The 50,374-nt window shown below is 64.6% G+C and carries 54 protein-coding genes and 1 pseudogene (1 of these 55 running past the window's edge); 11 read left to right on the top strand and 44 right to left on the bottom strand.

The genetic code is table 11. The annotated features are described in order from the left end of the window. The 3 genes and pseudogenes from BLT66_RS24925 to BLT66_RS24915 all read right to left on the bottom strand — a co-directional run. Positions 1-229 (bottom strand): annotated as a pseudogene (locus tag BLT66_RS24925) (IS30 family transposase); the annotation flags it as partial. Between the two features lie 96 nt (positions 230-325). Next, positions 326-712 (bottom strand): hypothetical protein, encoded by a 387-nt coding sequence (locus BLT66_RS26605; protein WP_143029289.1) that lies wholly within the window; start codon positions 710-712, stop codon positions 326-328. 129 nt (positions 713-841) lie between these two features. Beyond that, positions 842-1,159, bottom strand: coding sequence for a hypothetical protein (locus BLT66_RS24915; RefSeq protein ID WP_143029288.1), 318 nt, complete (start codon positions 1,157-1,159; stop codon positions 842-844). A 187-nt stretch (positions 1,160-1,346) separates the two neighbouring features. Between BLT66_RS24915 and BLT66_RS24910 the strand changes: the two genes are divergently transcribed. Next, positions 1,347-1,709 (top strand): hypothetical protein, encoded by a 363-nt coding sequence (locus BLT66_RS24910; protein ID WP_092762391.1) that lies wholly within the window; start codon positions 1,347-1,349, stop codon positions 1,707-1,709. 69 nt (positions 1,710-1,778) lie between these two features. Here BLT66_RS24910 and BLT66_RS26600 read toward each other — a convergent pair whose 3' ends face one another. The 8 genes from BLT66_RS26600 to cbiE all read right to left on the bottom strand — a co-directional run bounded on the left by BLT66_RS26600 (position 1,779) and on the right by cbiE (position 6,913). Beyond that, positions 1,779-2,003, bottom strand: a complete 225-nt coding sequence (locus BLT66_RS26600; protein WP_143029287.1) for a hypothetical protein — start codon at positions 2,001-2,003, stop codon at positions 1,779-1,781. Between the two features lie 40 nt (positions 2,004-2,043). Then, positions 2,044-2,502, bottom strand: coding sequence for a hypothetical protein (locus BLT66_RS24905; protein ID WP_092762389.1), 459 nt, complete (start codon positions 2,500-2,502; stop codon positions 2,044-2,046). A 177-nt stretch (positions 2,503-2,679) separates the two neighbouring features. Continuing rightward, positions 2,680-3,153 carry an SMI1/KNR4 family protein gene (locus tag BLT66_RS24900; RefSeq protein ID WP_092762387.1) on the bottom strand — a complete coding sequence of 158 codons (474 nt, stop codon included), beginning with the start codon at positions 3,151-3,153 and terminating at the stop codon, positions 2,680-2,682. 113 nt (positions 3,154-3,266) lie between these two features. Then, positions 3,267-3,692: a hypothetical protein gene (locus BLT66_RS24895; RefSeq protein ID WP_143029286.1), complete on the bottom strand. Its 426-nt coding sequence runs from the start codon at positions 3,690-3,692 to the stop codon at positions 3,267-3,269. 134 nt (positions 3,693-3,826) lie between these two features. Then, positions 3,827-4,591 carry a precorrin-6A synthase (deacetylating) gene (gene cobF / locus BLT66_RS24890; protein WP_092762383.1) on the bottom strand — a complete coding sequence of 255 codons (765 nt, stop codon included), beginning with the start codon at positions 4,589-4,591 and terminating at the stop codon, positions 3,827-3,829. Continuing rightward, on the bottom strand, positions 4,588-5,373 hold the full coding sequence (cobM, locus tag BLT66_RS24885) for a precorrin-4 C(11)-methyltransferase (protein WP_092762381.1): 786 nt from the start codon (positions 5,371-5,373) through the stop codon (positions 4,588-4,590). Before cobM ends, cobF begins: the two co-directional genes overlap by 4 nt. After that, a complete protein-coding gene (locus BLT66_RS24880) occupies positions 5,370-5,750 on the bottom strand; it encodes a cobalamin biosynthesis protein (RefSeq protein WP_255407076.1) in 381 nt (126 codons plus the stop codon). Before BLT66_RS24880 ends, cobM begins: the two co-directional genes overlap by 4 nt. Then, positions 5,732-6,913, bottom strand: coding sequence for a precorrin-6y C5,15-methyltransferase (decarboxylating) subunit CbiE (cbiE, locus tag BLT66_RS24875; protein ID WP_092762377.1), 1,182 nt, complete (start codon positions 6,911-6,913; stop codon positions 5,732-5,734). The genes BLT66_RS24880 and cbiE overlap by 19 nt, the downstream gene beginning before the upstream one ends. Here cbiE and BLT66_RS24870 point away from each other — a divergent pair. After that, the gene (locus BLT66_RS24870) at positions 6,912-7,661 is read left to right on the top strand and encodes a cobalt-precorrin-6A reductase (protein WP_092762375.1); all 750 of its coding nucleotides are present in this window, start codon (positions 6,912-6,914) and stop codon (positions 7,659-7,661) included. The genes cbiE and BLT66_RS24870 overlap by 2 nt on opposite strands. On the opposite strand, the gene cobJ is transcribed toward BLT66_RS24870, so the two are convergent. The 4 genes from cobJ to cobG are packed head-to-tail and all read right to left on the bottom strand — an operon-like array spanning position 7,637 to position 10,908. Next, positions 7,637-8,371, bottom strand: a complete 735-nt coding sequence (gene cobJ, locus BLT66_RS24865; protein ID WP_092762373.1) for a precorrin-3B C(17)-methyltransferase — start codon at positions 8,369-8,371, stop codon at positions 7,637-7,639. The genes BLT66_RS24870 and cobJ overlap by 25 nt on opposite strands. Then, positions 8,368-9,099: a precorrin-2 C(20)-methyltransferase gene (locus BLT66_RS24860; protein WP_092762371.1), complete on the bottom strand. Its 732-nt coding sequence runs from the start codon at positions 9,097-9,099 to the stop codon at positions 8,368-8,370. The genes cobJ and BLT66_RS24860 overlap by 4 nt, the downstream gene beginning before the upstream one ends. Further along, a complete protein-coding gene (locus BLT66_RS24855; protein WP_092762369.1) occupies positions 9,099-9,731 on the bottom strand; it encodes a precorrin-8X methylmutase in 633 nt (210 codons plus the stop codon). Before BLT66_RS24855 ends, BLT66_RS24860 begins: the two co-directional genes overlap by 1 nt. Further along, the gene (gene cobG / locus BLT66_RS24850) at positions 9,715-10,908 is read right to left on the bottom strand and encodes a precorrin-3B synthase (protein ID WP_092762367.1); all 1,194 of its coding nucleotides are present in this window, start codon (positions 10,906-10,908) and stop codon (positions 9,715-9,717) included. The genes BLT66_RS24855 and cobG overlap by 17 nt, the downstream gene beginning before the upstream one ends. 374 nt (positions 10,909-11,282) lie before the next feature. Between cobG and BLT66_RS24845 the strand changes: the two genes are divergently transcribed. Further along, entirely contained in the window at positions 11,283-11,969 is a 687-nt protein-coding gene (locus BLT66_RS24845) for a DUF2076 domain-containing protein (protein ID WP_092762365.1), read from the top strand. Positions 11,970-11,983: 14 nt separating this feature from the next. On the opposite strand, the gene BLT66_RS24840 is transcribed toward BLT66_RS24845, so the two are convergent. From BLT66_RS24840 to cphA (BLT66_RS24815), 6 genes are all read right to left on the bottom strand, one after another. After that, positions 11,984-12,451, bottom strand: a complete 468-nt coding sequence (locus BLT66_RS24840) for a CreA family protein (protein WP_092762363.1) — start codon at positions 12,449-12,451, stop codon at positions 11,984-11,986. Positions 12,452-12,467: 16 nt separating this feature from the next. Then, on the bottom strand, positions 12,468-12,731 hold the full coding sequence (gene minE / locus BLT66_RS24835; RefSeq protein WP_092762361.1) for a cell division topological specificity factor MinE: 264 nt from the start codon (positions 12,729-12,731) through the stop codon (positions 12,468-12,470). Positions 12,732-12,734: 3 nt separating this feature from the next. Beyond that, a complete protein-coding gene (minD, locus tag BLT66_RS24830) occupies positions 12,735-13,550 on the bottom strand; it encodes a septum site-determining protein MinD (protein WP_092762359.1) in 816 nt (271 codons plus the stop codon). Positions 13,551-13,576: 26 nt separating this feature from the next. Next, entirely contained in the window at positions 13,577-14,311 is a 735-nt protein-coding gene (gene minC / locus BLT66_RS24825; protein WP_092762357.1) for a septum site-determining protein MinC, read from the bottom strand. Positions 14,312-14,386: 75 nt separating this feature from the next. After that, the gene (gene cphA / locus BLT66_RS24820; RefSeq protein WP_092762355.1) at positions 14,387-16,954 is read right to left on the bottom strand and encodes a cyanophycin synthetase; all 2,568 of its coding nucleotides are present in this window, start codon (positions 16,952-16,954) and stop codon (positions 14,387-14,389) included. After that, positions 16,954-19,191, bottom strand: coding sequence for a cyanophycin synthetase (cphA, locus tag BLT66_RS24815; RefSeq protein WP_092762410.1), 2,238 nt, complete (start codon positions 19,189-19,191; stop codon positions 16,954-16,956). Before cphA (BLT66_RS24815) ends, cphA (BLT66_RS24820) begins: the two co-directional genes overlap by 1 nt. Before the next feature lie 150 nt (positions 19,192-19,341). Here cphA (BLT66_RS24815) and BLT66_RS24810 point away from each other — a divergent pair, with 150 nt between their 5' ends. The 3 genes from BLT66_RS24810 to BLT66_RS24800 all read left to right on the top strand — a co-directional run bounded on the left by BLT66_RS24810 (position 19,342) and on the right by BLT66_RS24800 (position 22,914). Next, positions 19,342-21,615: a cyanophycin metabolism-associated ABC transporter gene (locus BLT66_RS24810; RefSeq protein WP_092762353.1), complete on the top strand. Its 2,274-nt coding sequence runs from the start codon at positions 19,342-19,344 to the stop codon at positions 21,613-21,615. After that, positions 21,615-22,088 (top strand): cyanophycin metabolism-associated DUF1854 family protein, encoded by a 474-nt coding sequence (locus BLT66_RS24805; protein WP_092762352.1) that lies wholly within the window; start codon positions 21,615-21,617, stop codon positions 22,086-22,088. The genes BLT66_RS24810 and BLT66_RS24805 overlap by 1 nt, the downstream gene beginning before the upstream one ends. Positions 22,089-22,227: 139 nt before the next feature. Then, positions 22,228-22,914 carry a hypothetical protein gene (locus BLT66_RS24800; RefSeq protein ID WP_143029285.1) on the top strand — a complete coding sequence of 229 codons (687 nt, stop codon included), beginning with the start codon at positions 22,228-22,230 and terminating at the stop codon, positions 22,912-22,914. A gap of 51 nt (positions 22,915-22,965) precedes the next feature. Here BLT66_RS24800 and BLT66_RS24795 read toward each other — a convergent pair whose 3' ends face one another. From BLT66_RS24795 to gspG, 13 genes are all read right to left on the bottom strand, one after another. Further along, positions 22,966-24,741: an ABC transporter ATP-binding protein/permease gene (locus tag BLT66_RS24795; protein ID WP_092762348.1), complete on the bottom strand. Its 1,776-nt coding sequence runs from the start codon at positions 24,739-24,741 to the stop codon at positions 22,966-22,968. A gap of 55 nt (positions 24,742-24,796) precedes the next feature. Then, on the bottom strand, positions 24,797-25,699 hold the full coding sequence (locus BLT66_RS24790; protein WP_092762346.1) for a 5'-nucleotidase: 903 nt from the start codon (positions 25,697-25,699) through the stop codon (positions 24,797-24,799). A 2-nt stretch (positions 25,700-25,701) separates the two neighbouring features. Further along, the gene (gspF, locus tag BLT66_RS24785) at positions 25,702-26,934 is read right to left on the bottom strand and encodes a type II secretion system inner membrane protein GspF (protein WP_092762344.1); all 1,233 of its coding nucleotides are present in this window, start codon (positions 26,932-26,934) and stop codon (positions 25,702-25,704) included. A 7-nt stretch (positions 26,935-26,941) separates the two neighbouring features. Continuing rightward, positions 26,942-28,330, bottom strand: a complete 1,389-nt coding sequence (locus BLT66_RS24780; protein WP_092762342.1) for a GspE/PulE family protein — start codon at positions 28,328-28,330, stop codon at positions 26,942-26,944. A gap of 2 nt (positions 28,331-28,332) precedes the next feature. Then, a complete protein-coding gene (gene gspD, locus BLT66_RS24775; protein WP_092762408.1) occupies positions 28,333-30,552 on the bottom strand; it encodes a type II secretion system secretin GspD in 2,220 nt (739 codons plus the stop codon). 9 nt (positions 30,553-30,561) lie between these two features. Then, positions 30,562-31,368 (bottom strand): type II secretion system protein N, encoded by an 807-nt coding sequence (gene gspN, locus BLT66_RS24770; protein WP_092762340.1) that lies wholly within the window; start codon positions 31,366-31,368, stop codon positions 30,562-30,564. An 8-nt stretch (positions 31,369-31,376) separates the two neighbouring features. Continuing rightward, a complete protein-coding gene (gspM, locus tag BLT66_RS24765) occupies positions 31,377-31,898 on the bottom strand; it encodes a type II secretion system protein GspM (RefSeq protein WP_092762338.1) in 522 nt (173 codons plus the stop codon). Next, positions 31,895-33,139 carry a type II secretion system protein GspL gene (gene gspL, locus BLT66_RS24760; RefSeq protein ID WP_092762336.1) on the bottom strand — a complete coding sequence of 415 codons (1,245 nt, stop codon included), beginning with the start codon at positions 33,137-33,139 and terminating at the stop codon, positions 31,895-31,897. The genes gspM and gspL overlap by 4 nt, the downstream gene beginning before the upstream one ends. Positions 33,140-33,180: 41 nt before the next feature. Continuing rightward, the gene (gene gspK / locus BLT66_RS24755; RefSeq protein WP_176955164.1) at positions 33,181-34,149 is read right to left on the bottom strand and encodes a type II secretion system minor pseudopilin GspK; all 969 of its coding nucleotides are present in this window, start codon (positions 34,147-34,149) and stop codon (positions 33,181-33,183) included. Between the two features lie 68 nt (positions 34,150-34,217). Continuing rightward, positions 34,218-34,874, bottom strand: a complete 657-nt coding sequence (locus BLT66_RS24750; RefSeq protein ID WP_092762334.1) for a PulJ/GspJ family protein — start codon at positions 34,872-34,874, stop codon at positions 34,218-34,220. Then, the gene (gspI, locus tag BLT66_RS24745) at positions 34,874-35,236 is read right to left on the bottom strand and encodes a type II secretion system minor pseudopilin GspI (RefSeq protein WP_092762332.1); all 363 of its coding nucleotides are present in this window, start codon (positions 35,234-35,236) and stop codon (positions 34,874-34,876) included. The genes BLT66_RS24750 and gspI overlap by 1 nt, the downstream gene beginning before the upstream one ends. Beyond that, positions 35,233-35,718: a prepilin-type N-terminal cleavage/methylation domain-containing protein gene (locus BLT66_RS24740; RefSeq protein WP_092762330.1), complete on the bottom strand. Its 486-nt coding sequence runs from the start codon at positions 35,716-35,718 to the stop codon at positions 35,233-35,235. Before BLT66_RS24740 ends, gspI begins: the two co-directional genes overlap by 4 nt. Further along, positions 35,666-36,103, bottom strand: a complete 438-nt coding sequence (gspG, locus tag BLT66_RS24735; protein ID WP_092762327.1) for a type II secretion system major pseudopilin GspG — start codon at positions 36,101-36,103, stop codon at positions 35,666-35,668. The genes BLT66_RS24740 and gspG overlap by 53 nt, the downstream gene beginning before the upstream one ends. A gap of 49 nt (positions 36,104-36,152) precedes the next feature. Here gspG and BLT66_RS24730 point away from each other — a divergent pair, with 49 nt between their 5' ends. Further along, positions 36,153-36,581, top strand: coding sequence for a type II secretion system protein N (locus BLT66_RS24730; protein WP_092762325.1), 429 nt, complete (start codon positions 36,153-36,155; stop codon positions 36,579-36,581). Here the strand turns inward: BLT66_RS24730 and BLT66_RS24725 are convergent. Genes BLT66_RS24725 through ilvA form a run of 3 tightly spaced genes read right to left on the bottom strand, consistent with a single transcriptional unit; the run spans position 36,571 to position 39,504 of the window. Next, positions 36,571-37,104 (bottom strand): histidine phosphatase family protein, encoded by a 534-nt coding sequence (locus BLT66_RS24725; protein WP_092762323.1) that lies wholly within the window; start codon positions 37,102-37,104, stop codon positions 36,571-36,573. The two genes, BLT66_RS24730 and BLT66_RS24725, sit on opposite strands and share 11 nt — an antisense overlap. After that, on the bottom strand, positions 37,101-37,901 hold the full coding sequence (locus BLT66_RS24720) for an adenosylcobinamide-GDP ribazoletransferase (RefSeq protein ID WP_092762321.1): 801 nt from the start codon (positions 37,899-37,901) through the stop codon (positions 37,101-37,103). Before BLT66_RS24720 ends, BLT66_RS24725 begins: the two co-directional genes overlap by 4 nt. 7 nt (positions 37,902-37,908) lie before the next feature. Continuing rightward, positions 37,909-39,504: a threonine ammonia-lyase, biosynthetic gene (gene ilvA / locus BLT66_RS24715; protein ID WP_092762319.1), complete on the bottom strand. Its 1,596-nt coding sequence runs from the start codon at positions 39,502-39,504 to the stop codon at positions 37,909-37,911. 298 nt (positions 39,505-39,802) lie between these two features. Here ilvA and BLT66_RS24710 point away from each other — a divergent pair, with 298 nt between their 5' ends. Then, entirely contained in the window at positions 39,803-40,255 is a 453-nt protein-coding gene (locus BLT66_RS24710) for an OsmC family protein (protein WP_092762317.1), read from the top strand. Here BLT66_RS24710 and coq7 read toward each other — a convergent pair. Both coq7 and BLT66_RS24700 read right to left on the bottom strand, forming a co-directional pair. Beyond that, complete coding sequence (coq7, locus tag BLT66_RS24705) at positions 40,252-40,896, bottom strand: 2-polyprenyl-3-methyl-6-methoxy-1,4-benzoquinone monooxygenase (RefSeq protein WP_092762315.1); 645 nt, start codon at positions 40,894-40,896, stop codon at positions 40,252-40,254. The genes BLT66_RS24710 and coq7 overlap by 4 nt on opposite strands. Positions 40,897-41,017: 121 nt before the next feature. Next, positions 41,018-42,286 (bottom strand): porin, encoded by a 1,269-nt coding sequence (locus BLT66_RS24700; RefSeq protein WP_092762313.1) that lies wholly within the window; start codon positions 42,284-42,286, stop codon positions 41,018-41,020. A 354-nt stretch (positions 42,287-42,640) separates the two neighbouring features. Here BLT66_RS24700 and BLT66_RS24695 point away from each other — a divergent pair, with 354 nt between their 5' ends. Continuing rightward, a complete protein-coding gene (locus BLT66_RS24695; RefSeq protein WP_092762311.1) occupies positions 42,641-43,699 on the top strand; it encodes a porin in 1,059 nt (352 codons plus the stop codon). Between the two features lie 83 nt (positions 43,700-43,782). Here the strand turns inward: BLT66_RS24695 and ylqF are convergent, their stop codons facing one another. Both ylqF and BLT66_RS24685 read right to left on the bottom strand, forming a co-directional pair. Beyond that, the gene (ylqF, locus tag BLT66_RS24690) at positions 43,783-44,721 is read right to left on the bottom strand and encodes a ribosome biogenesis GTPase YlqF (protein ID WP_092762309.1); all 939 of its coding nucleotides are present in this window, start codon (positions 44,719-44,721) and stop codon (positions 43,783-43,785) included. Positions 44,722-44,767: 46 nt separating this feature from the next. Next, on the bottom strand, positions 44,768-45,256 hold the full coding sequence (locus BLT66_RS24685) for an Lrp/AsnC family transcriptional regulator (protein ID WP_092762307.1): 489 nt from the start codon (positions 45,254-45,256) through the stop codon (positions 44,768-44,770). A gap of 101 nt (positions 45,257-45,357) precedes the next feature. Between BLT66_RS24685 and BLT66_RS24680 the strand changes: the two genes are divergently transcribed. Beyond that, positions 45,358-46,926 (top strand): aminotransferase class V-fold PLP-dependent enzyme, encoded by a 1,569-nt coding sequence (locus BLT66_RS24680; protein ID WP_092762305.1) that lies wholly within the window; start codon positions 45,358-45,360, stop codon positions 46,924-46,926. 24 nt (positions 46,927-46,950) lie between these two features. Here BLT66_RS24680 and BLT66_RS24675 read toward each other — a convergent pair whose 3' ends face one another. Then, positions 46,951-47,427 carry an outer membrane lipoprotein gene (locus tag BLT66_RS24675; RefSeq protein WP_092762303.1) on the bottom strand — a complete coding sequence of 159 codons (477 nt, stop codon included), beginning with the start codon at positions 47,425-47,427 and terminating at the stop codon, positions 46,951-46,953. Positions 47,428-47,686: 259 nt separating this feature from the next. On the opposite strand from BLT66_RS24675, the gene BLT66_RS24670 reads away from it, so the two are divergent. Then, entirely contained in the window at positions 47,687-48,904 is a 1,218-nt protein-coding gene (locus BLT66_RS24670; protein ID WP_176955163.1) for an MFS transporter, read from the top strand. A 65-nt stretch (positions 48,905-48,969) separates the two neighbouring features. On the opposite strand, the gene BLT66_RS24665 is transcribed toward BLT66_RS24670, so the two are convergent. Both BLT66_RS24665 and BLT66_RS24660 read right to left on the bottom strand, forming a co-directional pair. Beyond that, entirely contained in the window at positions 48,970-49,581 is a 612-nt protein-coding gene (locus tag BLT66_RS24665; protein WP_092762299.1) for a PqiC family protein, read from the bottom strand. Beyond that, positions 49,578-50,374, bottom strand: partial view of a PqiB family protein gene (locus BLT66_RS24660; protein ID WP_092762297.1) — the final stretch only. The gene runs 862 nt beyond the window's last position; the window shows 797 of its 1,659 coding nt (coding positions 863-1,659); its start codon lies off the right edge, out of view — the gene reads right to left on this strand; the stop codon is at positions 49,578-49,580. Before BLT66_RS24660 ends, BLT66_RS24665 begins: the two co-directional genes overlap by 4 nt.

Below are 50,374 nucleotides of genomic sequence, written 5' to 3'. Positions count from 1 at the left end.
CAACGATCGCGAGCGATATCTCTTCCCTTTCGAACAAAGTCAAGGCTGTCGCGGACCGGCACCGTTCCGGCGGCCGAATGCCACCCGTTTTCACCAAAATGTTTTGGATCGAAGTGTGCGGCCGGTCAAACAGTTGGCCAATCTGGTGAAGCGTCCAACCTTCCTTCCATCGCTCCCACATCAGCGCCTTCTGGCTGTCGGTATAGTAGTTTCGTGTCCGGTACTTCATCTGCAACACTCCGTCTGCTCACGCAGTTCTCAGTGTGTTGCATCGACCGGTTGAATCCGCCGCCGAATGCTGAAGTTTTCATCACCGTCTACATCGCTAGGGAGCCTGGTTCGCGATGATTTTGATTACGCGGGTATCCAGTACATCGGTTCTCTCTGCACCCCCAATGTACATCGGTGTGAACAATCGAATTGAGGCTGCTTTCGGAATCACCGCGGTCACTGTCAGTGTGATGTCTCGCCCATTTTCGACAGGCACCGGCGGCGCATAGGCAACCATTTCCGCGTCTGACTGGACCACCAATCCAACAGATGCATTTTTTCCCAAAACACCTTGCACTCTGGCTTTGACTGTAAACGTGATGTGTTCACCACTGACCAGTCCAGCACCTGAAGCAGGCTCAACCTGCTGAATTGTTACTACGGGCCGTTCATTGGACTGGCCACAGCCGCCAATGAGCAGTGCTACGGCAACAACTCCCACCAGGACATTCCTATTCACCGACTTCATAAATAGTGATTGACTGGCGAAGAGGTCATGTGAAGCCTAAACATTGAGTCCGTGAGCGATTTAAGCTGGCATGCGAATGCCTGCTTCTGGCCGAGTTCTGCCTCAAACAAGTTCACGGTAAAGGGGATAAAGCACTGGCATGGCCGACACAAGCCCAAGATAGGCCGCACCGAGCCATGAGGGCGTAAACGACGGGATGCCTTGCTTGACGAACATTACGAAGACGATGAGCGGCCAACTTATGCAAATGGAGATGGCCGCACCAACCGACTTGCCAAGTGGTGGGGTAATCTCAAAAAAGCCAAAGACAAGCCCCAAGACCGCATACACGAAGGCGCAAGCTAACACCACCCAGCCTTGAGGCGTGGAACGCAAAGGGCCTCGGAACAATGCAGACACCGACTGGTTCGAATAGTCCATTGACAAGGTTTGTGGTCGCGGGAGGTAGTTAACGAATGTCCGTTGCTGGTCGTATGTTGCCGCAGCTTGGAATGCCGGTCGTCCCGGTCATCATCAAAAATATGGACAACTGGCGGGCGAGCTTGACCGTCTGGTTCTGGCCGACTGTAACCATACATCGATAGCAACATTTCACAGGGAACGACCAATGAGCGATTACTCAGACAGGCTCAACGCCACAAAAGATGGCTACCCATTTCGGCGTTGGCAGGAAAGCGGCCTTGAGCAATACACCGCTGAGGCGTGTTCAGCATTTTCTGGTGTGTTTGATCAACTGATCGCTGAACTCTTGCGAGTCGGGCCTGACGCGGCCGAGCCAGTCATGCTGGCGGCGTTTGAGAAAGCAGTCATCGCGTTGAACACGCTCAATGAGTCTGATGAGAGTCTTATAGAAACCGGCGAGCGTGAAGACTTGTGCGAACTGGTCAACACAATCACCGTTGCGGCTGGGCTTGATCCATCAAAGTACGGCGATGGTGAAGGTCCGGCAAGCGAATGGCGCGACTGGTGAGGTCATCATTCACCTCACTAAGGCTGGTGTCGTACGCATAGTCGACGACTGCTTTTGGCCGAAAGCTACTTAGGCCAAACTTGCAATGACACCAATGGTACCCAGCTTTCTAACAAGCTCTGCCGCAGCGACCGCAGAGTTAACTGAGACTTTGGGCTTTGCGCCTACCAAAATTGCATCAGTCAATTGTTTGGCATCACGTAATCCTATTCCCAAGCTTTCCCGTAGCAATTCGGTGCAACTTACCTTCTGCATGCCAACCGTCCAACCCGCAATTTCAACAGTTTGAGTCATGTTCTATATGTCCGCTTCTGGCAGATTTCTGTAGCTGACATCAGGGCTCGACCGCGTATAGAACGGCCTTCTCTGATATTCCGGATGCGAGCGCCAGTAGTTCCGCATGAAATCTATCGATAGCAGCCGCCTCAATGCGAAGGGCAACTGTCGCGTGCTGATACTTTTTCTCGGGAAAGGGAGTGCGACGGGATTCACCTGTAACCCACAGCCCCATGTGCCCCAAGGCATCGACGCATATGAATTTCAACATGCATGTACCTATGCCCGTAGCCCCGACAGTGAACTCGACTACGCTTTTGGATTCGCTCGGAAAGCCCCTTATGCAAGAAGCCAGCTCGCCGAACTGTCCCGCGTATCCATAAAACTCAACAGAAAAGCCAAATGAACCATTCTGAGCCTCTGCCTTGAAGAGCGCCACTCCGTCATCGTCACCCGGCACCAGCAATAAAAAAGTCAGGCAAGGCAAATCTTTCCGGGAGTCTTGGTCAATGTACATAGTGGGGTGCGCTGTTTTGTAGCGTCCAGCAGCATCTTGCCGCAGCTTGGAGTCTCAGACCCTCAAGCCATACTCAAAAATATGGACAACTGGGAGGTGGGCATGAACGACTGCTTCTGGCCGTATTCTGCCGTATCGAGTACGGCTGGCCAGGGCGCGTTGCAGCCGTTCGGCCAGTCATCTTTGCCACGTATATGGCAACATCTTAAGGCTATCGGTCCAACCCTGAAGGTCAAAACTCCTTCGCTCAAGTTCCTCTAAAAAAGTCTCGAAGTTGTCAGCAAGCCGGGCATGTTCGGGCGCGTGCCGCTCGATGAAAAAGATTGCACCATCAACGCAACTGTATGCGTAAAAGTTGCCCAGTTCGTCTTGCGCGAACATGACATGGTTTGCCAGTTCGCCGGTTTCAATGACGCTGAAAAACTCTTGTCGCAGCCCGAAGTACGAACCGTTGAGGTCTCCGTAACCCGCAATCAGTAAAAAGATACGCAGGGCGTTTGGCAACATATGGCCTAACTGCGATTCCAAGGAGTCAAGGTCTGAGGTGGTGACTTGCTTGTATTGATGGAACATTGGGGCCGAACCAAATAACCTCCTTCGCCGGGCAATCAGAATGCGCGCGGTGAGTACCTCGAAGGCTTTGTCGCTCATTGCTTCGTCCTGTATGTCCGCTTCTGGCCGAATCCTGGCATCGTATCAGGCGGCTCGGGGGCCCGAGCCGACGTCAGCTGCGATGGATTGGGTTCTCAGAGACTGACGTTGCACTACCTCTCGGCGATAAGATATGGCGCATGGAAGGTGAGAGCGACAGATTCGCCAGTGAAGAGCAAGCGATTGCTTCCAAAGTCTTGGTCGCAAGAATTTCCTTCGTCGACTTCGCGCGATTGACCAAAAAAGATACGAAGAACGCCATGTTTGACGTTCGCCTCCACCCCATCAAATCTGGTCGAGAAGGGGAAGGTAGAGGTTTCGTCAACCCACTGCTGAACGCCGATGACTTCGCCTTGGTGATTTCTCAACCAGTCGTAAAAGCCCAACCAATCTCCTGCCCCGGAATCAAGATAGTCGGCTTCACCCAGGCGAATGCTTGGTGCAACTGCCTCAGCCGCGGTCAGTTTCATCACCCTAGGCGCGTCATGCTGATAAAGGACAACGGCCAAGAATTCCGAAGAAACATCGATATTGTTCATGTGATTGGACCCGTCTCGACCGCGGAGCTAGTTCGATACCTGACCGTCGTGAACGTCCGCACTTGGCCGATAGTACCCGTCCGCGCTAGATCCGCGACGGTCCGCAAACGCTGCTTTGCAGACGCAGCTGCCGATCAATCCCGCGAACCCCGCCGCATCAAATACGTATCCATGATCCACCCATGCGCAGCGCGCGCAGCCTGGCGCTCCGCTTGAATCTTCTCGCTCACTTCCGCTAGCGGCCCGGCAATGCATAGCTGCTGCGGCATGCCCAGATAAGCACCCCACCAAATCGTGACGCCCTCTGGCGCTATGTGCTGAAACGCGCAGGCTCCGTCCAGCATCACCGCCACGGTATCCGCATTCACGGGCCAGCCGTGGTCGCGCAGCTGGCGGCCGGTGGTAATGGTGACGGGGGCGTTGATCTCGTTCAGCGCGATGGCGTGTGCGGCGGTCAGCGCCTGCAGCGCGGTGATGCCGGGCACCACGGAGACCTTGAGCGGCAGCTGCAGCGCCAGGCGCTCGGCAATGCGCAGCGTGCTGTCGTACAGCGAGGGGTCGCCCCATACCAGCAGAGCGACGCGGCCGCCATTGGGCAGATGGGTGCGGATGGTGGCCAGCCAGACCTCGGCAATCGCGTCGTGCCAGCGGTGCACGGCAGCGGGGTAGTCGGGGTCTTCGGAGTCGCGTACCGGCATGTCAAAGCCCACCACCTGTGTGGCGGGGTTGGTGACCAGCGCTGCGCACAGCTGCAGGCGCAGCTCGGCGAGATCGGCTTTGCCCGCGCCTTTGCGTGGCACGAGAATCAGGTCCGCAGCGTTCAGCGCCAGCACGCCTTGGCGGGTCACGTGGTCGGGGTTGCCGGTGCCTATGCCGACGAGGCAGAGATCGATATTCACTCGGTACCCGTCGGGAAGCGCGGCGCGGTGCCTAGTGGCCGGTAGCGGCGGTCGTAGTCGCCGGCATACAGGCGGCTGGTGGCGAAGTCTTCGGCACCCAGGGTGTGGCCGACCAGGATCAGCGCGGTGCGTTCCATGCTGTCGCCGACTGCAGCCTCTATCGTGGCTAGAGTGCCGCGCACCACGCGCTCATCCGGCCAGCTGGCGCGCCAGACCACGGCGACCGGGCAATCGGCACCGTAGTGCGGGCTCAGCTCGGCCACCACGCGTGCCAGCACATGGACAGACAGGTGGATCGCCAGCACCGCGCCGGTGGCCGCGAAATTCGCCAACGCTTCGCCCTCAGGCATGGCCGAGGCGCGGCCCGAGGTGCGTGTCAGCACCACCGATTGCGCCAGGCCGGGCAGGGTCAGTTCCGCGCCGAGCGTGGCAGCCGCCGCAGCAAACGATGGCACGCCGGGCGTGACGGTGTAGGGGATGCCGGCCGCGCGCAGTCGACGCAGCTGTTCACCCATCGCCGACCAGACCGACAGGTCGCCCGAATGCAGCCGTGCCACGTCTTGGCCTTGCGTGTGGGCGGCGCTGATTTCTTCGATGATGCTGTCCAGCGACATCGGAGCGGTGTTCACCAGCCGCACGCCGGGGGGGCAGTGGGCCAGCACGCCTTCGGGTACCAGGGAGCCTGCGTACAGGCAGACGGGGCAGGCGGCGATCAGGTCGCGGCCGCGCAGGGTCAAGAGGTCGGGGGCGCCGGGGCCGGCGCCAATGAAGTGGACAGTCATAGCGCTGTATTTTCCGCGATCGCAGCGGTGGCCAAGCTGTCGGCGGACACGGCTCGGGCCGCGAGCAGCCGTGCGTCGGGACCAGCCGCCGCCAGCGCCGCCGCTTCGGCCAGGCTGTGGCCGCCGTAGCGTGCGGGAACATGGGGGCTGGACGTAGCGGCTTGCGCTTGCAGCGCGGCCAGCGGAACGGCGATCACCTGCAGCCCAAGCTCCGCGGCCAGCTGCAGCAGCGCGGGTGTGCCGGCCTTGTCTTCGGCCGTTGCCAGTGCACTGAGGCCGGTGCTGTTGCCCGCAGCCTGCAAGGCGCTGCGCAGCGATGCCACACTGGCCTGGGCCCGAAAGCCCAGACCGGCCACCTTCACAGCGTGGTGCTCCACTGCACCACCGGACGTACCGGCGACCAGCCGCGCATCGTGCCCAACGGGGCCGCATGGGCCAGATCGATGCGTAGCAAACTGCCGCCATGTTGCGGGTGTAACTGGGCCAGCGCGGATTCGGTTTCCAGCGTGACCGCATTCACCACCAGGCGGCAGCCCGCAGGCGCCAGCGATTGCAGCGCGGCGAACAGCGCCAAGTTAAAACCACCGCCAACAAAAATCGCCTGCGGTGCGGCCAGGCCGGCCAGCGCCTGTGGTGCCTGGCCTTCGATTACCCGTATCGCGTTGCCCAGGCCAAAGCTGTGGATGTTGGTGCGGATGTTGGCGACGCGCGCAGCGTGCTGCTCGACGGCTGTGGCATGGCCGCCGGCCAGACACCATTCCACCGAGACCGAGCCGGAGCCAGCGCCGATGTCCCATAGATGTTCGCCCGACCGCGGCGCCAGCGCCGCCAAAGTCAGTGCGCGCACGGGGGCTTTGGTGATCTGGCCGTCATGGGCAAAGTGGCTCTCGGCCAAGCCGGGGCTGCGCGGCAGACCCAGTGCGCCGGCTACCTCCACCGCGACAGCAACCGGTGCTACCACATCACCTAGATCGAAACCGGCTGCGGTGCTGTTTCGGATGCGCTCGCGCGGTCCTCCTAGCGCTTCCAGCACCCACAGCGCAGATGCACCCCAGCCTTGCCTGTCCAGCCAGCGCGCGAAATCGTTCACCGCCGCGCCATCGCGCAGCAGGCATAGCAGCCGCGCGCCGCGTTGCAAAGACGGGCGGGCGCTTTCAAACGGTGTCGCATGCAGGCCGTGGCAAGCCACGTCTTCGAGACGCCAGCCCAGCCGCGCAGCGGCCAGGGCGAAAGTGGAGGGCGCCGGATAGGCCATCCACTCGCCAGCAGCCAGATGCGCCGCCAGGCTGCCGCCGGCACCAAACCAGAACGGATCACCCGAGGCCAGCACCGCCACCGCCTGGCCACGCAAGGCCAGCACCGGCGCCACGTCGAAGGGTACAGGCCAGGCTCGGCCGCGTGCGCCCACCTGGGCCAAGGCCAGGTGGCGCGGACCGCCGAATACGATGCTGGCGGCATCCAGCGCGGCGCGGCTGGTAGCCGACAATCCTGCCAACCCGTCCTCGCCTAAACCAATGATAGAAAGCCAGCGCTCAGCCATGTCCCGCATCCTTGTTCTGGGTGGAACCACCGAAGCCAGCCAGCTGGCGCGAGCGCTGGCCGAGGCAGGTGTGGATGCCATATTTTCGTACGCCGGCCGTACCGAGGCGCCTATCGCTCAGCCGCTGCCAACGCGCGTCGGCGGCTTTGGCGGGTGTGCGGGCCTGCTGGCCTGGCTGCGCGAGCAGCGCATCACCCAGGTGGTCGATGCCACGCACCCGTTCGCCGCGCAGATGAGCTGCCATGCCATCGTCGCCTGCGGCGAGGCACGCATTCCGCTGCTGGCCCTGGAGCGCCCGGCCTGGGTGGCGCAGGCCGGCGATGCATGGCTGCACGTGCCAGACGTCGATGCCGCCGTGGCCGCCTTGCCCGCTGCGCCAGCCCACGTTTTCCTGGCCATCGGCCGCCAACAGCTGGCGCCGTTTGCGCGTCTGCCGCAGCACCGTTATCTGCTGCGCCTGGTCGATGCCGTACCCGAGCTGCCTTTGGCAAACGCGGAGATTGTGCTGGCCCGTGGCCCGTTCACCGAGGCGGGCGACCGCGCGCTGATGCTGGCCCATGGCATCACCCATGTGGTGGCCAAGAACGCCGGTGGCAGTGGCGCCGAGGCTAAGCTGCTGGCGGCGCGGGCGGTGGGCCTGCCGGTCATCTTGATTGACCGGCCCGTTATTCCAAAACGCGCCACGGTTGCCAGCGTGGCCGAGGTGATGGACTGGATCGCCGCTCATACCGCTGACCGCGGGGTGTAGACAAAGCGCCCGACGCGGCGGGTGGCGGCGTTGCCGACCAGCACCACGGTGCGCATATCGGCCATCTCGGGCGTGGCCTCCGCCAGAGTCACGGTGCGGATCTGTTCGTCGGGCGTAGACACCGCGCGGGCAAAGGTGATCAGCCTGTCCGGGCCGCAGATGCCACGTAGCAATGCCAGGATGCGGCCAAAGGTATCGGGACGGCTGGCCGAGCGCGGGTTGTAGAAGGCCATTGCAAAGTCGGCTTCGGCCGCGGCGCGCACGCGCGCTTCGATCAGGCTGGCGGGCTTCAGGTTGTCGCTGAGGTTGATGGTGCAAAAGTCGTGGCCCAGCGGCGCGCCGGCGCGGGCTGCGGCGGCCAGCATCGCAGTAATGCCGGGCAGCACGCGGATGTCCAGCTGCTGCCATTCGGGCCGGTTTTCTAGGGCTTCAAATACTGCCGAGGCCATCGCAAACACACCCGGATCGCCGGAAGAAACCACGACCACCTGGCGCCCTTCGGCGGCCATGGCCAATGCGGCAGCGGCCCGGTCCAGTTCCACCCGGTTGTCGGAAGGATGCAGCGTGAGTCCGGCGCGGGGCGTGATACGGGCGACGTAGGGGATATAGCCGACGACGTCGGTGGCAGCATCAATCGCGGCGGTGACTTCGGGCGTGACCAGCGCGGCGTCGCCCGGCCCCAGGCCGGCAATGCACAACCAGCCGTTCATTCCAGCACCTCGGGCCGTCGACCGTGGCCGTGTACCAGCACGATGGCGAAGTACGGGCAGTCGGTGCCATCCACGTCAGCCAGCGGCACGACGCGCTCGCCCGGCATGGTGCCGCGTTCGACCAGCCACGCCTGGTCCAGCCGGCCGGCTGCGGCCAGCGCGCTGCGCACGCGGGGCAGGTTGCGGCCGGTTTTCATGATCACCAGCGCATCGGCGGATTGCATGTGGCGCAGCAGCTCGGCCTCGGGCAGCGTACCCATCAGCACCACCAGCACATCGTCACCCCAGGTGATGGGCGTGCCGGTGGCCGACCAGCAGCCGACCATGCCGGGAATGCCCGGAATCACCTGCACGGCAGCACGGCCCTGCAGCCGCGTGTAGAGGTGCATGAACGAGCCGTAGAAGAAAGGGTCGCCTTCGCACAGCACTAGCACGTCTTCGGTCTGCGCCAGTGTGGCCAAGCGGGCAGCCCAATCGTCGTAGAACTCGGCCAGGCAGGCGATGTATTCGGGGCTGTCGAACGGCAGCTCGGTGGTCACTGGATACTCCATCGCGTACTCAACCGCGTCGGGCGCGAGCATGCCGTCGACGATGCGCCGGGCCTGGCCCGGGCGGCCTTTTTTGCGGAAGTAGGCTACATGGCCGGCAGCGCGGATGGCGCGGTCGGCACGCACGCTCATCAGGTCAGGGTCACCCGGCCCCAAGCCGGCGCAGAGGATGGTGCCCATCAGATTTCGCTCCGGCTGGCCAGAGCGTTGACCGCAGCGACGGTGATGGCCGAGCCACCGAGCCGGCCTTGTACCACCAGCGACGGCACCGGTGGCGCAGCCATCAACGCGGCTTTGGATTCGGCCGCACCGACAAAACCTACCGGGCAGCCAATGATGGCGGCGGGGCGCGGGCAGGCAGGGTCTTGCAGCATATTCAGCAGGTGGAATAGCGCGGTTGGCGCATTGCCGATGGCCACTACGGCGCCGGCCAGGTGTGGCCGCCACAGCTCCAGCGCGGCGGCGCTGCGGGTGGTGGCCATGGCCTTTGCCAGGTCGCGCACGCTGGGGTCGTTGAGCGTGCAGATGACGGCGTTGTCGGCCGGCAGGCGGCTGCGAGTAATGCCTTCGCTGACCATGCGCACGTCGCACAAGATCGGCGCGCCGGCCTCCAGCGCCGTGCGCGCGGTGTCGGCCATGCCCTCGGAGAAGCGCACATGGGCTTCTAGCCCGACCATGCCGGTGGCGTGGATCATGCGGACGACGGCCAGCTCTTCGATGGGGTTGAAGCGGGCCAGATCAGCCTCGGCCCGGATGATGGCAAAGGACTGGCGGTAAATCGTTATTCCATCAGTTTCAAATTCGTGGCGCATGGAATATCGGGGGCAAATAGGAAGCAATCGTTTCAGGGGCCAAGGCCAGCAGATCGGGCGTTGAGGCTGCTGTGCCGTGGCGTATCAGGTTGAAGCCCACGGGCGTGGCTACCAGTGTCAGCGCGGCACGCGGATGGGCGCAGCCTTTGCTGCAGCCGGAGACATGCAGCAGCTGGCCGGCGGCCACGTGCGGCGCGAGTGCGCGGGCCAGGGGACGGGTGGCAGCGGCGGCCTGCAGGCACCCCGGGGCGCCGGTGCAGGCGACGACGCGCAGGCGCGCATCGTGGGCCTGGGTGACCAGTTCGGGTGGCGCAGGTGCGTGCTGCAGGCCCTCGACCAGCAGCATCTGCCAGGGCGTCATGCGCAGGGGGCCCAGCCTGGACAGGGCGGCCAGAGTGTCGGCCTGCAGTTGGCCAAATTCGGCACCCACCAACCAACCGGCCGCGACCGGGCCTGGCTGGGGTTTGGGGGCTGACGGCACAAAGTCGGTGCTGGTTTGGAATCGCTCGGGTAGCGCGAGCTGTGGGGCCAGCGCGGCCATGCGGGTTAGGCCACCGCCTTGCGCCAGAAACCAGTGTGCGAGCACCATGGCGGCCGGCACGGCTTCGTCAGCGCTGACAACCGCGCCGGTGGCATAGCCGTTGGCACGCACGATGTAGTCGTTGGAGTCGCCGGGGCTGCGTTCGATGCGGATGTCGGCGGGGCTGCCACGCAGCACCGCCTGCGGACCGCAGTCCACCGCAAAACCGAACTTGCCGGGCAGGGCGGGGGCGTCGGGCGCGGACAGGGACTCGGCCAGCGCGGCGGCAATGTGCTGCGTGCCGTCATCTGGTTGCCAGAATGGGGTGACCAGGATGTTGCGTCGAGCCTCAAAGTCGGCACTGCCGTCCACCAGGCCCAGGGCCTGTAGGCCTTGGAGCACGGCGGCATGGGCCTCGGGATGGAGGCCGCGCAGCTGCAGGTTGGCGCGGCCGGTCAGGTCCAGCATGCCGTTGCCGTACTCGCTAGCCAGCGCGGCGATGCCGGCCGCCTGGGCCGACGTGAGCCGGCCCGCATGCGGGCGCACCCGCACCACCAGGCCGTCGCCTGACAGCATCGGGCGCAGCGCACCCGGGCACCAGCCTTTGATCTGCGGCGTGGCGGCGGGTTGGGGAGATGGGGCTACGGCGGTTCGCATCCGGGGCTGCTGGTTTCGTGGTGGCGTGTGGTGCGAATTCTGGGGGTGGCAGTGGCCGATGGCTGCATCCAAAAAGCCCCACTGCGTACCCCCCAAGTATCGCACCTGTGCCCGTGGCCGGCCCTGGGTGCTGTGCCGCGGCGGGCGCTGGCAACCTGTTATTCGGGCGCATCGCGGATCGGTAGTGAAAATTTATGAGAAAAATGGCCGTGGCGCAGGTGTTGTCTGCGCGGGAAGCTATTAAAAGAGTAGCAACTGTGAAGATGGCCGCCATGATCTTTACCGCCACTTCACCACGCAGGGCCGGCGGGGCGTTGAATTTTTGCGGAGCGGCCAACATCTGATGCCTATCGACTACTACCGTTGAGGTTTCCATGAACACCCAAGAGCGTGATCAACTGACGACTTTTTTGCAGCAACTCGGCCAGGCGCGGGCCGGCGTGAAGGACAGCGAAGCGCAGACCTTGATCGACAACGCGTTGGCGCGGCAGCCGGACGCGGCCTACCTGCTGGTGCAGCGCTGTTTGCTGCAAGACGGCGCGCTGCAAGCTGCGCAGGCCCAAATCAGCAACCTGCAGGCCGAACTGCAGCAGGCCCGCCAAGGCAGTGCTGCGGGCGGACCAGGCTTTCTGGACAGCAATGCTTGGGGCTGGGCACCCGCGGTGCCCAGCTATGTTGCGCCGTCGCCGGCCACAGCGCCTGCGCCTGGCTACTACCAGGGCTCACCCGCACCACTGGCCGCTGCGCCATCGCGCTTCCAGGCGCCCAGCTTCTTGACCAGCATGGCGACGACCGCAGCCGGCGTGGCGGCGGGGGCATTTTTGTTCCAGGGTATTGAGAGTCTGATGGGCCACCACGGTAGCAACGACAGCAGTGCCAGCCATGCATTGGGCGGCGGCAGTTCTGCGTCGGCCTTCGGTCTGAGCGACCCCGCGCTTCCGGCACTCGACAGCGTCGACAAAAACAGCTTGGTCAGCAGCGATGCCAGCACCGATACAGACAGCTTCAGCGGCGATGACGGAATGGACTTTGGCGTCGGCGATTCCAGCGACTGGGCTTGACCCAGGCTGCGCGCTTACTTGACCGGGATCGCCGTCGCCCGGTCTACCGCCACGGCGGTCACGGCGTTTTGCGGTGACCCATCGATCAGCTTGTCGGAGTAGGTCAGGTAGACCAGGGCATTGCGCTTCTTGTCCACCATGCGCACGATGCGCAGTTTCTTGAACAGGATGGACAGGCGCTCGTTGAACACCTCGTCGTTCAAGGGTAGCGGCTTGGTGAAGCTGATCGGGCCTACCTGGCGGCAGGCGATGGAGGCCTCGGCTTTGTCTTCGGCCAGGCCGAAGGCGCCTTTGAGGCCGCCGGTCTTGGCCCGCGAGACAAAGCAGGTGACGCCCTGGACTTCCGGGTCGTCATAGGCTTCGACCACGATCTTGTGGTCCGGGCCTATCCATTGGAAGGCGGTGTCGACCGCGCCGATTTGCTCGGCCTGGGCGACGAGACAGGCTGCGCCGAGCGCCAAACCAATAGTCCATAGCTTCATGTGCGTGGCTTTCGGGTTAGCGCAGGGCTTCGGGGAGTTCGATTTTGACTTCCAGCACTTCCAAGTTGTCCTGGCGCTCCAGGTGCACCTTGATGTCGTCGGGGTTGATCGACACGTACTTGGAAATCACCGCCACCAGCTCGCGCTGGAGCGCCGGCAGGTAGTCGGGACGGCTGTTGCCCCGGCCGCTGCGTTCGTGCGCCAGAATGATCTGCAGCCGCTCCTTGGCCACGGTGGCGGTTTTTTTCTTTTCCCCGAGCAGGAAAGACAGGAAAGACATGGCTTATTTCCCTCCGAACAAGCGCTTGAAAAAGCCCGGCTTCACGGCATCGACAAAACGCATGGGCTTTTCTTCGCCCAGGAAGCGGGCGACCACGTCCTTGTAGGCTTCGGACACGTCGGTTTCATTCAGGTGGATCGCGGGCAGGCCCTGGTTCGAGGCCTGCAGTACCGTTTCCGACTCGGGGATCACGCCCATCAGCGGAATGCGCAGGATGTCTTGGATGTCTTCCAGTGACAGCATATGGCCGTCTTCCACGCGGGTGGGGTTGTAGCGGGTGATGACCAGGTGTTCCTTGACCGGTGCCAGGCCTTCAATCGCGCGCTTGGTCTTGGAGCCCAGCATGCCGAGGATGCGGTCCGAGTCGCGTACCGAAGAGACTTCGGGGTTGGTGACCACCAGCGCGTCGTCGGCGAAGTGCATGGCCATCAGCGCGCCGGTTTCGATACCCGCCGGCGAATCGCAGACGATGTATTCGAAGCCCATCTCGCCCAGGTCTTTCAGCACGCGTTCCACGCCGTCCTGCGTCAGCGCATCCTTGTCGCGGGTCTGCGAGGCAGCCAGCACGAACAGGTTGTCGCACTGCTTGTCCTTGATCAGCGCCTGGTTCAGATTCGCTTCGTTGTGGATCACGTTGATCAGGTCGTACACCACGCGGCGTTCGCAGCCCATGATCAGGTCGAGGTTGCGCAGGCCGACGTCAAAGTCGATAACCGCGGTTTTATGGCCGCGCAGTGCGAGGCCGGATGCAAAACTGGCGCTGGTGGTGGTCTTGCCAACGCCACCTTTGCCGGATGTCACCACAATGATCTTGCTCATGGGTTGCGGGTCTTTCAAGTTCAGAGTTAAAGAGGTTCCATCACCAGCTTTTCGCTGATGAGCCGTACCTGGGCCGGTTTGCCCAGCACATCGGCGGGCAGGGGGATTTCAGAGGTGCGGTAGGTGCCGGCAATCGACACCAGCTGGGCTTCCAGGCAGGTGCTGAAGATGCGCGCATCGGTATTGCCCTTGGCGCCGGCAATCGCCCGGCCGCGCAAGGGCGCGTACACATGGATGTTGCCATCGGCCAGCACTTCGGCGCCAAAGCTGACCACCGCCAGCACTACCAGATCGCCACCGCGCGCATACACCTGCTGGCCGGAGCGCAAGGGCTTGTCGATCACCACCGTGCCCTGCGTCACTACGGGCGCAGGCACTTCGGGGGCGGCCGGTGCGGCTGCGGGTGCCGGCGCCAGGGGCTGGGCATGGCTGATGTCCGGCGTTTCCACCAGACCCACGGCTCTGGCCGCAGCGCGTTGGGCGGTGCTGCCGCCGTGCACCGCAATCGCCCGCATGCGGTAGCTGTGCAACAGCATGCACAGCTGTTTGAAGTCGATAGGCAGGGCCTCTTCTTCCACCGCGACCAGGTTGATGACCACTGGGTCGTAGTCGAAGAAGTCGGGTGTCTCGCCATAGCGCGCTTCCAGCTCTTGGCCCAGAACCGCCAGATTGGCGGTTTTGAGCACCAGGGCTATCAATGGCAGGGTTGCGCTTTTCAGGTCAAAGCAAGCACGGGCGTGCCCAGCGGGGACAGACGACATGGGTGGAGCAGGGGGCGGAAAAGGCGCGATTTTACCGTGCGCCCCAGAGGGTCCGGTCCATCTGCGCCCGCTGCACTAGGCCGCAGCCACCCGCTGCGCCAAATGCGCCAAGGCTTCCTCCACCTGGTCGACCAGAATCAGGCACAGATCGCCGGGCTGCAGCCGGGCCAGGGCCTGGTCGATGGCGATGAATTCGCCGTAGATTTCGTCCACGTTGCGGGTGCGCTGGGCGTTGGCCAAGCCTTCGCGCAGCAGTTTGACCACTTCGCCGTCGGCACGGCCGCGCTGGCAGGCGTCTTCGAACAGGATCACGTCGTCAAAAGCGTCGCCCAGGATCACGGTTTGCTCGCGGATGTCTTCATCGCGCCGGTCGCCAGCGCCGCTGATGACCACCGAACGGCGTTTGGCCGGCATGGCCTCGACCGCCGACACCAGGGCACGCATGGCGTCCGGGTTGTGGCCGTAGTCGGCGATCACGGTGGCGCCGCGGTAGTCCATCACATTGAAGCGGCCAGGGGCGTTGTCGGCATCGTTGGCAAAGCTCGACAGGCCGCGGCGGATGGTGTCCCAGTTCAGGCCCACGCCCCAGGCCGCTGCTACCGCGGCCATGGCGTTATCGACCTGGAAACCGATGGTGCCGGCACGGGTCAGCGGCACATCGCGCAGGGCGATCTGTTCGCGCCACGAGCCCACGGCGGCCACGATGTGCTCGCCATCGACATAGACCGTGCGCCGGCCCTGGGCACGGTGCGTGGCCATCACCGGGTGGTGCCGGTCGGCGGTGAAGTAGATCACGTTGCCAGGGCAAACCGACGCCATGGCGGCGACGATGGGGTCGGCTGCATTCAGCACCGCGTAGCCGGTAGAGGGCACGTTCTGCACGATCACGCGCTTGAGAACCGCCAGGTCTTCGACCGTGGTGATGTAGTTCAGGCCCAGATGGTCGCCAGCGCCGATGTTGGTGACCACGGCCACCTGGCAGCGGTCGAAGCCTAGACCCTCGCGCAGCATCCCGCCGCGCGCGGTTTCAAATACCGCTGCATCCACATCGGGGTGCATCAGCACATTGCGCGCGCTCTTCGGGCCGCTGCAGTCGCCGCTGTCGATTTGCCGGCCATTCACGTAGACGCCGTCGGTGTTCGTCATGCCAACGCGCAGGCCGCTGCTGGTGAACAAATGGGCGATCAGCCGGGCAGTGGTGGTCTTGCCGTTGGTGCCGGTGACGGCCACAGACGGAATCCGGCCGTCGTCGCCCGGGCCGAACAGGTTGCTGACCATGGCTTCGCCCACATTGCGGCCTTTGCCGAACGAGGGCGAGATGTGCATGCGCAGGCCGGGTGCGGCGTTTACTTCCACGATGCCGCCGTGCTGCTCTTCCAGCGGTTTGAGCATGCTTTCGCAGACCACGTCGACGCCGCAGATGTGCAGGCCGATCATTTGTGCCGCGGCCACCGCCTGGGCGGCGACGGCGGGGTGCACGTCGTCGGTCACGTCGGTGGCGGTGCCGCCGGTGCTGAGGTTGGCGTTGTTGCGCAGAATGATGCGGCGGCCTTTTTCGGCGATGGACTCGGGCTTCAAGTCCTGCAGCGCCAGCCGCGCAATCGCGATGTCATCGAAACGGATCTTGGTCAGCGAGGTCGCATGGCCTTCGCCGCGCTTGGGGTCGGAGTTGACGATGTCCACCAGCTCGCGCACGGTGTGCACGCCGTCGCCCAGCACCTGGGGTGGGTCGCGCCGCGCCGCAGCGACCAGCTTGTTGCCGACCACCAGCAGGCGGAAGTCGCTGCCCGGCAGGAATTTTTCGACCATGACTTCGCCGATTTCAGCGGCGGCGGCATAGGCCACCTCCAGGTGCGCGCGGTCGACGATGTTGACGGTCACGCCCTTGCCCTGGTTGCCGTCCTGCGGCTTGACGACCACCGGCAGGCCGATTTCGCAGGCCACTTGCCAGGCTTCTTCCACGCTGTCGACCGGGCGGCCCAGTGGTACGGGTACGCCAGCAGCATGCAGCAGCTTCTTGGTCAGGTCTTTGTCCTGGGCGATGGCTTCGGACACGGCGCTGGTGGAGTCGAACTCGGCCGCCTGGATGCGGCGTTGGCGCGAACCCCAGCCGAATTGCACCATGCTGCCCTTGGTCAGGCGGCGGAACGGGATGCCGCGGGCCACGGCGGCGTCCACGATGGCGCCGGTGCTCGGCCCCATGCGTTCGTCTTCGTCGGTCTCGCGCAGCTGGGCGATGGCGCTGTCTTTGTCAAAAGCGCTGTGGTCCAGGGCGGCCTGGATCAGCGCCTGGGCCAGTTCCAGTGCCTGGCGGCCTACGGCTTCTTCGCTGTACTCCACCACGACCTGGTAAACGCCGGGCAACTGGGTGGCCGCGGTGCGGCTGAAGGTGACCGGGCAGCCGGCCTGGGCTTGCAGTGCCAGGGTGGCGGCTTCCAGCACATGGGCCAGCGACACCGAGGTGTGTTCAGGGCTGGCACGCAGCGGGCCGATGGCCGGGAACAGCGCTCGCACCGTGGTTTCGAAGCCCGGCAGTTGCGCAATCGCGCGTTCGGATTCTGCACATGTCACCACGGCCTCGATGGCGGTGTGGCGGCTCCAGAGATTGGGGCCGCGCAGGGCCCGGATGCGTGAGACTTCCATCAGTCGGTCTTTCTATCTTCTTGTTCGGTACGGAGTGCGGCCGGGGGAACGGCGGGGCGGGTGGGACGCGTGGTGGGCAGGTCCAGCTCGAAGGTCTTGAGGCCGGCGACGATCAGGTCGGGCGAAATATCCATCGCCCAGGCTGCAGCGATCGAGGCCAGGATGGGCTCCAGCTGGGCCGGGCGGGTCCATCCGGCGGTCAGCAGGTCGAGGTTGACCAGTGGCACTTCGGCGCTGCCGGTGGCCAGCATGATGTAGCCCTTGTGGATCACGACTGCTCTACCTTCTATAGCACGGTGTGCAATGGTGGTGGGCAGCTGTGGGTCAATTCCATACAAAATGGCAGAGCCGTCGCACAGCTCGGCCATGGCGGCGACGCGCGGGTCCACGGCGTTCAGCACGGCCACGCCCTCGGACAGCACCACGTCGACCTGGGTGCGCAGCACCTTGACCAGCTGGTCGTCTTCGGTGATGTCGAATTCAGCCAGCCCGTCTGCGCCACCCAGGTCGGTGACGATGCCGACCACGCAGCGGTCATAGGCCAGGCCGTCGCGCAGGATGCTGGCGGCGCCGTTTTCGATCACGGCGGCTTCCATCGCGCGGTTGATCAGCAGGCGGTGCGCAGGCTCCCAGTGCGCGCAGTCGGTGGTTTCGACGCGCCGGGTGTCCAGGAACAGGCCGTCGCGGCAGGCCAGGCCCACGCGCATGCCGCTCAGGTGCAGCAGCCAGGCTACCAGCCGGGCGATGGTGTGGGTGCCCTGGGTGCCGGCGACACCGACGATGGGGATGCGGCCGGTTTCGTCTTCTTCAAACAGATGGTCGACGATAGCCCGGCCCACCGGGCGGGGCGAGCCTTCGGCCGGCTTCAGGTGCATCAGCAGGCCCGGGCCGGCATTCACCTCGACAATCGCGCCGCCCTGCGGGCCCAGCGGTTTGGAGATGTCTTCGGCCACCACGTCGATGCCGGCGATGTCCAGCCCGACGATACGTGCGGCCAGCGAGACGATGTGGTCCACCTCGGGGTGCACCAGGTCGGTACAGTCGATCGCGACATTGCCGTTGCGCTGGATCAGCACCTGCCGGCCGGCGGCGGGCACCGAACTGGACGTCAGCCCCTGGCGCTGCAGGTCCAGCCGCACGGCTTCGTCCTTGTCGATTTCGATCAGGCCCAGCGGAGCGTCTTCGTGGGTGCCACGGCGCGGGTCGGTATTGATATGCGCATCGACCAGCTCGGCCACGGTGGATTGGCCGTTGCCCGTGACCCAGGCTACCGAGCCGCGGGCCGCGGCAACCACGCGGCCGCCGACTACCAGCAGGCGGTGTTCGTTGCCGCGTACAAAGCGTTCGACCAGCACTTCGCTGCCGTGCTGCTCGGCCACCAGATAGGCGGCTTCCACATCGGCCTGGGTAGACAGGTCGAGGGCCACGCCGCGGCCGTGGTTGCCGTCCGAGGGCTTGACCACCACCGGCAGACCGATGTCTTGCGCTGCGTCCCAGGCAGCTTGCGGGCTGTCGACCACCGCGCCTTCGGGAATCGGCACGCCGCAGGACTGCAGCAGGGTTTTGGTCAGGTCTTTGTCGTGGGCGATGCCCTCGGCAATCGCGCTGGTGAATTCAGTCTCTGCCGTCCAGATGCGGCGTTGGCGTGCGCCATGGCCGAGCTGCACCAGGTTGCCGTTGTTCAGGCGGATATGCGGAATGCCGCGGTCGGTGGCAGCTGCGACGATGCAAGCGGTGCTGGGGCCGAGGTAGCAATCGTCGACTTCGGTACGGACTGCCGCCACGGCGGTTTTGACGTCGAAAGGCTGGTCATTGATGGCCGCCATCAGCAGCCGGTGGCCTTGGGCCAGCGCGGTGCGGGCCACTTGCTCGTCGCGTGCCCGGAACACCATGCGGTAGACGCCGCGCTGGCTGGTGCTGCGGGTCTGGCCAAAGCCGGTGGGCATGCCGGCCAGGTTCAGCAGCTCGATCACCACGTGTTCCAGTATGTGGCCGGCCCAGGTGCCTTCGACCAGACGCTGCAGGAAGCCGCCGCGCTCGCCCACGCCGCAGTGGTGCTCGACCAGGGCCGGTAGCAGGGCGACCAGCCGATCGGTAAAGCCTGGCATCAGGTTGGAGGGGAATTCCTCCAGCTCCCCCAAATCGAGCCAGACTTCCAGGGCAGGGCGGTAGGTCCAGATGTTGGGGCCGCGCAGGTATTTGATGCGCAGTAGTTGGATGTCGTCCTTGGGGCTCATGTGCTTGGGGTAGGTAATGGCCGGGCTCCCCGGCTGCGGGTGGCTATTGTGCGTAGATGCCATATGGTAATTAGAAACAAGGCGCTATCGGCGAGAATCTGAGCCCCGGCGAGGCGCTAGCACCAGGCAAGAGATCGCGGGAACTAAAAAATGCACCAAAACCTTCCTGTTGAAATTACCAGTGGTCTGCAATCGCAGCTGCTAGCCCACGAGAACGTCCAAGCCAGCCTGTCCGTTGACCTGGACGCCCAGCTGCGCTTTGTCCCAGGCCTGCTGGCCCTGACCGACCAGCGCCTGGTTTCCCTGCAGGACGGGGTATGGCAGTCTTGGCCACTGACCGCCGATCTGGTGTTGCGCCACTCCGACCACGCGGGTGTCGGCACGCTGGAGTTGCACAATGCCCACACCCGGCTGGCCGGCTGGCGCTATACCTTGGTGGCCGACGCGCAGGCGCTGCGGCTGGTCAAGCTGTTTGGGCAGCGTTTGCTGTCGCAGGACCCCCACCTGGACGAACCGGGCCAGTGCCCCACCTGCCACGCGCCGCTGCCGCCCGATAGCGATGAATGCGCGGTCTGCACCCGCGAGCTCAACACCGTGCCCAGCACCTGGGTGCTGCTGCGGCTGTGGCGCTTTGCCAAGCCCTACCAAGGCCGCTTGCTCACCGGCTTCTTGCTGATGCTGGCGTCGACTGCCGCCACCTTGGTGCCGCCTTATTTGACGATTCCGCTGATGGACGAAGTGCTGATTCCATTCCAGAGCGGCAAGCAGATCGACGTGGGGCAGGTGAAATGGCTGCTGGCCGGGCTGCTGGGCTCGGCCCTGCTGGCCTGGAGCCTGGGCTGGGTGCGAACCTGGCTGCTGGCCCTGGTGTCCGAGCGTATCGCTGCCGACCTGCGGACCACGGCCTTCGAACATTTGCTGGGCCTGTCGTTGGACTACTTCGGCGCCAAGCGCACAGGCGACCTGATCGCCCGTATTGGTTCCGAGACCGACCGTATCTCGGTCTTCTTGTCGCTGCATGCGCTCGACTTCGCCACCGATGTACTGATGCTGCTGATGACCTCGGCCATTTTGTTCTCTATCAACCCCTGGCTGGCCTTGGTGACCCTGCTGCCGCTGCCCTTCATCGCCTGGATGATCCACGCCGTGCGCGACCGCCTGCGCACCGGTTTCGAGAAGATCGACCGGGTCTGGGGCGAGGTCACCAACGTGCTGGCAGACACCATCCCCGGCATCCGCGTGGTCAAGGCATTTGCCCAGGAGCGCCGCGAGGCCGACCGCTTTCATGCCGCCAACCAGGCCAATCTGGCGGTTAACGACCGGTTGAACAAGACCTGGAGCCTGTTTACCCCCACCGTCTCGCTGCTAACTGACATCGGCCTGCTGGTGGTCTGGGCATTTGGCATCTGGCAGGTCAGCAAGGGCCAGATCACCGTGGGTGTGCTGATTGCGTTCCTGGCCTACATCGGCCGCTTCTACACCCGGCTGGACTCGATGAGCCGCATCGTCTCGGTAACGCAAAAGGCCGCTGCCGGAGCCAAGCGGATTTTTGACATCCTGGACCACGTGTCCAATGTGCCCGAGCCCGCCCAGCCTGTGCCCGTCAGCAAGGTGGAGCGTGGCATGCGCGGACAGATCGAGATGAAGCGCATCGGTTTCCGCTATGGCAACCGCGCGGTGATCCGCGACCTGGACCTTGTGATACGCCCTGGTGAAATGATCGGCCTGGTCGGCCACAGCGGCTCGGGCAAGAGCACGCTGGTCAACCTGATCTGCCGCTTCTATGACGTGACCGACGGTTCGATCCAGGTCGACGGCACCGACATCCGCCGCTATGCCGTGGCCGATTACCGACGCAACATCGGCCTGGTGCTGCAGGAACCATTTCTGTTTTTCGGCACGATTGCCGAGAACATTGCCTACGGCAAGCCCGACGCCACGCGCCGCGAAATTGTGGCCGCGGCCCGCGCCGCCCACGCGCACGAGTTCATCCTGCGGCTGCCGCAGGGCTACGACTCGCTGGTCGGCGAGCGCGGCCAGGGACTGTCGGGCGGCGAGCGCCAGCGTATCTCGATCGCACGCGCGCTGCTGATCGACCCGCGCATCCTGATCCTGGACGAAGCCACCTCCTCGGTGGACACCGAGACCGAAAACGAAATCCAGAAGGCGCTGGACAACCTGGTGCAAGGCCGCACCACCATTGCCATCGCCCACCGCCTGTCCACCCTGCGCAAGGCGGATCGCCTGGTGGTGATGGACCGCGGCCGGGTGGTCGAGGTCGGCCCGCACGAAGAGCTGATGGCCCGTGAGGGCGCGTATTGGCGGCTCTACCAGGCGCAGCTGCGCCGTACCGAGAGCGAGGACGAAGGCCTGAGCCTGTCGCGCCCGGTTGAACACTCAGCCCACCCTGCTGGAAACCCATGATGAAAAACAACCCCGATTTCCAGCTGGAGCGTGACACCTTTGGCCGGCTGGTGCTGGTTTTTGCGACCGGCGAACGGCACGGAGGTGTGGTGCCGGTGCGCGCCTTTCCGATTGCTGCGCCCGATGAAGGCGTGTCGCTGGTTGGCACCGAAGGCCGTGAGCTGGTGTGGATAGAGCAGCTGAGCGCCATGCCTCCGGCGCTGCGCGGTTTGCTGGAGGAAGAATTGGCGATCCGCGAGTTCGTGCCCGAAATCCGGCGCCTGAAAGCGGTTTCAACCTTTTCCACGCCCAGCGTCTGGACGGTGGAAACCGACCGCGGCGACACCGAATTCGTGCTCAAGACCGAGGAAGACATCCGCCGCCTGGACCGTACTGGCCTGCTGATCGCCGGCGGGGCGGGCGTGCAGTTCCGGGTGCAGGACATGACGGCGCTGGACCGGGCGTCCCGGCGCCTGCTGGAGCGTTTTCTGTAAAGCGCGCCGACTTCTCGATGTGAAGGTAAAGTTTTTTAAACTATTTTAGAAATAGCCCTAAATAACCCTTCATTTCTGCCGTTAACCAGTTACGTGGTCTAAAAAATCGAGTTTTAGGCCGGCTAACCAGGTGAACTCCATGCAATTACCTTCTGTCGAACGCAACGTGAACTGGCCGCTTTCCGCTGCCGGTTCGCAGTCTGGCGGCAGTGCGGCTGCAGCCAAGGCTGAAACTTCAGCCATCCAAGAGGCGACAGCCAAGGTTGAGGCGGTGAGCAAGCCTGAGCCCTCGGTCAAGCTGGATATATCCACTGCCGTGAAGGAAATTGTGGAGCTGGAAGTGGCAGCACGCGCCCGTGCGCAGGCGCGCGTGGCGAATCCCCAAGACGATGCAAACGGTGTAGAAGCCGTGGGCCGCATCGATTCGGCAGGCACCACCAGCGCCTTGCAGTCGGTCAACGCCACCGAAGAAAGCAAAAATTCCGGCAATTCCTTGCAGAGCGAATCGCCCGAAACCGCGGCCAAAGCCGCCAAATTGCTGGCGGCCGGTAAAGAGCCAGGCCCGAACCAGCCCACAGCGGTAGACGACGAGCCCTCCACCGACTGGACCACAGCACCCAAGGCGGCCGAGAAAAAGCCCGAAAACCCGCCGCCCGAGCCGATCTCCAAGAAGCTGCTCGACTTCTTGCAGGCCTTGTGGCGCGCCGGCGGCAACGCGGTGGACGTGGCCCAGGAGGCCAACAAAACCCTCAATCCCGACAAGCTGGCCGAAGGCCCGCTGACCTACGAAGACCCGTCGGCGGTCAAGAAGACCAGCGGCAACTGATCCGCCGCAGCTGTCTGTAGCCACTTGCCTGGTCTGGCAAGGGCTTTCCTATTATTCTTTGGTTTCCTTGATCTGGTAGCGCGCAGCTGCGTCTGCGGCCTGCGGTTCCAGCGTCCAGCGGGTTTGGTGCAGGGCGGCCACGTTAGGCCGGTGTGCTATGGAGATGATAGCGCCTTGCGCTTGCTGTACCTGTGCCAGCAGCTTCTGGTAGATGGAGTTCTCGGCCGGTGCATCGAGTGCACTGGTGGCTTCGTCGGCAAAAATCCAGCGCGGCTTTTTCAGCAAGACCCGGGCAATCGCCAGCCGTTGCTGTTCACCGCCCGAGAGCTTTTGGCCCCAGGCCGCCTCCTGGTCCAGCTGGTTGCACAGGTGCGGCAACAGTGCGTCGGTCAGCGCCTGGCGCAACGCCTCGTCGCTGTAGCCGCTGGCAGCGGTGGGGTAGGCCAGGGCGCTGCGCAGCGTGCCATCGGGGAAATACGGCCGCTGCGGGATGAACATCGCATCCGCCGGCAGTGCCACTTTGCCGCTGGAGAACGGCCAGATCGCCGCAAACGCCCGGAACAGTGTGGATTTACCGCTGCCCGACGGACCGCTGAGCAGCACGCTGTCGCCTGGTGTGGCGCGCAGGTTCAGGCCTGACAGCAGCACCGTGCCGTCCGGCAGGCGCAGCTGCAGGTCTTGCGCTTCCAGGGGTGCATTTGCTCCTTTATTGATAGCTACTTGCGCAGACTGTACCTGCGCTAGAGCCTGAATTTGTTCTTCAAATGAAGTCAACCGGTCGGTGGTGGCGCGCCAGGTCGCCAGGCTGCTGTAGTTGTCGACAAACCAGCTCAGCGAGTCCTGCACCCGGCCAAAAGCCGAGGAAATCTGCATCAGCGTGCCAAGCTGGATGGCGCCGCTGAAAAACCGCGGCGCGGCCACGATGAAGGGGAACACCACCGCCGCCTGGCCAAAGAAGCTGTTGAACCAGATCAGGTTTTTCTGCGCCTTCAGCAGCTTCAGGTAGTTGGCCAGCACGGCGGCGAAGCGCATGTCCAGGTGCGTGCGCTCCACCTTTTCGCCGTGGTCCAGCGCAATCGATTCGCTGTATTCGCGTACTCGCACCATGTGGTGCCGGAAGTCGGCTTCCACCCTCTGCTGCTGGAAGTTCAGCTTGATCTGCGGCCGGCCGATGTAGAAGGTGATGATGCTGCCCGCCAGGCAGTACAGCAAAGCCATCCAGACCATGAAGCCCGGGACGAAGTATTCGCTGCCGCCCAGGTGGAACGAGAAGTCGCCCGACAGATTCCACAGAATGCCGACAAAGCTGACCAGGGTCACCAGCGCGTTCAGCACGCCCATGCACAGGCCGATGGTCAGGCTGGTGAACTGGTTCAGGTCCTCCTGGATACGCTGGTCCGGGTTGTCAGGCCCGGCATCGGGGTTGGTCTTGGCGAAGCGCGCCAGCTCCATCTTGTAGAACGCCTGGTTCGACAGCCAGCGGCCCAGGTAATGGTCGGTCATCCAGGCGCGCCAGCGCATTTCCAGCAGCTGGGTGATATAGAACTTGTAGACCGCCAGGATGATCAGCGCGAAGGCGATGTAGGTGAAGCGCCCCAGCTGCTGCCAGAACACCGGTTGGTTCTTGTTCTGCAGCGCGTCGTAGAACACCTGGTTCCATTCGTTCAGCAGCACCAGCAGATAGACGCCGAGCAGGTTCAGCGCCACGATGGCGGCGAGCATGGCCCGGGCTTTCCATTTTTCTTCTGACTTGAAGTACGGGATCGACAGCTGCCAGACCTTGGCGGTCTGGTCTTTGAGGACGGCGAAGCGCGATGCAATGCTCATGGAATTTTTCGGTGGGGTGGTGTCGGGGCCAAGCGATGGAGCACCGCCGCGCGATTTAGTTCGCTGGATTGGAGACGCCGCTGCTCACATGGCCGGCCGGCACATGCTGGGCGGCTGAGTTCACATGGCCGGTCTGGTCGTCGAAGAAGAAGTCGGGCTCGAATTCGCGCAGGAATTCGCCCTTGGGCAGGCCGCCGAGGAACATGGCCTCGTCCACCTCGATATGCCAGTCCATCAGCGTCAGGATGGCGCGCTCGTGCGCCGGCGCGCTGCGGGCCGTCACCAGGGCGGTGCGGATGCGCATATGCGGCGTGCTGGCTTTTTGCAGCCGGTGCAGCGCGGCGAGCAGCGGCTTGAACGGGCCGTCGGGCAGGGGTACGGATGCCTTGTCGATCTCGTGCTGCTGGAAAGCCGGCAGGCCATCGCGTTGGTAGACCTGCTCGGCCTCGTCGCTGAACAGCACGGCGTCACCGTCGAAGGCAATGCGCACTTCATTCGGGTAGTTGCTGCCGGCCTGGGTCGATTCGGTTAGCACCCGGGCTGCGGGGAAGCCCAGCGCCAGCGCGTCGCGCACGTCTTTCTCGTTGGCCGACAAAAACAGATGCGCACCCAGCGCACGCAGATAGCCGAAGGGCGCGCGCCCCTGGGTGAACACGCCGCGCTCCAGCTGCAAGTTGTTGGCCTTGCCGGATCGGAAGATGCGCATGCCGCTGACCGGGTCGTTGCGCGACAGCATCACCACCTCGACCCGCTTCACGCCGTCGTCGTTGAAGGCCAGCAGCTTCTGCACCAGCGAAAACGCCACGCCTGGCTTGGCCGGCACGTCCAGCCGGTCGAACTGCAGCTGCATATAGGCTTTGTCGTCGCCCGCATCGAAGAGTCGGTTTTCTTCTTCGAGGTTGAACAGGGCGCGCGAGGAGATCGCCACCACCAGTTTGTCGTCGAGGGTCAGGGCCATGCTTACTTCGCGAATTGGTTGAGTTGGATGATGGGCAGCAAGACCGCCAGCACGATCAACATTACCACCAAGCCCATGGCCACGATCAGCAGCGGCTCCAGAATCGTCGCCAGCGCCATGGCCCGGCGTTGCACCTCGGTGCTCAGCTGCACGGCGGCGCGCTGCAGCATCAGCGGCAGCTGGCCGGTCTGCTCGCCGAGCCGGGCGAACATCGCCAGCAGGCCGGGGAAGCGCTTTTTCTGCGCCATGGCCGAGGCCAAGGGCGCGCCTTCGCGCACCAGCACCAGCGCGTCGAGCGCATCGGCGCGCATGGCGGTGTTGTTCAGGGTTTCGGCCGCAGCCTGCAGCGCGCGCAGTATCGGCACGCCGGCGGCGGCCAGCATAGCCAGGGTGCTGGCGAAGCGGGATGCGTTGTAGCCGCGGGCCAGCGGGCCGACCAGCGGTAGTTTCAGAAAGGCGGCGTCGATTTTTTCACGAATCGTGGCTCTGGCGTAGGCAGCACGTGCACCAATAGCTATCACAATAATAGCAATCAGCATGGCCCAGCCGTAGTTGCGCACCATGCCGCTGATGGCCAGCATGGCCACCGTCAGGAACGGCAGCGCGCGCTTGCTGCCGGCAAACACGTTCGCTACCTGCGGCACCACATAGCCCACCAGGAACAGCACGATGGCGATCGCCACCAGGGTGACGATGGCCGGGTACAGCGCTGCGCCGACCAGCTTGGACTGCAGCGCCTGGCGCTCTTCCAGGTCGTCGGCCAGGCGTTCCAGCACCAGTCCCAGGCTGCCGCTTTGCTCGCCCGCGCCAATCACCGCGGTGTAGATGCTTGAAAACTCGCGCGGATGCTGGCTCAGCGCCTTGGCGAAGGTGGCACCGGCATTCACCTCGGCGCGCAGCGAGGCGAGTAGATTGCGCTGGCGCTCGTCTTCGGCTTCTTCGGTCAAGGCCGTCAGCGCGCGCTCCAGCGGCAGGCCGCTGGATACCAGTCCTGCCACCTGCCGGGTCCAGATGGCCAGGCCGGTGGCGTTGAAGACCTTGCCCTCAAACAGCTTGGTGCGCAGACCGGTATGGCCGGCGGCGTTGCTGCCGCTGGCGTTGACTGGCTCCACCGCCAACGGCACCAAGGCCTGGGCGCGCAGCAGCCCGCGCGCAGCCTTGGCGGTGTCGGCCTCCATCACCCCTTTGCGGGTCTGGCCTTGGGCGTCTACGGCTTCGAAGGAATAGGCGGGCATGGGGGCTTTAGTCGCGGGTGACGCGCAGCAGCTCTTCGCGCGAGGTTACGCCGGTCTGCACCAGGCGCTCGCCGTCTTCGCGCATCAGCTGCATGCCGGCCGTGCGGGCGGCGGCGCGGATTTCGGCTTCGGAGGCGCGGTTGTGGATTTGGGCCTGAATCGCGTCGTTGGTGACCAGCAGCTCGAAGATGCCGGTACGGCCCTGGTAGCCGGTCTGGTTGCAGGCAGGGCAGTTTTTGCCTTGGCAGACCGGGCACAGCTTGCGCACCAGGCGCTGGGCCAGCACGCCGAGCAAGGTGGAACTCAAAAGGAAGGGCTCGACGCCCATGTCGATCAGCCGGTTCACCGCGCTGGCGGCGTCATTGGTGTGCAGCGTGGCCAGCACCAGGTGGCCGGTCAGCGAAGCCTGGATGGCGATCTGCGCGGTCTCGAAGTCGCGGATTTCGCCGATCATGATCACGTCCGGGTCTTGCCGCAGGATGGCGCGCAAGGCCTTGGCAAACGTCAGGTCGATCTTGGCGTTGACCTGGGTCTGGCCGACGCCGGGCAGCTCGTACTCGATCGGGTCTTCCACCGTCATGATGTTGCTGCTGCCCGCATCGAGCCGGCTCAAAGCCGCGTACAGCGTGGTGGTTTTGCCCGAACCCGTGGGGCCGGTCACCAGGATGATGCCGTGCGGCTGATTGATGAGATGCTGCAGCTGGTCCAGCACCGTGCCCTGCATGCCTACCGATTCCAGCGTCAGCTTGGCGCCGCTCTTGTCCAGCAGGCGCAGCACGGCGCGCTCGCCATGGGCGCTGGGCAGGGTGCTGACGCGCACGTCGACGGCGCGGGTGCCTATGCGCAAGCTGATGCGGCCGTCCTGCGGCAGGCGCTTTTCCGAGATGTCCAAGTCGGCCATGATCTTCAGCCGCGAGATCAGCGCCGCGTGCAGCGCGCGGTTCGGCTGCACCACTTCGCGCAGCGTGCCGTCGACGCGGAAGCGCACGCTGGAATGGCGCTCATAGGGTTCGATGTGGATGTCGCTGGCGCCGTCGCGCGCGGCCTGGGTCAGCAGCGCGTTAAGCATGCGGATGATGGGCGCGTCGTCCGACATTTCCAGCAAGTCTTCGACCGCCGGCAGCTCCTGCATCATGCGCGACAGGTCGGCATCGCTCTCGACTTCGCTGACCACCGAGGCGGCGCTGGATTCGCCTTGCGCGTAGGCGGCGCTGATGCGCTGCAGCAGGGCGTCGAGCACCAGGGTTTCGATGTGCTGCACCGGGTATTTACGCACCACCTCGCTAAGGGCCGAGGGCGCGGTGGCCGGGTGCAGCCACAGGGTGTACTCGCCCTGGTTTTCCTCCAGCAGCAGCTGCTGGGTGCGGGCGAAGGCGTAGGGCAGGGGGTGGCGCATCGTCAGGGCGTGGCGGGGGAGGTCGCGGGAGCCAGCGCGGGCGGCGTCAGGGGCAAGGTGGTCAGCGGCGCTGGCACCGTGGCCTTTTTATCGCTGCCCATGGGCAGCACCGGCAGCTCGGAGGCCGACGGTACGGCCGACAGCATGGGGTGGGCCTGCGGGCTCACCGATTGCTGTTGCACCCGCATCATGTCGTAGCGGTCCAGCGTCAGTGCGCTGCTGGTGTTGGCGTCGCGGACCACGATGGGCCGCAGGAAGACCATCAGATTGGTTTTCTTGCGGCTGCGGTTTTCGCTCTTGAAGAAGTTGCCGAAGAACGGCACGTCGCCCAGTAGCGGCACTTTCTCCACATTGCCCGAGTAGTCGTCCTGCAGCAAGCCGCCCAGCACCACGATGGAGCCGTCGTCCACCATCACGGTGGATTCGATGGAGCGCTTGTTGGTGGTCGGGCCGTTCGAATTGCTGGCGGTGGCGGCGTCCACGCTGGACACCTCCTGGTAGATCACCATCTTGACCGTGCCGTTCTCGTTGATCTGCGGGCGCACGCGCAGGGTCAGGCCCACGTCCTTGCGCTCCACGGTCTGGAAGGGCGAGCTGGTGCTGGAGCCGTTGTTGGTGGTGTAGGTGCCGGTAACGAAGGGCACGTTCTGGCCGATGATGATCTTGGCTTCTTCGTTGTCCACCGTCAGCAGATTGGGGGTGGACAAGACGTTGCCGGTGCCGGTTTCGTCCATCAGCCGGGCCAGGGCCCCCAGCACATAGGTGCCGCCGATCTTGTTGGCCACGCCCAGATTCAGGCCGTTGCTGAGGGTGGTGCTGGTATTGCCGGCGGCGATGCTGGTGGCCAGGGTGGCCAGGTTGCTGCTGCCGCTGCCGAAGTTGGTGCCCAGGCCTACATTGCCCAGCACGCCCTGCCATTGGATGCCGAACTCGGCGGCCTTGTTGCTGCTGACTTCGACGATCAGGCTCTCCACCAGCACCTGGGCGCGGCGGCCGTCGAGCTTGTCGATGACGGCGCGCAGCTGGCGGTACTGGGGCTCGGGCGCGGTGATGATCAGCGCATTGGTCGACGGGTCGGCCTGGATCTGGCCGCCGGTGGACGGTTGGTTGCTGTTGGCGCTGTTCAGGCTGGGGCCGCTGGTGGTGCTACTGCTGCCCGAGGTGGAACTGCTGCTACTACTGCCGGAGCTGCTGGTGTTGGACAAACCACTGGAGCTGCTCGTCGGGCTGGAGCTACTGCCACTGCTGCTGGCGCCGGTACTACCGCTGCCGCTGGACATGGCGGCGCGCAGGGTGACCGCCATCTTGGTGGCGTCGGCGTTCTTCAGGTAGACCACATAGATATTGCCGGCGTCGCCATTGCCGTTGCTCATGGTCGGCTGGTCCAGCTTGGCGATCAGCGACTTGACCAGCGACACCCGCGCCGGATTCGCTGCGCGCAGGATGACCGCGTTGCTGCGCGGCTCGGCCAGCATGGTGGTCTTGTACGAGCTGTCGGTCTGGCCGGCTGCCGGGGCGGCGGCGCTGCTGCTGCCGGATTCGACCAGCTTGGTCAGCAGCGGCACCAGGTCGCTGGCAATCGCATACTTGAGCGGGATGATTTCTACATCGCTGGCGTTCGACACGTCCATGGCAGCGATGATGCGGCCGATGCGGCGCAGGTTGTCGGCGTAGTCGGTGATCACCAGCGAGTTGTTGCCGGGGTTCAGGTTGATGGTGTTGTTCGGGCTGATCAGCGGGCGCAGCACCGGCACCAGGTTGCTGGCGTTCTCGTAGTTCAGCTTGAAGATCTGGGTGACGATCTGGTTGCCGACGGCGGCATTGTTCTCGCCCAGAGTCACCGGGCCGGCCTGCAGCTTGGCATCGGCCTCGGGCACGATCTTGTCCAGGCCGTTCGACTCCACCACGGTAAAACCCTGCAGCCGCAGCGTCGCCAGGAACTGGCTGTAGGCGGCGGCCGGGGTCACCGGGCGTTCGGTGCTGAGCGTCATCACGCCCTTGACCCGCGGGTCGACCACCACGTTGCGGCCGGTGATGGTGGACATGGTGCGGGCTACCGACTCGATCTCGGCGTTGGCAAAGTTCAGCGTAATGGGCTCGCCGCGCTTGGGGGCTGCAGCCGCGGCCTGGGCCTGTGCATTTAAAGAGAACAGGGCTCCAGCGCAGGTACAGAATGCGCAGACAGCTATGGAAACAATAGCGGGCGAGAAGCGTGAGGGCATGTGCATGGTTCAGCCTACTTTGATGATGGCGCGCGCGCCGTCGCGCCGCCCCAGGATGTTGAGAAGATTCGATAAAGCGTCCACCCGGTCCGGGGCCGCGGTGGCCACGCCGTCGAAGCGCAGGCGGTTGCCAACCCACTGGCCGCTGCCGGTGAGCTGCAGGCTGCCGGCCAGGGTTTCCAGCTGCAGAGTATTCGGGTTGCCGCCGGTCAGGGTCACGCGGTAGCTGCCCATGGGCTTGAGGGTGGACAGGCGCGAGGCCATGTCGATGGCTTCCAGGCGGGCCTGGCCTGCCAGCACCAGGCGGCCGGCGTTCAGTTCGACCACCAGGCCTTGGGTGTTCAGGGTCAGCTGGCCTTCGGGCTGCAGCGTGTTCCAGGGCGCGCCCAGGCCGGCCAGCAGCGGCGCGGGCCAGTGCGACTGGCTGTCGGCCAGGCTGATGTGGGCGCCGCCCCAACGGGCTGCGGCCTGCACCTGCAGCGGCTGGGCCATGCAGCATTCGGCCCGTAGCTGGGCCGATACGCCCAGGCCGCTAGGCCGGATGCGCCAGCGCAGGCGCTCGGGCAGGGCGGTGCTGTCGCGGCTGCCGGCGCCGCCGGCCAGCACCAGCTGGGCCGAGCCGTCCCATAGCGTGCCGCGCGGGTCGGCCAGCTGCACCTGGCCCTGGCTGGCCTGGGCCAGGCCAGCGGCCAGCCAGCGTGCCGGTGCCCAGACCACCAGGGCCAGCAGCAGGCCCAGGCTGGCACCGGTCCAGGCCCAGCGCCAGGGCGCGGTGTCCGTGGCGTTGGCGGCGTTGCGGAGCGAGCGGCGGGCCATGCAGCGGGTCAGCGGTTGCTGGGCAAGACCAGCACCAGCGAGCCGTCCCAGCTGGCGATGGCGGGCGTGCCCGCATTGCCAGCGGTAGCGGGTGCGGCGCTGCGCACCAGCCGGGCTTCGATGGGCAGGGCCCGGGCGTTGATGCGCACCTGGGCCAGCCAGCGCGCCAGGGCGTCGGCCGGGGTGTTTTTCAGGCTGACGGTGATGCGCTCGCCCACGGTGTTCAGCTGGGCCGTGCCGCGCAGGTCGGCCTTGACCGAGGCCTCTACGGCGCGCAGTGCGTCGTCAAAGCTCAACTTTGGCTGGCTTTGCAGCGCCTGGGCTTCGGCCTGCAGGCTGCGCATGGTTTGCAGCTGGGCGTCCAGGCTGCGGTGCTGGGCGTCGGCGGCGCGCAGGGTTTGCAGCGCCGGGCCAAGGGCGATCCACCACAGCAGGGCGGCCAGCACCAGGGCCAGCGCGGCCAGCACGCTGCTGCGTTCGCGCGGGGCCAGGGTGTCCCACTGGGCTTGGAGAGAGGTGGGTAGCTTCATGGTGCGGCGCCGGGAGCGGGTTGCAGGACCAGCAGATTGCCTTCGCTGCGCAGGCTGTAGCCCTGGTTGCGCAGGGCCTCCAGCACGGGTGGTTCGGTATTGCTGGGCAGGCCTTTGAGCTTGGCCTCGCCGGGTGCGAAGTCCAGGCCGGTGGCACTGTACTGCGGCGGCAGGGCCGCGCCCAGGGCGCTGAGCATGGCTTCCAGGTCGCGGGCCGAGGTGGCGCCGGCGGCCTGGCGCAGCAGCGCCAGTTCGCGGCCCATTTGCACCGGCGCGTCGACCACCACCTTGACGCCGGGGAAGGTCTGCGTCAGCGTGTTGCGGATGGCGCTGCGCTTGGCGTCCAGGCTGCGCGCCTCGCTCCAGGCCCAGGCGTTCAGGCCGACCAATTGGGCGACCAGCAGCAGCGCAAAACCCCAGCGGGCCGCCTGCCATTGCGGGGCTTGCAGCAGCACCGTGGCCTGGGCGGCCAGGCCTTTCCAGGCGCGGCTGCGGCCGGAGTTGCTGAATTCGAATTGCGCCAGATCCCAGCGGCCGTGGGCCGCGGCCAGCCAGCGCTCGCCGGCCTGCTGCAGCGTGACGCGGCGCTGCGACAGCTGTTCGGCCAATGCGGCTACGCCGGGCTCGGCCACGATGTCTATGCTTTCGGGGGCTTCGGTCTGGGCGCCCAGCGCCATCGCCAGGGTGGCGGCGCCCAACGGCAGCAGGCTGACGCCGTGCGGCCCGGTGCTGACCAGCTGGGCCTGATCCGGGTTGCCGATCACTTGCAGGCGCACTGCGTCGGGGGCGAATTCGGGGACGATGCGGGCCACCCGGTGCTTGGCGGCTTCCAGCGGCGCCAGCGCGCTGCGCAGCCAGGCGCGGTTGCAGGCGGCGACCCAGACCGGGCCGTCGGCCGGAGCATCGGGTTGCAGCGCGAAATGCAGCTCGCTGGGTTCTTCCAGCAGCCGGTCTTCCAGCAGGCCTTCGAGCACCGCGCGCAGCCGGGGCGTGCTGGCCGATCCGCCCAGGGCGCTGCGCTGCAAGCTGCCCTTGGGCAATTCCACCCGGTGCCAGGACAGGGCCTGGGCCGGCACGACGACCACCAGCTCGGCGCCCCCGGCGGCCGGCAACAGGGCCGCTACCGCGCGGTCGTGGCTGTCCACGTGGCGGCCATCGGCGGTGCGCACATAGTCGAACAGGCTCGTGGCGCTGGCAGCACCCGAGGGCTCTAGGGGAAGGAGGACGATCAGTGTGCTCATGGGCGGGAATGGTCGGCCATTGTATGTAGACGGGATGACACTTACGGCGCCAGGTTGCCGGCCGGATCGGCGGCCGCGCGTTCGCGCCAAATGGTGCTGACGTTGATGCCGTCGCGCTGCACCAGCGAGCGCTCCAATACCGTGCTCGGCCCCATGCGCAGCCGGCCCAGCACCTCGAAGTAGCGGGTGGCCACGCCGTGCTCGCTTTCGCTGAAGCTGATGCCCGACTGGTTCAGCACCGCGCTCACATCGGCGGTGCTGCGAAAGTACTTGCTGGCCCGGGCGGCGACCAGCTTTTGTGCGTCGGCCATGGACAGATTCGCCACGCTGGCCACTAGCACGGTGGCGCTGGCGGTGTTCAGGTTCACCGGGGTGCGCACCGGCAGCACACTGATATACGGCCGCAGCGCCGCCACGGTGGCGGGCTGCAAGCCCAGCCAGCCCAGGTCTTCGGCGCGGCGCGGCATCAACGGAATGCGGGCGTCGGCGCTGGCGTACTTTGTGGTGTCCAGCGCCAGCTGCAGCTGTTCGGCCAGCAGGCTCAGCTCTTGTGGCGGCAGGTTCAGCTGGGTGAACAGCCGGCCGAAGGCGGCCAGCGAGACTTCGGAAATTTTGTTCTCGTCGACCAGGTTGCGCAGGTTCAGGCGCGACTGCATGTCGCTGATCTGGCCGGACAGAAAGGCATCGACCTGCTCTTCGCTGGTGGCGCCGCCGGTGTTGTTGCGGTCGGCCGCCAGAAAGGTCGACAGGCGCGACTCCTGCAGCGGCACGGCCCAGGGCTCGGCCAGATGGTCGGCGCCGCCAGAGCGCGCGTCCTCGCGCAGGATTAGCCGGGCCCAGTCGAGTGCGCCGGTGAGTATCCAGGCCGACTGCACGCGCTGGCGCTCCGCCGCCTCGATCTCCACGCTGCGCCACTGCTGCCACAGCGAGCTGGCGGCCAGGGTGGCCACCATGGTGACGGTCAGCATGGCCAGCAGCAAGGCAGCGCCGCGCTGGCGTTTGCTATGCATATAAGAGCTGCTCGCGCTGGTGGAATATGCGCTAGAGGCCAATTTTGTATATAAAAATCGGCGCGGGGTCATGACTTGCCCCCGCCCACCGTCGGCCGGATCCAGTCGCGCGTCAGCACGCCGCTGAGCGCCTGGCCGGGTGGCAGGGTCAGCACCAGGCGCACGCCGTCGGGGATGCTGGTGTCGGCGTTATTGCCGGCGCCACCGGCGCTGCTGGACAGCGGGTTGCTCCAGGCGTTGTCGCGGTAATAGAAGATGCGCCATTCGGCCAGCGGGGTGAGTGCGACTTCGGCGCGCTTTTCGGCGTCGCCAGGGTTTTGCGCCCACTGCGCGGCGGTGGCCCAGGCCTGGGCCAGGGCGCGGCGGTCGGTCAGCTCCGGCGACTGCCAGCGCAGCCATTGGTCGGTGCCGTCCACATTGCGGCGCGACCAGGCCACCACCAGCGGGCCGCGGGCTTGCGGGTCGCTGCTGCGCCGCAGCAGGCGCAGGCCGCGGCCGTCCCAGTCGATGGTGGTGGTATTGGGCAGCTGCAGCACCGCGTCCAGGTCGGTGCTCCACTGCGACAGGCCGGCCTGCAGGGTCAGCACGGCGTCGGCGCGCTGCTGGGTCTGGGTCTGGGCGCGGGTCATGCCGTCCAGCCCGCGCCAGCTGAGCACGGCCAGCAGCGCCATCACCATCAGCGCGACCAGCAGCTCGACCAGGGTGAAACCGCGTTGCCGCTGCATCAGAACCGCCCCACGATGGTGGACAGGCGCAGTATGGGCGAGCTGCCGTCGAACACCTGGGCGTCGACGCGTCGAAAGCTCGGGTTCGGTGTGGGCAGCACCGACAGGCGCACGTCGTACACATGGCCGGCCTGCTCGCAGCTCTGGCTGCTGTCGCCCACGCCGGGCATCTGGGTCGACAGGCGCATCTTGATCAGCTCGTTCTCGGCGCACAGGTGGGCCAGCAGCACATCGGTCTGGCGCGTGGCATTGGTGGTCAGCGCCTGGGTGGCCTGCAGGCCGGCGATCAGCGCGATGGACACGATGCCCAGGGCGACCAGCACCTCGATCAGGGTAAAGCCGCGGGACTTCACGGGGTTCATGGAGTAACGGTTTGCACAGTAAACGGCCGCGCGCCGTCGGTGGCAATGCGCAGCGCCTGGGCCGGCTGGCTGATGGACTGCAGCACCACTTCCTGCCGGCCGATCAGCGGCTCGGGGCCGAGCGGCACGGGGGCGGTGTTGCGCGCCACCGTGTCGTTGCCCAGCCAGCGCTCGGGTAGGGTGCCGGCGGGCAGGCCGTCAAACGCAAAGCCCTGGGGCGTGAGCCGCCAGCGCACCGGCACACCGCTGGCACGCGACTGGGCACGCGCCGATTCGAACAAGGCAGCCAACCGGGCCGCGTCGCGCTCCAGCAAGGTCTGGCTGCTGTCGCGCATCGCGAAGCCCACGCCGGCGCTGGCAATGGCGATGATGGCGACGACGACCAGGAGTTCTAGAAGGGTGAAGCCCTTCTGGCGCGGTAGCAAGGGCTTACTGCCAGCTGCCGATGTCGGCGTTCTTGCCTTCGCCACCGGCCTGGCCATCGGCGCCGAAGGACATCACGTCGATCTCGCCCTGCACGCCGGGGTTCAGGTACTGGTAGGGGCGGCTCCAGGGGTCGTTGGGCAGCTTTTCCACATAGGGTTTCCAGTTCGGCGGCACCGGGTTGGTGCTGGGCTTGGCGACCAGGGCTTGAAGGCCTTGTTCGGCCGTGGGGTAGCGCTGGTTGTCCAGCTTGTAGAGCTTCAGCGCCTGCACCAGGTTGTTCACGTCGGTCTTGGCGGCCGTGGCGCGGGCGTCGTCGGCGCGGTCCAGCACATTGGGCACGATCAGTGCGGCCAGCACGCCAATGATGACCAGCACCACCATCAGTTCAATCAAGGTAAAGCCGTGTTGCAAGCGGTGGCGGAGTGCGGTGTGGTGTGTCATGGGCTGCGATGATAATCAATGCATGTTAATCAACGCATCCGACTCTGTCATGGCACGCTGGGCGCCGCGGCTGGTGACCTTTGCCGTCTGGGCCCTGGCCTTGGCGAGTGCCGCGTACTGGGGCTTGAAGTCGACTTCCGAGCCCGGCGGCCCGCAGGCGGCGGTGCTGGCCCAGAGCCGTGCGCCCGTCGATACCGGCGCGGTCGCCCGCCTGCTGGGCGCCGCGCCGCAGGGGCCGGCGACGGTGGCGCTGGTCAATCCTTCAACCCGGTTCGCACTGGTCGGCGTGATTGCCGGCCAGGGCACGGGCGGTGCGGCGCTGATCGCGGTCGATGGCAAGCCGCCCAGGCCCTACCGTGTGGGCGGTGTGGTGGACGGCGATTTGCTGCTGCAGTCGGTCGCGCCGCGGCGTGCCGAGCTGGCGCCGCGCATGGACGGCCCGGCCGCGTTTGCCTTGGAAATGCCGGTTAGAAAGTAAACCACTCGCCGTAGCCGGGTGCGGCCTGCGGCCATTGGCTGGCCTGTGTGATCTGGCGCAGTCCGGTGTGCAGCAGGGAGCAGGCCCGAATCACTCCGGCATGGGTGATCCACAGCGTGGGCCCATCGCCTTTTTCGTCCCAGGCAGATGCCACCCTTTGCATGAATCCTTGTACCGATTCGCCGCCACCGGGTCGGTGTTGGGCGAAGTCCGCTGTCCAGGCGTCCAGCGCGCTCTGGCCGATAGCGTCCCAGCGCTGGCCTTCCCAGGCGCCGAAATCCATTTCGCGCAGGCGGGGATCAAAATTAGGTACCAAATCGGGCCTTAGCGCATATAAAGCCTGCGCAAGCTGCTCGCATCTTTGTAGCGTAGAGCTGCGCACATGGCAGCCTGTGGGCAGGATGGCGGCCAGTTGTTCGGCCGCGACAAGAGTGGCTGGCGCATCGGCTGCCAGGTCCAGCGCGCCGTAGCAAATGCCTGGCGCCACCAGCGGCTGGGCGTGGCGCACGGCCCACTGAGTCATCGCAAAGCCGCTGCCGCGCCCAGGTAGAAGGCGATTTCGCAGACCTGCTGGGTAGCGCCCAGGCAGTCGCCGGTAAAGCCCTGCAGGCGTCGCACAAACAGCCGGCGCATCCAGAGCAGGGCCAGGCCGCTGGCGACCATGCCTGCTATTAAAAATGTAGCTCCTTGCGCATACAACACCAGCGCCAGCGGCATAAAACACCATAGGAATGCGATCGCCAGGGCGGCGTGGCTGATCTGCTCGGCCAGCGGCTTGCTTTTGGAGGTGGCGGCGTCGCCCACATGCGGCAGCCAGCGCACCAGCAGCAGCGGGCAAAAGCGCGACCACACATGGCCGCCGACCAGGGCTGCCAGCAGGGCGGTGCCGCTGTAGGCGTCGAGCAGGGCCAGCAGCGCGACCTTGGCCAGCAGCGCCAGCACCAGTGCGATTGCGCCATAGGCACCGATGCGCGAGTCCTTCATGATCTCCAGTGCCCGGTCGCGGTTGGCGCTGCCACCCAGGCCGTCGGTCACGTCGGCCAGGCCGTCTTCATGGAAGCCGCCGGTCAGCAGCACGGTGGCGATGGTGCACAGCACCGCGGTCACTAGCGCATTGCCCGGCCGCCCGTGCAGCAGCGTGCCGCTGGCTGCGGCTACCGCGCAGGCCACCAGAGCCACCAGCCAGCCCACGCCGGGGAAGTGCGCGGCACTGGCGCGCAGCATCGCCGGGCTGTAGCCGACCCAGGCCGCCAGCCGCCCGGTGACCGGGATGCGGGTGAAGAACTGGACGGCTAGCAGGTAGTGGCGGATGAAATCCACGCGCGCACTAGCTCTGCAGGAACAGGCGGTAGGCGGGGTTCAGCGTTTCTTCCACATACGGGTAGTCCAGCGTGTCCAGGAACTTGGCGAAGGCTTTTTCGTCGGACTTCGGCACCTGCACGCCGACCAGAATGCGGCCGTAGTCGGCGCCCTGGTTGCGGTAGTGGAACAGGCTGATGTTCCAGCCGGGGCGCATCAGGGTCAGGAACTTCATCAGAGCGCCGGGGCGCTCGGGGAAGATGAAGCGCAGCAGACGTTCGTCGTGCGCCAGGCTGGAATGGCCGCCGACCATGTAGCGGATGTGTTCTTTGGCCAGGTCGTCGTGCGTCAGGTCCAGCGCCTTGAAGCCGTGCTTGCTGAAGTTGGCGGCGATCTTTTGCGATTCGCCCTTGGCGGTGGTGGTCAGGCCGACGAATACATGGGCCTTGGCTGCATCGCTGATGCGGTAGTTGAACTCGGTGACGTTGCGCGGGCCGCCGGGCAGCTGGCCAATGGTTTCGCAGAAGCGCTTGAAGCTGCCGCGCTCTTCGGGGATGGTGACGGCAAACAGGGCTTCGCGCTCCTCGCCGACCTCGGCGCGCTCGGCAACGAAGCGCAGGCGGTCGAAATTCATGTTCGCGCCGCACAGGATGGCGGCATAGGTTTCGCCCTTTTTCTTGTGCTTGGCCACGTACTGCTTGACCGCGGCCACGGCCATGGCGCCGGAGGGTTCGACGATGCTGCGGGTGTCGACGAACACGTCCTTGATGGCGGCGCAGACGGCATCGGTGTCGACGGTGATGTATTCGTCCACCAGATGCCGGGCCACGCGGAAGGTTTCTTCGCCCACCAGCTTGACGGCCGTGCCGTCGGCGAACAGGCCGACATCGGCCAGGGTGACGCGCTTCCTGGAGTTCACCGACTGCAGCATGGCGTCGGAATCATTGGTTTGCACGCCGATCACCTTGATCTCGGGCCGCACCGCCTTGATGTAGTTGGCCACGCCGGAGATCAGACCCCCGCCGCCGATGGCGACGAACACCGCATCCAGCTTCTGCGAGCCCAGGCCCTGGAGCTGGCGCAGGATTTCCATCGCAATCGTGCCCTGGCCGGCGATCACGTCTGGATCGTCAAAGGGGTGGACGAAGGTCAGGCCCTGCTTTTTCTGCAGCTGCAGCGAATGGTTGTAGGCGTCGGTATAGCTCTCGCCGAACAGCACCACTTCGCCGCCCAGTGCAGCCACTGCGTCCACTTTGACCTGGGGCGTGGTGGTGGGCATGACGATGACTGCGCGGGTGCCGAGCTTGCGTGCGCTCATGGCTACGCCCTGGGCGTGGTTGCCGGCCGAGGCGCAGATCACGCCCTTTTTCAGCTGCTGCGGTGTCAGGTGCGCCATCTTGTTGTAGGCGCCGCGCAGCTTGAAGCTGAACACCGGCTGGGTGTCTTCGCGCTTGAGTAGCACGGTATTGCCCAGGCGGATGCCGAGATTGCGCGCGGGTTCCAGCGCGGTTTCAATCGCCACGTCGTAGACGCGGGCGGTGAGAATCTTCTTCAGATAGTCGGCGGGGGTCAGCGGCTGGGGTGCCTTGGGGGCTTTGGCGGGCTTGGCGGATGCGGTCGTCATGGGTTCTCCTCGGTCGTCGATGATAAGGGGACGGCCCATACCGCTTGCGCAGACGTAAAAAAGCATAAAAAAAGCCCCGAGTCGTAAGACTCGGGGCTTAAATCCACCTTTTCAGAGGGTGGAGGAGACAAGCGGTGCAACAAAGAAACTCTGTTGCGATGGGTCAATTCTAGTCGTTTTCCCTTAGAGATGTTGCGTTGCAGCAAGTTAGGTGTTGCAAAAATCGTGAAGAAGTTGGCGCCCAAGGGCAAAATCCAGGCTGCACCAGACAATCTGGTTTTGTTACTGAAAGACACCAATGGAATGCACAGTCAGTTGGACCGGCGCAGCGGGTACCCGCTCCGGCATGGGTTTTGTTGCCGAAACCGGCAGCGGCCACACTTTGACCATGGACGGCGCGCCCGACAGCGCCAAGCCGGAAAACGGCGGCCAGAACCTGGCGCCACGCCCCATGGAAACCTTGTTGGCCGGCACCGGTGGCTGCACTGCCTATGACGTGGTGCTGATCCTGAAGCGCGGCCGCCACGATGTGCGCGGCTGTTCGGTCAAGCTGGCGGCAGACCGCGCCGAGGTCGATCCCAAGGTGTTTACCAAGATCAATATGCACTTCACCGTGACCGGCAAAGGTATTCCGGCAACCGCGGTGGAGCGGGCGATTGCCATGAGCCACGACAAATACTGCTCGGCCACCATCATGCTGGGCAAGACGGCCGAGATCACCACCAGCTTTGATTTGGTCGAGATCGCCTAAATCCGGTGCGCCACGGTTGTCATCACCTTGGCGGCCAGGGTCATCAGGGTTTTGACCGGGGCGGGTAAGTCCAGCGCCCCGGCTTGCTGGGCCTGCTGGGCGTGGCGCTCCTCGTCGTCTTTCATTTGCACCACGATGGCCTTGGATGCGTGGTCGCTGGCGGGCAAACCGTCCAGATGGCTTTGCAGGTGGGCCGCCACTTGGTTCTCAGTTTCCACCACAAAGCCCAGGCTCCAGCGGTCACCACCCAGCTGACCCGCGATGGCGCCCAGGCCAAACGCGCCGGCGTACCACAGCGGATTCAACAGACTGGGCCGCGCGCCCAGTTCGTCCAGGCGTTGCCGCGTCCAGGCCAGGTGGTCGGTTTCCTCGGCCGCCGCATGTTCAAAATGGCGGCGCAGGGCGGGGCTTTTTGTGACCAAAGCTTGCGCGGTGTACAGCGCCTGCGCGCACACTTCGCCCACATGGTTGACCCGCATCAGCGCGCCGGCATGGGCTTTCTCGGCGGCGCTGAGCTCAGTCGTTCCTTCGGGAACGGTGGGGCAGCTACGGCTGGCATGGGGGATGGTGAACAGTGTGCGTAGCGCCGAGTCAGCGGTGCGGCAGACTTGGTCGACAGAGGGCAGGGCGGGTAGCTGCATGCGGATAGGGCCATGTAGGGACAAGCATCCACTGTAAAGCACATCATCGGCATGGGGTTCGGGCAAAAAAAGTCCTCCGCGAGGGAGGACTTTTGCAGGGCCGGCCACAGGGGCCGCGGTCTCAGAAGCGGTGGCGAATACCAAAGGCTACGTTGGTCGAGTCCGTACCTGCAGAGGCGGTGACACCACCCAGGAAGCCGTTGCCGCCGGGGGCGATTTGCGAGGTGTTCTTGTTGTTGAAGCGGGTCAGCACTGCATTCAGGTCGGTACGCTTGGACAATGCGTAGGTGTAGGCCACGCCGTAAGACGAGCGGTCGGCATTGGCTGCCGTTTTGTCGTTCATGGTGTTGTAGGCCACCGTCGTCGTGTGCGGGCCCATGGTCATGCGGTATCCGATGTGGAACAGGTTGGAATGCTGTTTGAATGTGTTGATAAAGGCATTTTGCACCGCAGTGGCCTGGCCCAAGGTAACTGCCGAATTGGATGCCATGAGGGCAGCCGCAATCGTGGACAGGTCGGCCGGATGGTCGTCCTTGATGGTGGCGAACATCGTGCTCAAGGTGCCTGGGCCTAGATCAGCCGAGGCGCCCAAAATCGCATTGGTCAGCGATTTCTGGCCCAACTCATTTTTCTGCGTGTTGTAGCCCACCCCTACGCCAAAGCCTTCGCCTTTGTATGTGGTCATGGCACCCAGTAAACGTTTGGCGGAGTTATTGCCCGCTACTTCGCCCAAGGCGTACATGGCGGTAGCCGTCAGGCCACCCGTTTTGATGGCATATTGCAACGAATTGCTGACACGGATGGTGAATGAGGCGGGAACCGACACCAGTTGGCCCAAGGCCAGGCTGGACTCGGTTTTCATCGAGTCAAAGCTGGCTGACGCCAAGTAGCCTGGTGTGTACTGGCGGCCTGCCGTAATTGCGCCTACTGGCGTGATTAGGCCTACATAGGCTTGGCGGTCAAACAGATTTTTGTCCACATGGTTTACGCCGATGCGTGAACCAATGACAGCATCTGCGCCTGTGACCAAAGGTTGCAATTGTGCGGGTAAGCCCATCTGGGTGGCTACCGATGCACGGTCGGGCAACTGCGTTCCGGAGGCTGGTGTATTGGAGACAGAGCCGTTGTCGATTTCAAAACGGTTTTCCAGTGTGAAGATAGCTTTCAGGCCACCGCCCAAATCTTCACTGCCTTTGAGGCCCCAACGCGAACCTTCCATGATGCCGCTGGCGAGCTGGGTTACAGATCCTTGCTTTAGTCCCGAGACATGGTTGAAGCCGACGTCGGCCAGTCCATACAGCGTGACGCTGCTGGTGGGAGTTTCTTGCGCCATGGCTGCCGTAGCCATGCAGCCCAGCACTGCGGCCGCTACCAAAGTCATTCTTGTCATATGTTCTCCAAAGTTATTCACAAAAGCCCCTAGTTATCCAAGCAAGGCCGCATTTACCGTTCCCGCGAACCAGCGGTTTTTACCATCGGGTTCACGTGCTTTGTATGGTGCCGGGTAAGTTAAAGGCAAAAGTCGCTTCTGCGACTTTTTTGTAAAGGGAAAACCCTTTGCGCCTCTGGAGACGATGTAAAGATTGCGTTGTTTAAAGCCCACAAAGGGAACTTTTTTCCCCCATTAGTCACGCGATTGTCCGAACACGTCTGTTGTAATCGCTTCAGCTTCTGAAACAAGGAGTGGCGTCGCGGTAGCAGCCCGGCTGTGTACCCGGCAACTTTCAATCTTTGGAGAATTTGAATGAAAAAATCCCTGATCGCCTTGGCAGTACTCGCCGCTTCCGGCGCCGCCATGGCTCAATCCACCGTGACTCTGTACGGTATTGTTGACGTCTATTTCGGCAGCACCAAGACCGATAACGGCACCACCAGCCTGCGCCAAACCAAGATCGACAGCGGTCTGGTGAATGGTTCGCGTTGGGGCCTGCGCGGTTCTGAAGATCTGGGCGGCGGTTTGACAGCCAACTTCAAGCTGGAACAAGGTTTCAGCATTGATACCGGCGTTGCTCGTCTGTCTCCTGCCTTTGGCGCAACTGCTGTTGCTGCAACGGCTACTACCGCTGCTGTTCCTGCTGCAAGCACCGCATTCTCGCGTCAAGCCTATGTGGGCCTGTCCGGCAGCTTCGGTGAAACCCGTCTGGGCTTCACCACGACTCCATTTGATGATTACAGCGGCGCTTCCGACGCTATCTGGGATTCGGCTCTGTCGCCAATGAACTCGACGTTCCGTAGCATTGCCTACAACCCACGTCCTGGCAACACCATTTTCTACGCAACGCCTTCTTTCAGCGGCCTGACGGCATCTGTTAGCTACAGCTTGGGTGAGAACAAGACTGCAACCGTTGGTGCTGGTTCCGTGTCGAGCTTTGCCGTTGCATACGCAAATGGCCCGATCGCTGCCCATCTGGCTTACCAGAACGAAAAGTCCACCGGTGCTGTGACCGCCAAGAAGTACACCCGTCTGGGTGGTACCTATGATTTCGGCGTCGTGAAGGCTCTGGCTACCTACGGCAAGGCTGAAAACATTGGTAATTTGACCGATGCTGACGCAAACGACTACCAACTCGGTTTGGACGTGCCAGTTGGCGCGGCTTTGACCCTGTCGACCAGCTTCGCACGTTCTAAGGACAATGCTACTGCTGGTAACGTCAAGCGTACGGGCCTCGGTCTGGGTGCCAAGTACACCTTGTCCAAGCGCACCTTCCTGACCGCTGGTTACGAAGCTGATACCTCCAAGCTGGCTGGCCGTGCTGACATCAAGCACGATCTGTTCGCTATCGGCATGCAACACCGCTTCTAATTCAACGCTGGCGTAAGCCAGTTGGGATTAAAACCAAAAACCCTGCTGTGGCAACACAGCGGGGTTTTTTTATGTCTGCCGACTTATGCCGATTCGGCTTCGGGCGCCTGCGGCTTCTTGTTCTTCCGCGCATCCTTCTTGGCTTGCCGGGCCGCATCGGCAGCCTGCCCGGCGGCTAGCCAGCCGGCGAATTCTTCGGGGGTTTCCAGCGTGACCCGGCCCAGGGTGGCGGAGCGGAATTCGGTCAGTACGATCTCGGCGGCTTTTTGCAGGTTGACCTTGCCCTTGCCCAGCAGGCCACCACGTTTGCGGGCGATCTCGGTGAGTACACCAATGTCGGTCAGGCCCAGAATCGGGTCCAGCTTGTAACGTTCTTCGACCTGGCCCGCATAGTGTTTTTGCAGGATCAGCAACAGCTCTAGCGCCACTTCTTCTTCGTCAAACGCGTTCCGGCCTATCGAGCCGCAGGCTGCCAGGTGGTAGCCGCTTTGCTCGACGATGATTCGCGGCCAGAGCATGCCTGGCGTGTCGTAGGCGTAGAAGTCGTCGGCGAGCACGATGCGCTGCTCCAGCTTGGTGATGCCGGCCTCGTCGCCGGTCTTGGCGGCGCGCTTGCCCTTCAAGGTGTTGACCAGGGTGGACTTGCCGACGTTGGGCACGCCGCAGATCAGCACCCGCATCGGCTTGACCATGCCGCCGCGCAAGGGTGCCAGCAGGCGGCAGGCGGGGATCAGGCGCTGGGCGGGCGCGGTTTCGCTGGCGTCCAGGGCGATGGCGCGGGTACCGGGCAGGGCGTTGTAGTGGTCCAGCCAGAGTGCGGTGCGCGCCGGGTCGGCAATATCCTGCTTATTCAAAATTTTCAGCGTGGGCGTGCTGCCGATCAGCTCTGCCAGCATGGGGTTGGCGCTGGAGCCGGGCATGCGGGCGTCCAGCAGCTCGATCACCACGTCGGTCTCCTTGAGGCGCTCGGTGATGGCTTTCTTGGTCAGGTGCATGTGACCGGGGAACCATTGGATGGCCATAGTTTTTATCTTTCTTTAAGATTTGCGCCGCTGCGCAAGTCGTTTTCTATACTTTGGATGCGCCGAAGGACACCAGATCCAGCGGCAGTGCCGTCGTGGATTTGATCTGTTCCATGGAAAAGGCGGAGGACACGCCGCTCAAGGGCACGGCCTGTATGAGTTTTTTGTAGAAGCGATCGTAACCGCCGATGTCGGTGGTCACCACTTTCAGCAGATAGTCCACGTCGCCGCTCATGCGGTGCAACTCCTGCACCTCGGGCAGGCTGGACGCCGCAGCGGCAAACTGGGCGAGCCAGGCTTCGTCGTGCTGTTGGGTGCGCACGCTCACGAACACCGTCACCGGCAGGCCGACCTTGTGCCGGTCCACCAGCGCCACGCGGCCGGTGACATAGCCCTCGTCTTCCAGGCGTTTTAGCCGCTTCCAGCAGGGCGTGCTGGACAGGCCTACGCGCTCGGCCAAGGCGGCCACGGACAAGCTGCCGTCCACTTGTAGCGCACCCAGAATCGCGTAGTCCAGTCGATCAAGTGGATTCATGCTCTATTTTATGAATTTGCAAGATATTCATTCTAATTTAATTCGATTAATCAAGAATTTTGGTATCTTTATTCGTGCTTCTATGGTTAGGATAGATCGCCATGACTACCGATATCTATCTTGATTGCAATGCCACCACCCCGGTGCTGCCGGCCGCCCTGGCCGCAGCACAACAGGCCATGGGGGCGCTGTTCGGCAACCCCAGCAGCAGCCACACCACGGGCCTGCAAGCCCGGCACATCGTCGACAGCGTCCGTGCCCGCGCGGCCCGGGTGCTGGGCAGCGGGGACGGCCAAGTGGTGTTTACCAGCGGCGCGACCGAGGGCATACAGACGGCAGTGCTGTCCGCTCTGTGCGCGCTGCGGGAGCGGCAGGCGCGCGGCGAGGCCGTGGGCCGGCTGCTGCTATACGGCGCCACCGAACACAAGGCCGTGCCGCAGAGCCTGGCGCACTGGAATGCGTTGTTAGGACTGCAGCTGGAGCTGCGTGCCTTGCCGGTCGATGCCGAGGGCCGGCACGACCTGGCCGTGCTGCGCGCGCTGGCACCGCAGGCCGCACTGGTATGCACCATGGCGGCGAACAACGAAACCGGCGTGGTGTCCGACCTGGTGGGCATCGAAGCCGTGCTGAATGACGTCGCGCCGCAGGCCTACTGGCTGGTCGACTGCGTGCAGGCCTTGGGCAAGCTGCCTTTGCAGCTGGCACAGACCCGCATCGACTACGCGCCGTTTTCCGGCCACAAGCTGTATGCGCCCAAGGGCATAGGCCTGCTGTATGTGCGCAGCGGTGCACCATTCACCCCGCTGCTGGCCGGCGGTGGCCAGGAGGCTGGCCTGCGCGCGGGTACCGAAAACATGGTCGGCATCGCCGCACTGGGCGCGGTATTGCAGGCGCTGGAAGACGGTGACAGCTTTTGCAGCACAGCCCAGATGCTACAGTTTAGAGAGCGACTGGCGCAGAGTCTGCGTGCGGCCTGGCCCGATATTGTTTTCAATGCACCGTTTGCCACGGCTTTGCCGACGACGCTGAACTTCTCGGTGCCGGGCGTGGCCAGCAGCGTGATCGTCGATCTGCTGGATGCCGCCGGTGTGCGCGTCAGCGCGGGCAGCGCCTGCTCGGCCCAGCTGGCCGCGCCCAGCTATGTGCTGCAGGCCATGGGCGTGCCGGACTGGCAGGCAGCGTCGGCGGTGCGCCTATCGTTCGGCGCGATGGCCGATGCTGCTTTCATCGATGCCGCTTGTGCGCGGATTGCCCGGTGCGGCGCGGCCTGGCGTGCCGAGGTAGTCCAGCCAATGCCGGACAGCCTGCCGCCGCGGCACGGTCCGGCGCTGGCCGACGACCCGGCCATGCATCTGCAGTCTGCAGGCTTGGATGACTTTTTGCGCAACCACCCCGAGGCCGTGCTGGTGGACGTGCGCGAGGCCTATGAACACCGGGCCGATCCGCAGCCGCTGCGCTTTGGCCGGGCGGTGCGGAATGCGCCGCTGGGTCGCCTGGGCCCGCAGCTGGCCGACTGCCTGGGCGATCCGGCCGTGCCGCTGGTGTTCTTCTGCCGCAGCGGCCGGCGCAGCCTGCGCGCGGTGCAAACCCTGCGCCAGCTCGGCTATGCACAGGTCTGGCAGGTGGTAGGTGGTTTAGCTACGAATAGCATAGCTGCCAGCGCAGACTAGATAAGCGCTAGCGGCCTAAAAACCTTAATAGCGGTACAACTGCCCGCCGCCCATGCGCACGCGGTCGCCCACGCGCAAATCGGTGGGCGTGGCCACGCTGAAGTAGCGGTAGCTGCCGTCCTCGGCCTGCACTGTCACGCGGTAGGACGCATGCACCTGGGCGGGCTGCTGGTTGCCTTCTATGCTGTTGCCGGCAATCGCGCCGCCAAATGCGCCCAACACCGTGGCAGCGCTACGGCCTGAGCCGCCGCCGATCTGGTGGCCCAGCACGGCACCGGCAATACCGCCGATCACCGCGCCGGCGCCGCTGGTTTGCGGGCGCTCCTGGGTTTGCAGCAGCTCCATATTGGCTACGCGGCCGAATTCGATACGCTGGGCCGGGGCAACGACTACCGGTTGTGGCTGTACTTGCGCGCGGGGCGGAGCCACCACACAGCCGGTGAGACTGACAGCCAGCAGGCCGGAGGCAATGAGCGAAGTGGCAGAGGGAAAAATACGCATGTGCGGGTCCTGGGAAAAGTAAGAGGAATCTACTGAATGACGCGCTATCGCCAATATGGTTGACACCGCGTCCCTGCCATTCGTTCCGCGGCCAGCGTCCGCCCTCTGGGCGCGAGACAATACTTCACGCGCCACACATCTGTGTAACCGGATGTGCCTGGCCGGCTGCCTCCCGTTGTTGCCCCTTCTTATCCCTATTTTTGCCAATGGCCGGGCGTGTCGACGCGCTAGCCGAGGCTTTGCTTGCGTCAACCCTCCCGTGAAACTCAAAGACTTTATTGCGCGTATTCCGTACCTGGCCTGGGTGGTGATCTACACCGCGCTGTGCGCCGGGGTTTTTGCCGCCATCCTGGGGGCGGTAACCCCCGAGCTGCGCGAGGAGCTGGACAACTACCAGCAGCTCGGCGTGCTGATGATGGTCTGGTCGGCCGGCGGTGTGCTCGGCGCACTACAGGGCGGGCGCATGGCGCAGCGCTACGCACCCCGGCCGCTGTTCCTCAGCTATACCGCGGCGGCGCTGCTGGCGATCAGCCTGATCGTGCTGTCGCCCAACTTCGGCACTTTGCTGGCCGGCTTCTTCCTGGTGGCGCTGTGCGAGACCGCGCTGTTCACCCTGGCGCACAGCATTCTGGCGAACATCAGCCCGCAGGCCGAGCTGCGTGCGCGCATGCTCAGCATGGTTGACCTGGCGTTCAGCCTGGGCAATCTGGTGGCGCCGATGGCGGTGATTGGCGTGCAGCAGTTCAGCACTAGCTGGCGCATGCCGTACGCCGTGTACCTGCTGCCGCTGTTGACCGTGCTGGTGGCCTTCTGGCCGCGCCGGCACTTTGTGAACTTGGCGCCGATCCACCATGCCGAGGCCGGTGGTCCGTCCATGGGCTATGTGCAGCTACTGCGCCGGCCGGTGGTGTTCTGGGCCGTGCTGGGCGGGGTGCTCAGCGGCTTTCTGGAATGGGGGCAGAATTTTTGGTATGTCAGCTTCGGCATCAACGCCCAGCACCTGAGCCCGAATGCGGCCCGCATCGGGCTGGAATTTTTCGTCGCCGGCATGATCGCCGCGCGGCTGTGGCAGGCTTTCTGGCACAGCCGCTGGCCGCTGCGGCAAAAGCTCTGGCGGCTGAACCTGCTGGCCTTGGCCGGCATGGCGATGAACGTGGCGCTGGCCGGCCAGGGTGGCTGGGTGGTGGCCGGGCTGGGCAACTTTTTGTTTGGCGTCGGCGTGGGCGTGGTGTTCCCGGTGCTGCTGGCCATCATGATCGACGACATGCCGGCGCAGGCGTCCAAGCTGTCGGCTCTGCTGATGATTGGCTACAGCGTGGGCTCGCAGCTGGCGGGCGTGGTGGTGGGCAGCCTGTCGGACCTGGTAGGCCTGCACTGGGCCTATGCCAGCATGCTGCTGGTGGTGCTGGCGTTCACCGGCGTGGTCTGGCGGATCGTCGGTTTCGCGGCCCCGGCCCAGCTGCAACCCCAGGCTTAAATTTATAAGAAAAAGGCCGCTGGCGCTTATTTCACTAGCGCAAGCAGCTATTAAAATAATAGCAATCAGGCTGGGCACTGGGCGGCGGCGTCGGCATCCAGCGCACTGACGCTGGCGGCCATGCGCTGTGCGGCCTGGGCCGTGAGCTGCTGGGCACCCTGGGCCAGCGCGGCGATGCCAGCACCCACGGGCACGGACTGGCTCCACTGGCAGGCCAGATTGCGGGCTTCGTCGGAGCGGCGGATGGTCCAGCTGAAGCTGGCTTCCACCCGGCTGTTGTCCACCGCCTCCCATTGGCGCAGCTGTACCGCCACGCGGTACACCGGCTGGCCGGCCAGGCGCCCGCCGCCCGACACATCGACCGCGCCCAGCCGGGCCGCAATGCTGCTGGCCAGCGCGTCGCGCAGCTCGGAGTCGAAGGGGGCGGTCCAGCGGTGCAGCTCCAGCACATCGACCTGGTTGGCGGCGGTGCGCACCACCAGCTGCGGCCGTACCAGGCGTTCGGGCAGGGCCAGCGGCGGTACTTCGATCAACAGCGGCTTGGCCGTGGGCGCCGTTGTGGTTGCCGTAGCGGCGGTGGCCGTGCTCAGGCTGTAGTAGCGCACTGCGGGTGTGGTGCCGCAGCCGGCTAGGGCAGAGGCGGCCAGCAGGGCGAGGGTAGGGCGGAACAGGCTCATTTCTTTTCCTCGGGTTTGCCACGCAGCAGCGATTCGGGGTGGCGCTCCAGGTAGTCGGTCAGCACCTTGATGGACGCGGCGGCGCGGTTCACCTCGCGCAGCGTCTGGCGCAGGTCTTGTTGCAGCGGCGCGTCTTCGGACAGGGTGCGCCCGGCCGTATTCAGCGTCTCGTTGGCAGTGTTGATGGTCTTGCGCACGTCGCGCATGGCGGCCGTCATTTCGGGCGCGACATCGTTGTTCAGCTTCTTGACCAGCTGCTCGGCGCTGGTCAGCGTGGTGTCCAGCGTGGCCAGGGTCTTGCGCAGGTCGGTGCTCAGCTGTTCGAACGGCACCTTGTTGATCTTGCCCAGGATCTCGGAGACCTGGGTTTGCAATTCGTCCAGGCCGTTGGGAACGGTGGGCAGCTCGACCGGATCGCTGATCTTTTTCAGCTCGATCGGCGGCGCTTTCGGGAAGAAGTCCAGTGCCACATACAGCTGGCCGCTGAGCAGGTTGCCGGTGCGCAGCTGGGCCCGCAGGCCGCGGTTGATGAGCTGCTGCAGCCGCCGCTGCTGGGTGGCGACCGGGTCGGATTGTTCGCTGTCGAAGTTCCGGCCCAGGCGGGCCGGGTAGACCTCGATCAGCACCGGCATATTGAAGCGCCGTTCCACGCGGTCGAATTCCACGCCTATGGATTTGACCTCGCCAATCACCACGCCGCGGAAGTCCACCGCCGCACCGGGCGCCAGGCCGCGCAGCGACTGGTTGAAGTTCAGCAACAGGGTTTGCGACGGGCCATCCGGCGCTTTCAGCG

The organism is Rhodoferax sp. OV413 (genome assembly GCF_900104385.1).
Taxonomy (GTDB): domain Bacteria; phylum Pseudomonadota; class Gammaproteobacteria; order Burkholderiales; family Burkholderiaceae_C; genus Rhodoferax_B.
This window is presented reverse-complemented; position numbering and strand designations above follow the sequence as displayed.

What these genes read in the sequence shown, in the direction of transcription:
- BLT66_RS24805 (WP_092762352.1), top strand. Translation starts at nt 21,615, where the DNA reads ATGAAAAACAACCCCGATTTCCAGCTGGAGCGTGACACCTTTGGCCGG.
- BLT66_RS24675 (WP_092762303.1), bottom strand. Translation starts at nt 47,427, where the DNA reads ATGCGTATTTTTCCCTCTGCCACTTCGCTCATTGCCTCCGGCCTGCTG.
- cobM (WP_092762381.1), bottom strand. Translation starts at nt 5,373, where the DNA reads ATGACTGTCCACTTCATTGGCGCCGGCCCCGGCGCCCCCGACCTCTTG.
- gspD (WP_092762408.1), bottom strand. Translation starts at nt 30,552, where the DNA reads ATGCCCTCACGCTTCTCGCCCGCTATTGTTTCCATAGCTGTCTGCGCA.
- minE (WP_092762361.1), bottom strand. Translation starts at nt 12,731, where the DNA reads ATGTCTTTCCTGTCTTTCCTGCTCGGGGAAAAGAAAAAAACCGCCACC.
- BLT66_RS24845 (WP_092762365.1), top strand. Translation starts at nt 11,283, where the DNA reads ATGAACACCCAAGAGCGTGATCAACTGACGACTTTTTTGCAGCAACTC.
- BLT66_RS24665 (WP_092762299.1), bottom strand. Translation starts at nt 49,581, where the DNA reads ATGAGCCTGTTCCGCCCTACCCTCGCCCTGCTGGCCGCCTCTGCCCTA.
- BLT66_RS24810 (WP_092762353.1), top strand. Translation starts at nt 19,342, where the DNA reads ATGCACCAAAACCTTCCTGTTGAAATTACCAGTGGTCTGCAATCGCAG.
- cphA (WP_092762410.1), bottom strand. Translation starts at nt 19,191, where the DNA reads ATGAGCCCCAAGGACGACATCCAACTACTGCGCATCAAATACCTGCGC.
- gspF (WP_092762344.1), bottom strand. Translation starts at nt 26,934, where the DNA reads ATGCCCGCCTATTCCTTCGAAGCCGTAGACGCCCAAGGCCAGACCCGC.
- BLT66_RS24840 (WP_092762363.1), bottom strand. Translation starts at nt 12,451, where the DNA reads ATGAAGCTATGGACTATTGGTTTGGCGCTCGGCGCAGCCTGTCTCGTC.
- BLT66_RS24800 (WP_143029285.1), top strand. Translation starts at nt 22,228, where the DNA reads ATGCAATTACCTTCTGTCGAACGCAACGTGAACTGGCCGCTTTCCGCT.
- BLT66_RS24790 (WP_092762346.1), bottom strand. Translation starts at nt 25,699, where the DNA reads ATGGCCCTGACCCTCGACGACAAACTGGTGGTGGCGATCTCCTCGCGC.
- coq7 (WP_092762315.1), bottom strand. Translation starts at nt 40,896, where the DNA reads ATGCAGCTACCCGCCCTGCCCTCTGTCGACCAAGTCTGCCGCACCGCT.
- BLT66_RS24895 (WP_143029286.1), bottom strand. Translation starts at nt 3,692, where the DNA reads ATGAACAATATCGATGTTTCTTCGGAATTCTTGGCCGTTGTCCTTTAT.
- BLT66_RS24855 (WP_092762369.1), bottom strand. Translation starts at nt 9,731, where the DNA reads ATGCGCCACGAATTTGAAACTGATGGAATAACGATTTACCGCCAGTCC.
- BLT66_RS24910 (WP_092762391.1), top strand. Translation starts at nt 1,347, where the DNA reads ATGAGCGATTACTCAGACAGGCTCAACGCCACAAAAGATGGCTACCCA.
- ylqF (WP_092762309.1), bottom strand. Translation starts at nt 44,721, where the DNA reads ATGGCCATCCAATGGTTCCCCGGTCACATGCACCTGACCAAGAAAGCC.
- gspM (WP_092762338.1), bottom strand. Translation starts at nt 31,898, where the DNA reads ATGAAGCTACCCACCTCTCTCCAAGCCCAGTGGGACACCCTGGCCCCG.
- BLT66_RS24700 (WP_092762313.1), bottom strand. Translation starts at nt 42,286, where the DNA reads ATGACAAGAATGACTTTGGTAGCGGCCGCAGTGCTGGGCTGCATGGCT.
- minC (WP_092762357.1), bottom strand. Translation starts at nt 14,311, where the DNA reads ATGTCGTCTGTCCCCGCTGGGCACGCCCGTGCTTGCTTTGACCTGAAA.
- BLT66_RS24915 (WP_143029288.1), bottom strand. Translation starts at nt 1,159, where the DNA reads ATGGACTATTCGAACCAGTCGGTGTCTGCATTGTTCCGAGGCCCTTTG.
- BLT66_RS24870 (WP_092762375.1), top strand. Translation starts at nt 6,912, where the DNA reads ATGTCCCGCATCCTTGTTCTGGGTGGAACCACCGAAGCCAGCCAGCTG.
- cobJ (WP_092762373.1), bottom strand. Translation starts at nt 8,371, where the DNA reads ATGAACGGCTGGTTGTGCATTGCCGGCCTGGGGCCGGGCGACGCCGCG.
- BLT66_RS24905 (WP_092762389.1), bottom strand. Translation starts at nt 2,502, where the DNA reads ATGTACATTGACCAAGACTCCCGGAAAGATTTGCCTTGCCTGACTTTT.
- gspI (WP_092762332.1), bottom strand. Translation starts at nt 35,236, where the DNA reads ATGAACCCCGTGAAGTCCCGCGGCTTTACCCTGATCGAGGTGCTGGTC.
- gspN (WP_092762340.1), bottom strand. Translation starts at nt 31,368, where the DNA reads ATGGCCCGCCGCTCGCTCCGCAACGCCGCCAACGCCACGGACACCGCG.
- BLT66_RS24750 (WP_092762334.1), bottom strand. Translation starts at nt 34,874, where the DNA reads ATGCAGCGGCAACGCGGTTTCACCCTGGTCGAGCTGCTGGTCGCGCTG.
- BLT66_RS24695 (WP_092762311.1), top strand. Translation starts at nt 42,641, where the DNA reads ATGAAAAAATCCCTGATCGCCTTGGCAGTACTCGCCGCTTCCGGCGCC.
- BLT66_RS24900 (WP_092762387.1), bottom strand. Translation starts at nt 3,153, where the DNA reads ATGAGCGACAAAGCCTTCGAGGTACTCACCGCGCGCATTCTGATTGCC.
- BLT66_RS24740 (WP_092762330.1), bottom strand. Translation starts at nt 35,718, where the DNA reads ATGGCCAGGCCGGTGGCGAAGGCAAGAACGCCGACATCGGCAGCTGGC.
- cbiE (WP_092762377.1), bottom strand. Translation starts at nt 6,913, where the DNA reads ATGGCTGAGCGCTGGCTTTCTATCATTGGTTTAGGCGAGGACGGGTTG.
- gspK (WP_176955164.1), bottom strand. Translation starts at nt 34,149, where the DNA reads ATGCATAGCAAACGCCAGCGCGGCGCTGCCTTGCTGCTGGCCATGCTG.
- cobG (WP_092762367.1), bottom strand. Translation starts at nt 10,908, where the DNA reads ATGCGAACCGCCGTAGCCCCATCTCCCCAACCCGCCGCCACGCCGCAG.
- BLT66_RS24780 (WP_092762342.1), bottom strand. Translation starts at nt 28,330, where the DNA reads ATGCGCCACCCCCTGCCCTACGCCTTCGCCCGCACCCAGCAGCTGCTG.
- BLT66_RS24680 (WP_092762305.1), top strand. Translation starts at nt 45,358, where the DNA reads ATGACTACCGATATCTATCTTGATTGCAATGCCACCACCCCGGTGCTG.
- BLT66_RS24685 (WP_092762307.1), bottom strand. Translation starts at nt 45,256, where the DNA reads ATGAATCCACTTGATCGACTGGACTACGCGATTCTGGGTGCGCTACAA.
- cphA (WP_092762355.1), bottom strand. Translation starts at nt 16,954, where the DNA reads ATGGAAGTCTCACGCATCCGGGCCCTGCGCGGCCCCAATCTCTGGAGC.
- BLT66_RS24795 (WP_092762348.1), bottom strand. Translation starts at nt 24,741, where the DNA reads ATGAGCATTGCATCGCGCTTCGCCGTCCTCAAAGACCAGACCGCCAAG.
- BLT66_RS24860 (WP_092762371.1), bottom strand. Translation starts at nt 9,099, where the DNA reads ATGGGCACCATCCTCTGCGCCGGCTTGGGGCCGGGTGACCCTGACCTG.
- minD (WP_092762359.1), bottom strand. Translation starts at nt 13,550, where the DNA reads ATGAGCAAGATCATTGTGGTGACATCCGGCAAAGGTGGCGTTGGCAAG.
- BLT66_RS26600 (WP_143029287.1), bottom strand. Translation starts at nt 2,003, where the DNA reads ATGACTCAAACTGTTGAAATTGCGGGTTGGACGGTTGGCATGCAGAAG.
- BLT66_RS24730 (WP_092762325.1), top strand. Translation starts at nt 36,153, where the DNA reads ATGGCACGCTGGGCGCCGCGGCTGGTGACCTTTGCCGTCTGGGCCCTG.
- BLT66_RS24725 (WP_092762323.1), bottom strand. Translation starts at nt 37,104, where the DNA reads ATGACTCAGTGGGCCGTGCGCCACGCCCAGCCGCTGGTGGCGCCAGGC.
- BLT66_RS24710 (WP_092762317.1), top strand. Translation starts at nt 39,803, where the DNA reads ATGGAATGCACAGTCAGTTGGACCGGCGCAGCGGGTACCCGCTCCGGC.
- gspL (WP_092762336.1), bottom strand. Translation starts at nt 33,139, where the DNA reads ATGAGCACACTGATCGTCCTCCTTCCCCTAGAGCCCTCGGGTGCTGCC.
- gspG (WP_092762327.1), bottom strand. Translation starts at nt 36,103, where the DNA reads ATGACACACCACACCGCACTCCGCCACCGCTTGCAACACGGCTTTACC.
- ilvA (WP_092762319.1), bottom strand. Translation starts at nt 39,504, where the DNA reads ATGACGACCGCATCCGCCAAGCCCGCCAAAGCCCCCAAGGCACCCCAG.